This is a genomic window from Streptomyces sp. NPDC101237 (genome assembly GCF_044767465.1).
GTDB classification, from domain to species: Bacteria; Actinomycetota; Actinomycetes; order Streptomycetales; family Streptomycetaceae; genus Streptomyces; species Streptomyces gramineus.
In genome coordinates this window covers 1-57476 of the sequence record NZ_JBIWNY010000039.1, presented here as the reverse complement: position 1 = coordinate 57476, position 57476 = coordinate 1, and the positions used below count along the sequence as shown (strand labels likewise).

At 71.5% G+C, this 57476-nt stretch carries 50 protein-coding genes and 2 pseudogenes (1 of these 52 running past the window's edge); 36 read left to right on the top strand and 16 right to left on the bottom strand.

Annotated elements, in window-relative coordinates; all coding sequences use genetic code 11:
• On the bottom strand, positions 1-686 hold the 5' portion of the coding sequence (locus tag ACIRQ9_RS37115; RefSeq protein WP_404184110.1) for an urea amidolyase associated protein UAAP1. 139 nt of this gene lie to the left of the window's left edge; only the first 686 of its 825 coding nucleotides appear in the window; the start codon lies at positions 684-686; its stop codon lies off the left edge, out of view.
• 194 nt (positions 687-880) lie between these two features.
• Between ACIRQ9_RS37115 and ACIRQ9_RS37110 the strand changes: the two genes are divergently transcribed.
• The 6 genes from ACIRQ9_RS37110 (at position 881) to ACIRQ9_RS37085 (ending at position 6433) form a co-directional block, all read left to right on the top strand.
• Positions 881-1507, top strand: a complete 627-nt coding sequence (locus ACIRQ9_RS37110) for a TetR/AcrR family transcriptional regulator (protein ID WP_404184107.1) — start codon at positions 881-883, stop codon at positions 1505-1507.
• A gap of 357 nt (positions 1508-1864) precedes the next feature.
• Entirely contained in the window at positions 1865-3484 is a 1620-nt protein-coding gene (locus ACIRQ9_RS37105) for a sensor histidine kinase (RefSeq protein ID WP_404184104.1), read from the top strand.
• Positions 3481-3888, top strand: a complete 408-nt coding sequence (locus ACIRQ9_RS37100) for a roadblock/LC7 domain-containing protein (protein WP_351320402.1) — start codon at positions 3481-3483, stop codon at positions 3886-3888. Before ACIRQ9_RS37105 ends, ACIRQ9_RS37100 begins: the two co-directional genes overlap by 4 nt.
• Positions 3885-4313, top strand: a complete 429-nt coding sequence (locus ACIRQ9_RS37095; RefSeq protein WP_404184101.1) for a DUF742 domain-containing protein — start codon at positions 3885-3887, stop codon at positions 4311-4313. The genes ACIRQ9_RS37100 and ACIRQ9_RS37095 overlap by 4 nt, the downstream gene beginning before the upstream one ends.
• On the top strand, positions 4294-4914 hold the full coding sequence (locus ACIRQ9_RS37090) for a GTP-binding protein (protein ID WP_404184098.1): 621 nt from the start codon (positions 4294-4296) through the stop codon (positions 4912-4914). Before ACIRQ9_RS37095 ends, ACIRQ9_RS37090 begins: the two co-directional genes overlap by 20 nt.
• Before the next feature lie 22 nt (positions 4915-4936).
• Positions 4937-6433: a cytochrome P450 gene (locus ACIRQ9_RS37085; protein WP_404184094.1), complete on the top strand. Its 1497-nt coding sequence runs from the start codon at positions 4937-4939 to the stop codon at positions 6431-6433.
• Here ACIRQ9_RS37085 and ACIRQ9_RS37080 read toward each other — a convergent pair.
• Complete coding sequence (locus tag ACIRQ9_RS37080; RefSeq protein ID WP_404184091.1) at positions 6430-7386, bottom strand: RluA family pseudouridine synthase; 957 nt, start codon at positions 7384-7386, stop codon at positions 6430-6432. The genes ACIRQ9_RS37085 and ACIRQ9_RS37080 overlap by 4 nt on opposite strands.
• A 109-nt stretch (positions 7387-7495) precedes the next feature.
• Entirely contained in the window at positions 7496-9025 is a 1530-nt protein-coding gene (locus tag ACIRQ9_RS37075; protein ID WP_404184088.1) for an amino acid permease, read from the bottom strand.
• A gap of 211 nt (positions 9026-9236) precedes the next feature.
• Between ACIRQ9_RS37075 and ACIRQ9_RS37070 the strand changes: the two genes are divergently transcribed.
• The 3 genes from ACIRQ9_RS37070 to ACIRQ9_RS37060 all read left to right on the top strand — a co-directional run bounded on the left by ACIRQ9_RS37070 (position 9237) and on the right by ACIRQ9_RS37060 (position 11818).
• Complete coding sequence (locus ACIRQ9_RS37070) at positions 9237-9869, top strand: PadR family transcriptional regulator (protein ID WP_404184085.1); 633 nt, start codon at positions 9237-9239, stop codon at positions 9867-9869.
• A 168-nt stretch (positions 9870-10037) separates the two neighbouring features.
• The gene (locus ACIRQ9_RS37065) at positions 10038-11045 is read left to right on the top strand and encodes an ATP-binding cassette domain-containing protein (RefSeq protein ID WP_404184082.1); all 1008 of its coding nucleotides are present in this window, start codon (positions 10038-10040) and stop codon (positions 11043-11045) included.
• On the top strand, positions 11042-11818 hold the full coding sequence (locus tag ACIRQ9_RS37060; protein WP_404184079.1) for an ABC transporter permease: 777 nt from the start codon (positions 11042-11044) through the stop codon (positions 11816-11818). The genes ACIRQ9_RS37065 and ACIRQ9_RS37060 overlap by 4 nt, the downstream gene beginning before the upstream one ends.
• Before the next feature lie 93 nt (positions 11819-11911).
• On the opposite strand, the gene ACIRQ9_RS37055 is transcribed toward ACIRQ9_RS37060, so the two are convergent.
• Positions 11912-12760, bottom strand: coding sequence for a siderophore-interacting protein (locus ACIRQ9_RS37055; protein WP_404184076.1), 849 nt, complete (start codon positions 12758-12760; stop codon positions 11912-11914).
• A 115-nt stretch (positions 12761-12875) separates the two neighbouring features.
• Positions 12876-13805, bottom strand: coding sequence for a 5'-3' exonuclease H3TH domain-containing protein (locus ACIRQ9_RS37050; RefSeq protein WP_404184128.1), 930 nt, complete (start codon positions 13803-13805; stop codon positions 12876-12878).
• A gap of 194 nt (positions 13806-13999) precedes the next feature.
• On the opposite strand from ACIRQ9_RS37050, the gene ACIRQ9_RS37045 reads away from it, so the two are divergent.
• The 5 genes from ACIRQ9_RS37045 to ACIRQ9_RS37025 all read left to right on the top strand — a co-directional run bounded on the left by ACIRQ9_RS37045 (position 14000) and on the right by ACIRQ9_RS37025 (position 19399).
• Positions 14000-15073, top strand: coding sequence for a glycine betaine/L-proline ABC transporter ATP-binding protein (locus ACIRQ9_RS37045; RefSeq protein WP_404184074.1), 1074 nt, complete (start codon positions 14000-14002; stop codon positions 15071-15073).
• A complete protein-coding gene (locus ACIRQ9_RS37040; RefSeq protein ID WP_404184071.1) occupies positions 15066-16853 on the top strand; it encodes an ABC transporter permease/substrate binding protein in 1788 nt (595 codons plus the stop codon). Before ACIRQ9_RS37045 ends, ACIRQ9_RS37040 begins: the two co-directional genes overlap by 8 nt.
• Before the next feature lie 758 nt (positions 16854-17611).
• On the top strand, positions 17612-17962 hold the full coding sequence (locus tag ACIRQ9_RS37035) for a hypothetical protein (RefSeq protein ID WP_404184068.1): 351 nt from the start codon (positions 17612-17614) through the stop codon (positions 17960-17962).
• Between the two features lie 151 nt (positions 17963-18113).
• Complete coding sequence (locus ACIRQ9_RS37030; protein WP_404184065.1) at positions 18114-18683, top strand: helix-turn-helix domain-containing protein; 570 nt, start codon at positions 18114-18116, stop codon at positions 18681-18683.
• Positions 18683-19399 carry a helical backbone metal receptor gene (locus ACIRQ9_RS37025; RefSeq protein WP_404184063.1) on the top strand — a complete coding sequence of 239 codons (717 nt, stop codon included), beginning with the start codon at positions 18683-18685 and terminating at the stop codon, positions 19397-19399. The genes ACIRQ9_RS37030 and ACIRQ9_RS37025 overlap by 1 nt, the downstream gene beginning before the upstream one ends.
• On the opposite strand, the gene ACIRQ9_RS37020 is transcribed toward ACIRQ9_RS37025, so the two are convergent.
• Complete coding sequence (locus ACIRQ9_RS37020; RefSeq protein ID WP_404184061.1) at positions 19311-20429, bottom strand: TDT family transporter; 1119 nt, start codon at positions 20427-20429, stop codon at positions 19311-19313. The two genes, ACIRQ9_RS37025 and ACIRQ9_RS37020, sit on opposite strands and share 89 nt — an antisense overlap.
• Positions 20430-20499: 70 nt before the next feature.
• Between ACIRQ9_RS37020 and ACIRQ9_RS37015 the strand changes: the two genes are divergently transcribed.
• Positions 20500-21429, top strand: coding sequence for a LysR family transcriptional regulator (locus tag ACIRQ9_RS37015; protein WP_404184058.1), 930 nt, complete (start codon positions 20500-20502; stop codon positions 21427-21429).
• Positions 21430-21452: 23 nt separating this feature from the next.
• Here the strand turns inward: ACIRQ9_RS37015 and ACIRQ9_RS37010 are convergent, their stop codons facing one another.
• Positions 21453-22139: a gamma-glutamyl-gamma-aminobutyrate hydrolase family protein gene (locus tag ACIRQ9_RS37010; protein WP_404184055.1), complete on the bottom strand. Its 687-nt coding sequence runs from the start codon at positions 22137-22139 to the stop codon at positions 21453-21455.
• Between the two features lie 99 nt (positions 22140-22238).
• Positions 22239-22973 (bottom strand): FadR/GntR family transcriptional regulator, encoded by a 735-nt coding sequence (locus ACIRQ9_RS37005; protein ID WP_404184052.1) that lies wholly within the window; start codon positions 22971-22973, stop codon positions 22239-22241.
• Between the two features lie 95 nt (positions 22974-23068).
• On the opposite strand from ACIRQ9_RS37005, the gene ACIRQ9_RS37000 reads away from it, so the two are divergent.
• Genes ACIRQ9_RS37000 through ACIRQ9_RS36990 form a run of 3 tightly spaced genes read left to right on the top strand, consistent with a single transcriptional unit; the run spans position 23069 to position 26603 of the window.
• Positions 23069-24427: a glutamine synthetase family protein gene (locus ACIRQ9_RS37000; RefSeq protein WP_404184050.1), complete on the top strand. Its 1359-nt coding sequence runs from the start codon at positions 23069-23071 to the stop codon at positions 24425-24427.
• Between the two features lie 8 nt (positions 24428-24435).
• Positions 24436-25815, top strand: coding sequence for an aldehyde dehydrogenase family protein (locus ACIRQ9_RS36995; RefSeq protein ID WP_404184047.1), 1380 nt, complete (start codon positions 24436-24438; stop codon positions 25813-25815).
• Entirely contained in the window at positions 25812-26603 is a 792-nt protein-coding gene (locus ACIRQ9_RS36990; RefSeq protein WP_404184044.1) for a 3-oxoacyl-ACP reductase, read from the top strand. Before ACIRQ9_RS36995 ends, ACIRQ9_RS36990 begins: the two co-directional genes overlap by 4 nt.
• 48 nt (positions 26604-26651) lie before the next feature.
• Here ACIRQ9_RS36990 and ACIRQ9_RS36985 read toward each other — a convergent pair whose 3' ends face one another.
• Positions 26652-27854: an amino acid deaminase/aldolase gene (locus tag ACIRQ9_RS36985; RefSeq protein WP_404184041.1), complete on the bottom strand. Its 1203-nt coding sequence runs from the start codon at positions 27852-27854 to the stop codon at positions 26652-26654.
• Positions 27855-28115: 261 nt separating this feature from the next.
• Between ACIRQ9_RS36985 and ACIRQ9_RS36980 the strand changes: the two genes are divergently transcribed.
• Together ACIRQ9_RS36980 and mycP are read left to right on the top strand one after the other, a co-directional pair.
• Positions 28116-30113, top strand: a complete 1998-nt coding sequence (locus ACIRQ9_RS36980) for a hypothetical protein (RefSeq protein ID WP_404184038.1) — start codon at positions 28116-28118, stop codon at positions 30111-30113.
• A complete protein-coding gene (mycP, locus tag ACIRQ9_RS36975) occupies positions 30110-31273 on the top strand; it encodes a type VII secretion-associated serine protease mycosin (protein ID WP_404184035.1) in 1164 nt (387 codons plus the stop codon). The genes ACIRQ9_RS36980 and mycP overlap by 4 nt, the downstream gene beginning before the upstream one ends.
• Positions 31274-31373: 100 nt before the next feature.
• On the opposite strand, the gene ACIRQ9_RS36970 is transcribed toward mycP, so the two are convergent.
• Positions 31374-32378: a serine hydrolase gene (locus ACIRQ9_RS36970; RefSeq protein WP_404184032.1), complete on the bottom strand. Its 1005-nt coding sequence runs from the start codon at positions 32376-32378 to the stop codon at positions 31374-31376.
• Positions 32379-32528: 150 nt separating this feature from the next.
• On the opposite strand from ACIRQ9_RS36970, the gene ACIRQ9_RS36965 reads away from it, so the two are divergent.
• On the top strand, positions 32529-33260 hold the full coding sequence (locus ACIRQ9_RS36965) for an SseB family protein (RefSeq protein WP_404184029.1): 732 nt from the start codon (positions 32529-32531) through the stop codon (positions 33258-33260).
• Positions 33261-33263: 3 nt separating this feature from the next.
• On the opposite strand, the gene ACIRQ9_RS36960 is transcribed toward ACIRQ9_RS36965, so the two are convergent.
• Positions 33264-33638, bottom strand: coding sequence for a DUF1844 domain-containing protein (locus tag ACIRQ9_RS36960; RefSeq protein ID WP_351320351.1), 375 nt, complete (start codon positions 33636-33638; stop codon positions 33264-33266).
• Between the two features lie 400 nt (positions 33639-34038).
• Here ACIRQ9_RS36960 and infC point away from each other — a divergent pair, with 400 nt between their 5' ends.
• From infC to ACIRQ9_RS36910, 10 genes are all read left to right on the top strand, one after another.
• Positions 34039-34695: a translation initiation factor IF-3 gene (gene infC, locus ACIRQ9_RS36955; RefSeq protein WP_404184125.1), complete on the top strand. Its 657-nt coding sequence runs from the start codon at positions 34039-34041 to the stop codon at positions 34693-34695.
• A gap of 134 nt (positions 34696-34829) precedes the next feature.
• Entirely contained in the window at positions 34830-35024 is a 195-nt protein-coding gene (gene rpmI / locus ACIRQ9_RS36950; RefSeq protein ID WP_404184026.1) for a 50S ribosomal protein L35, read from the top strand.
• Between the two features lie 98 nt (positions 35025-35122).
• Positions 35123-35506 carry a 50S ribosomal protein L20 gene (rplT, locus tag ACIRQ9_RS36945; RefSeq protein ID WP_018549117.1) on the top strand — a complete coding sequence of 128 codons (384 nt, stop codon included), beginning with the start codon at positions 35123-35125 and terminating at the stop codon, positions 35504-35506.
• A 208-nt stretch (positions 35507-35714) separates the two neighbouring features.
• Positions 35715-36569 carry a TrmH family RNA methyltransferase gene (locus ACIRQ9_RS36940; protein WP_404184022.1) on the top strand — a complete coding sequence of 285 codons (855 nt, stop codon included), beginning with the start codon at positions 35715-35717 and terminating at the stop codon, positions 36567-36569.
• A 53-nt stretch (positions 36570-36622) separates the two neighbouring features.
• Entirely contained in the window at positions 36623-37768 is a 1146-nt protein-coding gene (locus ACIRQ9_RS36935; RefSeq protein ID WP_404184019.1) for a sensor histidine kinase, read from the top strand.
• A gap of 152 nt (positions 37769-37920) precedes the next feature.
• Complete coding sequence (pheS, locus tag ACIRQ9_RS36930; protein ID WP_403305940.1) at positions 37921-39042, top strand: phenylalanine--tRNA ligase subunit alpha; 1122 nt, start codon at positions 37921-37923, stop codon at positions 39040-39042.
• The gene (gene pheT / locus ACIRQ9_RS36925) at positions 39042-41555 is read left to right on the top strand and encodes a phenylalanine--tRNA ligase subunit beta (protein WP_404184015.1); all 2514 of its coding nucleotides are present in this window, start codon (positions 39042-39044) and stop codon (positions 41553-41555) included. Before pheS ends, pheT begins: the two co-directional genes overlap by 1 nt.
• 253 nt (positions 41556-41808) lie before the next feature.
• Entirely contained in the window at positions 41809-42915 is a 1107-nt protein-coding gene (locus ACIRQ9_RS36920; protein ID WP_404184012.1) for a PP2C family protein-serine/threonine phosphatase, read from the top strand.
• Between the two features lie 198 nt (positions 42916-43113).
• Positions 43114-44454, top strand: coding sequence for a transcriptional regulator (locus ACIRQ9_RS36915; protein ID WP_404184010.1), 1341 nt, complete (start codon positions 43114-43116; stop codon positions 44452-44454).
• An 88-nt stretch (positions 44455-44542) separates the two neighbouring features.
• Positions 44543-45082, top strand: coding sequence for an NUDIX hydrolase (locus tag ACIRQ9_RS36910; RefSeq protein ID WP_351320335.1), 540 nt, complete (start codon positions 44543-44545; stop codon positions 45080-45082).
• Here the strand turns inward: ACIRQ9_RS36910 and ACIRQ9_RS36905 are convergent.
• The 3 genes and pseudogenes from ACIRQ9_RS36905 to ACIRQ9_RS36895 form a co-directional block, all read right to left on the bottom strand.
• Positions 45079-45336, bottom strand: coding sequence for a hypothetical protein (locus ACIRQ9_RS36905; protein WP_404184006.1), 258 nt, complete (start codon positions 45334-45336; stop codon positions 45079-45081). The two genes, ACIRQ9_RS36910 and ACIRQ9_RS36905, sit on opposite strands and share 4 nt — an antisense overlap.
• Positions 45337-45546: 210 nt before the next feature.
• On the bottom strand, positions 45547-46035 hold the full coding sequence (locus ACIRQ9_RS36900) for a 3-hydroxyacyl-CoA dehydrogenase family protein (RefSeq protein ID WP_404184002.1): 489 nt from the start codon (positions 46033-46035) through the stop codon (positions 45547-45549).
• A 547-nt stretch (positions 46036-46582) separates the two neighbouring features.
• Positions 46583-47955 (bottom strand): annotated as a pseudogene (locus ACIRQ9_RS36895) (IS1380 family transposase); the annotation flags it as partial.
• Positions 47956-48386: 431 nt separating this feature from the next.
• Here ACIRQ9_RS36895 and ACIRQ9_RS36890 point away from each other — a divergent pair.
• From ACIRQ9_RS36890 to ACIRQ9_RS36870, 5 genes are all read left to right on the top strand, one after another.
• Complete coding sequence (locus ACIRQ9_RS36890; protein WP_404183999.1) at positions 48387-48899, top strand: hypothetical protein; 513 nt, start codon at positions 48387-48389, stop codon at positions 48897-48899.
• A gap of 12 nt (positions 48900-48911) precedes the next feature.
• Positions 48912-49928, top strand: a complete 1017-nt coding sequence (locus ACIRQ9_RS36885) for a hypothetical protein (protein ID WP_404183996.1) — start codon at positions 48912-48914, stop codon at positions 49926-49928.
• Positions 49929-50155: 227 nt separating this feature from the next.
• Positions 50156-50419 carry a hypothetical protein gene (locus tag ACIRQ9_RS36880; RefSeq protein WP_404183993.1) on the top strand — a complete coding sequence of 88 codons (264 nt, stop codon included), beginning with the start codon at positions 50156-50158 and terminating at the stop codon, positions 50417-50419.
• Positions 50420-50426: 7 nt separating this feature from the next.
• Positions 50427-50951: a hypothetical protein gene (locus ACIRQ9_RS36875; RefSeq protein WP_404183990.1), complete on the top strand. Its 525-nt coding sequence runs from the start codon at positions 50427-50429 to the stop codon at positions 50949-50951.
• Positions 50952-51712: 761 nt separating this feature from the next.
• On the top strand, positions 51713-55864 hold the full coding sequence (locus ACIRQ9_RS36870) for a Tat pathway signal protein (RefSeq protein WP_404183987.1): 4152 nt from the start codon (positions 51713-51715) through the stop codon (positions 55862-55864).
• An 80-nt stretch (positions 55865-55944) separates the two neighbouring features.
• Here ACIRQ9_RS36870 and ACIRQ9_RS36865 read toward each other — a convergent pair whose 3' ends face one another.
• Together ACIRQ9_RS36865 and ACIRQ9_RS36860 are read right to left on the bottom strand one after the other, a co-directional pair.
• Complete coding sequence (locus ACIRQ9_RS36865; protein WP_404183984.1) at positions 55945-56553, bottom strand: SMI1/KNR4 family protein; 609 nt, start codon at positions 56551-56553, stop codon at positions 55945-55947.
• Between the two features lie 237 nt (positions 56554-56790).
• Positions 56791-57381: pseudogene (locus tag ACIRQ9_RS36860) on the bottom strand (transposase); the annotation flags it as partial.
• Between the last annotated feature and the right edge of the window lie 95 nt (positions 57382-57476).

Sequence of the window (57476 nt, the reverse complement as noted above, 5' to 3'; positions counted from 1 at the left end):
TAGCCGGGGCGCGGGTCGGCCGGGTGCGGGACGTTCGCGATCAGTACCGTCAGGTCCTGCTCGGCGCGGAGCGTGACGCTGCCGCCGGGGCCGGCCGAGCCGGTGAAGTCCAGCGTGCCCTCGTCGCGTACCGCCACGCCCTGGAAGAACGACAGGGAGGGCGGCAGGTCCCGCGGTTCCAGGCCGTTCTTCGCCGCCGCCAGCTTGAACAGCTCGCGGCCGGCCGGGGAGGGCGACTGCGGGGTGCCGTCGCCGTAGCGGGCGGTGTTGCGGACCAGGGTGGAGGTGCCGCACAGCGCGTCGTGCCGCCCTGAGGTGTCCGCGATCACCGAGGCCAGCACCCGGCCCTGGTCGGACAGGAGCAGCACGCCCTCGCCGAGGTAGGCGTTCCACTGGACCTTGACCGTGTCGGCCACGTTCAGCCGCTCCCAGGGGCGGTCGGCGACGTACAGCAGGAGGTGCGCGCAGGCGTCGCCGTGCGGGTCGGTCAGGCGCAGCTCGGTGCCGCGGGCCAGGACCCGGTGGGTGTAGCCGCCGCCCGCCACCGTCTCGGCCCACACCAGGTGGCCCGCCTCGCAGGGCGGGTCGGGCCAGTCGGCGGCCGGTACCACCGGCATGGCATCGGCGCGGGTGCCCTCCTGGGCGCGGGCGTGCGCCCGCGCTCCGTGCGTGGTCGCTGTCGCCATCGCTGACCTCCGGCTCGGTGGCTCGTGGGTGACTCGGGGGTGTTTCTGTCGCCCGACAGAAATTAGGCGCGGGCCGGGTCGGCGGCATTGCCCCGGTGTTCCGGCCCGGTTACCGAGGGCTCACCGGGGGAGCGCGGCCCGGCCGCCGGGCGCGCGGTGATCGCCGGGCGGCGCCGTGTGCGAGGATCGAACGCATGGGGACGAGCAGCGGCCGCCGGGTCGGCCGGCCGCGGGCCGCGCAGCGCCCGGACAGCGGTCTGGACCCGCGGGCCGAACTGCTGACGGCCGCGGCCGAGTTGTTCACCACCCGCGGCTACGCCGCGACCACCACCCGGGCGGTCGCCGAGCGGGCGGGCATGCGGCAGGCGTCGATGTACCACTACGTCTCGGGCAAGGAGGAACTCCTCGCCGAGCTGCTGGAGTCCACCGTCATGCCGTCGCTGGCGCGCGCCCGTGAACTGCTCGCCGACGACGCGACCCCGGCAGAGGAGCGGCTGCGCGCCCTGTGCCGGGCCGACGTGGAGCTGCTGTGCGCCGGGCCGCACAACCTGGGCGCGCTCTACCTGCTGCCCGAGGTGCGCGCCGAGCGGTTCGCGGCCTTCCGCGCCGTACGGTCCGAACTCAAGGCCGCCTACCGGGAGTTGATCGCCGCGACGGCGGCCGGCGGCGGCCTCGCCGCGGGGGAGCTGGCCCTGCGGACCGATCTCGTCTTCGGTCTGATCGAGGGGGTCATCCTGATCCGCCGCTCCGAACCGGAGCGTCCTGTCGGCGAGTTCGCCCGCGCCACGGCCGACGCGGCGCTGCGCATCGCCGGAGTCTGAGCCGGGCGCGTCGGTCCGCGGAACGGCGCGTCGGAACCCGCCGGGGTTTCGGTCCGGAGCGCCGCTTCACCCGCCACGGTGAGTCACGTCCGCACGCGTGTGCGCCGTCACGGAACGTGTGCGCATGCATGCCGTGCGTGCAAAACGACCGAGGCTACTCCAGTCCTCCTGGCGATTTCAGGTGCTCGCCGAATTAGACACGGCGTTGATCCGGTCGGACTAAGCTCGCCCGCGGCGCACCGAGTTGAGGTGAATTCGTGCGCCCGTTCCCAAACATACGGAAGATCCCGACTGCTCCATGAACCTTCCCCCCACGCATTCCCCCGACACCCAGCCGACTCGTCTCAGAAGGCATACATGGTGAGTGTGCAATCGCCTCCCAATGGCCGTGAACTTCCTCTGGCGCGGGTGCTGTTGCTGCCCGCCATACTGATGGCCGCGGCGACCGCCGCAGCCGTCCTCCTGGTGGCGGAGCCCGCCCGGACCGCCGTCGGCGTGTGCGGTGCCGTCGGCACGCTGCTGGTGCTCGCGACGGCGGCGGAAGCGGTGCGCCGCGGCCGCAGGCTCCGGGACGCCGAGGCCGAGCACGCCCGTCACCGCGCGTATCTGGAACAGCGCCTCACCACGTACGACGAGGAGATCGACCGCCTCGGCACGGAGGTGTTCCCGACCGCGCTCCACCGGCTGAAGGCAGGCGAGTCCCCCAAAGAGGTGATCCGCCAGGTCTTCGACCTCGACGCCCGGCTGCGCCACGCCCCCGAGTCGCAGCGCCGGCTCATCCGCACCATGCTCGACATCGTCGACGAGGAGGACCTCCAGCGTGACTCGCTGGAGCGCTCGTTCGTCAGCGTCGCCCGCCGCGTCCAGGCCATCGTCCACCAGCAGGCCCACGAACTGCGGGAGATGGAGGAGGACCACGGCCGCAACCCCGAGGTCTTCGACGACCTGCTGCGCATCGACCACGGCACCGCGCTGATCGGACGCCTCGCCGACTCGGTCTCCGTGCTCGGCGGCGGCCGGCCCGGCCGCCAGTGGCCCAACCCCGTCGCCCTCTACAGCGTGCTGCGCGGCGCCATGTCCCGGATCCTCGAGTACCGGCGCATCGAGCTGCACTCCATCTGCCAGGTCAACATCAAGGGCACCTCGGTCGAACCGCTCATCCACGCCGCGGCCGAACTCCTCGACAACGCCACCCGCTACTCGCCGCCCTCCACCAAGGTGCACGTCACCGCCGTCGAGGTGCAGTCCGGCGTGTGCATCGAGATCGAGGACGCCGGCGTCAGCCTCAACGAGGAGGCCCGCGGCCGCATCGAGGGCATGCTGGAGAAGGCCAAGCAGGGCAAGGACATCCAGGTGCTCGGCGAGAACCCGCGCCTTGGCCTCTCCGTCGTCGGCCGGCTGTGCACGACGTACGACATGGACGTCTCGCTGCGCGCCTCGGCGTACGGCGGTGTCCGGGCCGTCCTCATCGTGCCCAGCGACATGATGACCACCGACCCGGCCCCCGGCATCGCCCACGGCATCGGCGCCACCGGCATCCCCAAGCCCGAACTCGGCGCCCTCGAAGGCCCCAAGCGGCCCCCCAAGAAGCGCCGCCCCACCAGTCCCCGCATCCCCGCCGGGATCTCCATGGAGGACGACGTCCCCGAGGTCACCGAGTGGACCGCCGGCGGTCTGCCGCAGCGACGCAGCCGGATGAAGACCCCGCTCACCCAGCGGTACGCCGAACAGGCCGCCATCGAGCGGGCCGAGCGCGAGGGCAACCCGACCGTCTGGTCGCAGCGCAAGGAGCCCGAGCCGGAACCGGCGCCGGAGCGCCCGGCGCCCGGACTCTGGGTCGAGGCCTTCTGGGAGGGCCTGAAGAAGAACAACCCGGGCGTCCACCCCACGGACTTCACCCGCAACCCCACCAAGTACGTGCACCTGATCAACGATCCGGCCGGCACCGAAGCCGACGACCAGGGGGACCTCAAGTGATCCAGCAGCGCGGCAACTTCGACTGGATGCTCAAGCAGCTCGCCGACGGGGTGCCGGGCGTCGAGATGATCGTCGTCCTCTCCGCCGACGGACTGCGCATCGCCCGGCACGGCGGCGACCCCGACGCCGCCGACCGCCTCGCCGCGGCCTGCGCGGGCGTGCAGAGCCTGGCCACCGCCGTCGCCCAGGAACTCCCCATCAGCAACGGCGACATGAACCTGGTCCTGATCGAGATCGACAGAGGTTACTTCTACCTCATGTCCGCCGGCGCCAACGCGTACCTCGCGGTGCTCGCCGACGTGACCTGCGAACCCGGGCGGATGAGCGAGATGATGCGCGACCTGGTCGTCCGCATCGGCACCCACCTGACCAGTCCGCCCCGTCGGAACGGGCAGACCGTATGACTCCTCCGCAACGCAAACGGCGGCAGGGAAGGGCGGAACACCAGCCGCCACCGGTGCCGCCCGCACCGCCGGCCCCCGGGGGAGGCGGCGAGGACGACGACAACAAGAACCCCGAACGGCTCTACGTCATCAGCGGAGCCGACGGTGCGCGGGCCGAACTCGACCTGGTCACCCTGATCGTGGCGCGCGCCGACCCGCCGCCGTCGGTCACGCCGGAGCAGGCGGTGCTCCTGCGGCTCACCCTCGCCCCGCTCTCCGTCGCCGAGCTCTCGGCCTACCTCAACCTGCCGTTCAGCGCGATGACGGCACTGATCACCGAGCTGATCACGGCCGAACTGGTGCAGGCGCGGGCCCCGATCGTCCGCCAGGCGCTCCCCGACCGTTCACTCCTCGAAGCGGTGATGCATGGACTTCAAAAGCTCTGAGACGATCCCCGGCCCCCGCACCGAGGACCAACTGCCGCACACCGCCCAGGCCGCCGTGAAGATCGTGATCGTCGGCGGCTTCGGAGTCGGCAAGACCACCATGGTCGGTTCCGTCAGCGAGATTCGTCCGCTGACCACGGAGGAGACCATGACCCAGGCCGGCGTCGGGGTCGACGACAACTACGGCTCCGACTCGAAGACCGCCACCACCGTGGCCATGGACTTCGGCCGCATCAGCATCACCGACCAGCTGGTCCTCTACCTCTTCGGCACCCCCGGCCAGGAGCGGTTCTGGTTCCTGTGGAACGGACTGTTCGAGGGCGCCCTCGGCGCGGTCGTGCTCATCGACACCCGGCGCCTGGAAGTCAGCTTCGACGTCATGGGACGCCTGGAGGAACGCGGCGTGCCGTTCGTCGTCGCCGTCAACTCCTTCCCGGACGGCCCCCGTTATCCCATCGAGGAGCTGCGCACCGCGCTGGACCTGCCTCCCGACGTCCCCATCGTGGAGTGCGACGCCCGACGCCGGGCCTCCAGCCGGGACGTGCTGATGACCCTGGTGCGCTTCCTGCACTCGCTCGCCATGTCCGGCGCGCTCACCTGACACCCCCTTCGGAGCGATCACTGTGACGCCTGAATCCCCCTCCCAGGCCGGCACCGGCACCGGTCCGGTCCCGCCGCCCGCCTGCCCGGCGCACGACCGTGGCCCCGGCGGACTGCAACGGCTCTACGGCGCCGACGCCGACCACCTGGGCGAGCTGTACGAGAAACTGCGCACGGAGCACGGCGCCGTGGCCCCCGTGCTGCTCCACGACGACGTACCGATCTGGGCGGTCCTCGGACTCACCGAGAACCTCCAGATGGTCCGCACCCCCGCCGTGTACACCCGCGACAGCCGGATCTGGACCCCGCTGCGCGAGGGCATGGTCAGACCCGACCACCCGCTCATGCCGCACATCGCCTGGCAGCCGATCTGCTCGCACGCCGAGGGCGACGAACACCTGCGGCTGCGGGCGGCGGTCCAGGGCGCCATGACCACCATCGACCACCGCAGCATCCGCCGCCTCATCGGCCGCTACACCCAGCTGCTGGTCAACGAGTTCTGCGAGCAGGGCCACGCGGAACTGGTCTCCCAGTACTCCGAGCACCTGCCGATGGCCGTCATGTGCGAACTGCTCGGCATGGCCGAGGAGTACAACGACCGGATCGTGGAGGCCACCCGGGACGCGCTCAAGGGCACCGAGACCGCGATCGCCAGCAACGCGTACGTCATGGACTGCCTGACCAGGCTCACCGCCCGCCGCCGGGCCCGTCCCGAGGACGACTTCGCCAGCCACCTCGTCACCCACCCGGCCGGCCTCAACGACGACGAGGTCGCCCAGCACCTGCGGGTCGTCCTCTACGCCGCCTACGAGACCACCGCCAACCTCCTCGCCAACGCGCTGCGGATGGTCCTCACCGAGCCGGGCTTCCGTGCCCAGCTCAACGGCGGCCAGATGACGGTGCCGGAGGCGATCGAGCAGTCCCTGTGGGACGAGCCGCCGTTCAGCACGGTCTTCGCCTACTTCGCCAAGCAGGACACCGAACTCGGCGGCCAGCGCATCCGCAAGGGCGACGGCCTGCTGTACGCGCCCGCGCCGGGCAACGTGGACCCGCGGGTCCGCCCCGACCTGAAGGCCAACATGCAGGGCAACCGCTCGCACCTCGCCTTCGGCGGCGGCCCGCACGAATGCCCCGGCCAGGACATCGGCCGTGCCATCGCCGACGTCGGCGTGGACCAGCTGCTGACCCGGCTGTCCGACATCCAGCTCGACTGCGACGAGGACGACCTGCGCTGGCGGGCCTCGATCGCCTCCCGGCACCTGGTGGAGCTGCCGGTGCGCTTCGACCCGAAGCCCAAGCAGGACGTGACGCTCATGCCGAGCCCGGCACTGGTCCCGCCGCAGCGCACCGACTGGCACTCCGTCCCGCTCCGCCCGGCGGCACCCGCGACCGTACCCGCGCAGGCACCCGAGTCCCGGCCCCGCCCTCAGCCCGCGGCACCCCCGCCGGCCGCGGCCCCGGAACCCGCCCGGCCCCAGGGCATCTGGCCGCGGCTGCGCCGCTGGTGGCTCGGCCGCTAGCGGCCGAGCCCGCCCGCCCAGTCCTCGTACGACTCCCAGGCCCGCAGCGTCCGTCCGCTGCGCAGCCGGTGCTCGGCCCCCGTGACCGGGTCGGTGAACTCCAGCCGCCGCGCCAGCAGTTGCAGTGGCCGCCGGAAGTCACCGGCCGGCACGGGGCCGGTCACCACGGGATACAGCGGGTCGCCGAGGATCGGCACGCCCAGCGCGCTCATGTGGACGCGCAGTTGATGGGTCTGGCCGGTCAGCGGGGTGAGCCGGTAGCGGCCCAGGTCTCCGCTGCGGTCGATCAGTTCCACCACGGTCTCCGCGTTGGGCTCGCCCTCGACCTCCCGGGCCGCCGGCACACCGCGCTCCTTGAGGATCCGGCTGCGCACGGTCCGGGGAAGAACGAGCGAGGGGTCGTACGGCGCGATCGCCTCGTACTCCTTGCGCACCCGCCGCTCGGCGAACAGCCGCTGGTAGGCCCCTCGTTCCTCGGGCCGCACGGTGAGCAGGACGAGCCCGGCCGTGAGCCGGTCCAGCCGGTGCGCGGCTCCGAGCGCGGGGATCCCCAGCTCCTGCCGCAACCGGGCGAGGACGGTCTCGGTGACGTGGCTGCCGCGCGGGGTGGTGGCGAGGAAGTGCGGTTTGTCGGCGACGACCAGGTGGGCGTCGCGGTGGACGACGTCGAGGGCGAAGGGGACGGGTACCTCGGCGGGCAGGTCGCGGTGGAACCAGAGCCAGAGACCGGGGGAGTAGGGGGCGCCGGCGGCGACCGGCTCTCCGTCCGTGCCCACGACGAGCCCCGACGCCAGCATCGCCTCGACGGCTCCGGGGGCGGCCCCGGAGAGCCGTGCGACCAGGTACGCGCCGACGGTCTCCCACTCCGCCGTGAACGGCAGCCGCACCCGGACGGGATCCACCCCGTGGCGCTGGGGGAGGGGGGAGGGCGGAATGCTCGTCTTGCGTCTCATCGCAGCCCAGGGTATGCGCGGAGCACCCCTCCCGGACGCGCGGGACGGCGCCGACATGCGGCGCCGCCGCCCGGGCCGCGCCCGGGCCGCCGCAACCGCGGCCGGCCGGCTACGCCACGGCCTCCGGTACGGCGACCGCGCTCGGGGCCTTTGCCCGCGCGAAGCGCCAGAGGCCTCCCGCCACCACCGTGGCGGTCAGGAACAGCACCGTGAACCACCGGAAGTACCAGTGCCCGCCGCTCGGGTCGTACACCGCCTCCCGCGGCCACGCCAGGTTCACGCTCATCGCCAGCCCGTACAGCAGCGCGGCCGCGTTGACCGGCACCCCCCATCGCCCCAGCGAGAACAGCGGCGCCCCGGTCTCGTCCGCCCCCGCGGCCCCGAACTGCCCGCGCAGCCGGCGCACGAGCAGCGGTCCTGTGACCATCGCGTAGGCGAGGTAGAGCATCACGATGCACGTGGTGCCGATCGCGAGGAACGCGTCCGGCGAGGCGAAGTCGAGCAGCAGCAGCGCGGCGGCCAGGACGCCCACCACCACGGCCGGCGCGCCCGGCATGCCCGTCCGGGGATTCACCCGGGCCAGCCGGCCGGCGAACGGCAGCTGTCCGTCGCGCGCCATGGAGAACAGCATGCGCGAGGCCGCCGTCTGGATCGCGAGCGTCGCCACCGCGACGGCCACCACCACGTCGGCCAGCAGCACCCGGCCCACGCCGTCGCCGAGGCTGCTGGTCAGGACGTAGCTGAGGCCGTCCACCGCGAGCCGCCCGTCGGTCAGACCTGGCGCGGCCAGCAGACCGCCGAGGACGACCAGACCGCCCAGCAGCCCCGCCGACCCGAGCGCCGTGAGGATGGTGCGCGGAGCCGTGCGCCGCGGCTGGTGCGTCTCCTCGCTCATCTCACCGGCGCTGTCGAAGCCGATCATCACGTACGCGGCCGTGAACGAGCCGACCAGCAGCGCGCCCAGCAGGCCTCCCTCGGCGGACGTCCCGGTGTGGAAGGTGATGCCGGGGGAGCGCTTGGAGTGGGTCAGCAGCAGTACGACGATCAGGACGGCGCCGATGATCTCGGCCGTCACCCCGACCCGGTTGATCAGGGACATCACCCGGTTGTCCAGGAGGTTCACCAGGGTGGTCAGGCCCAGCAGGACGACGCCGAGGACGGCGGCGTTGGCGGCGCCGTCCGCGGACGTCGGCGCCGGGTCGGTGCCCACGAGCTGGAAGCCGGACCAGAGCGCGGGCAGCACCGTCTGCAGGGCCAGCGCGGCCGCCGCGACCACCACCACCTGTCCGATCACCATGATCCAGCCGGCGAACCAGCCGAAGGACGGGTTCGACAGCCGTGAGGACCACTGGTAGATCGCGCCGGAGATCGGGTAGCGCGCGGCGAGTTCGGCGAAGCAGGCGGCCACCAGCAGCTGGCCCGCCAGCACGGCCGGCCAGGCCCAGAAGAAGACGGGGCCGCCGAACGCGTAGCCGAAGGCGAAGAACTGGAAGACGGTCGTCAGGACGGAGATGAAGGAGAACCCGGCGGCGAACGAGGCGTACCTGCCGAGGCTGCGGTGCAGTTCCTGGCGGTAGCCGAACTCCTCCAGGGAGCGGTCGTCGGGCTCCGTGAGGGAGCGGTCGTCGGTGGTCGTCACGGCGGCACCTGCCTGTCAGGGCGGATTTCCTGTCGGGCGACAGAAATTAGGGACGCGCTGTTTCGGAGGCGTCACACCGGCGTGTCCGGGGCGGGCCCAAGTCCTCACGCCCTTGCGTGACCGCTCCAGACGCGATACATCGTGTGTATTGACCTCGGTGCGGGATACGCGATATGTTCGGCAACGGATATTCGGAAGCGAGGTGATCGGTGTGGCGGTGAAGCGGCGCAAGCTCGGCAATCCGCTGGCGCTCGTCGTGCTGACGACCCTCCTGCAGGGGCCGATGCACCCCTACGAGATCGCGCAGACCATGCGCCGCCAGGGCAAGGACACCAGCACCCGGATCAACTACGGCTCGCTCTACACGGTCATGCGGAACCTGGAGAAGCACGGCTTCGTCGAGGTGGCCGACGTGGAGCGGCAGGGCAACCGCCCGGAGCGCACGGTCTACGGCATCACCGACGCCGGACGCGAGGAGACGGTCCACTGGCTGTCCGACCTCGTCGCGGTCCCGGTCAAGGAGTACCCGATCTTCGAGACGGCGCTCTCGCTGCTGGGCGCCCTGCCGCCCGACGAGGTCCAGCGCCTGCTGGAGGAACGGCTCGGCACCCTGGAGGTCGAGGTCACCGGCGGCCGTGCCGTGCTGGAGAAGCTGCGCGAGACACTGCCCCGGCTCTTCGTCGTCGAGGTCGAATACCACCTGCACATGATGGAAGCGCAGACCGCCTGGGTCCGCGGCTTCGTGCGGGAGATGCGGGACGGTTCGCTGCCTGGCGTCGAGGCCTGGCGCCGGTACCACGAGACCGGCGAGTTCCCGCCGGAGTTCACGGAGGCGGACCGGTAACAGAAACAGACCCCGGCGGAGCTGTTGCAGCAGCCCCGCCAGGGTCTCGAACCCCGAGCTGAACCCGCCGTGAGGCAGATCCGGGCGATCGAGGTGCGGCACACCCAGGATAGCCCGGCGCTCCTACGGCGGATCAGCTGTCATCCGCTCATTCAGGAGAGCCCTGTCATGAACACCCGTGCGCCCGCAGTGCAGGCGCGCCAGCTGATGAAGACCTATCCCGGTGACGTCACCGCGCTGAACGGCATGGACGTCACCGTCGAACCCGGCACCGTCTTCGGGCTCCTCGGACCCAACGGCGCCGGCAAGTCCACCACCGTCAAGATCCTCACCACGCTGGCCCGGCCCGACTCGGGCACCGCCACCGTGGCCGGCCACGACGTGCTGCGCCACCCGGACCGGGTGCGCCGGGCGATCGGGGTGGTCGCCCAGAACTCCGGCGCCGACCCGGTGGCCACCGGCCGCGAGAACCTCCTGCTCCAGGGCAGGCTCTACGGTCTGCGTGGCACCGCCCTGAACAGGCGGGTCGACGAACTGCTGGCCCGCTTCACCCTCGCCGACGCCGCCGGCCGCCCGGTCAAGGGCTACTCCGGCGGCATGCGCCGCCGCCTCGACGTGGCCCTCGGCCTGGTGCACCGCCCCGAGGTGCTCTTCCTCGACGAACCCACCACCGGCCTGGACCCCGAGGCCCGCACCGCGATGTGGGACGAGATCGGGCGGCTGGCCGGCGAGGAGGGCCTGACCATCCTGCTCACCACGCACTACCTGGAGGAGGCCGACCGGCTCGCCGAGCGGATCGCGATCGTCGACCGCGGCCGGACCGTGGTCGAGGGCACCCCCGACTCCCTCAAGGGCGAACTGCGCGGCGACGCCGTCCACGTGGAACTGCGCGAGGCGCCGGGCGAGGCCGGCCGCACCCTGCTCACCGGCGCCCTGACCGGGCTGGCCGGCGTGCACCAGGCGCTCTTCGACGGCCGCCGGATCAGCGCCCGCGCCGACGACGGGGCCGCCGCGATGCCGGCGCTGCTCGCCGCGCTGGAGCGGGCCGGGGTGACCGTGCTGGCCGCGACCGTCGCCCGTCCCTCGCTCGACGACGTCTACCTGCGCTACGCGGGCCGCCGTTACGCGGAGGCCGACGCCACCGAGGAACTGGCCCCCGCCGGAGGTGCCCGATGAGCAACGCCCTCACCCAGACCTGGTACATGACCCAGCGCCAGCTGGTGGTGTTCGCCCGCCAGCCCGCGTTCGCCGTCATCACCCTGATCCAGCCGGTGATCTGGCTGTTCCTGTTCGGCAACCTCTTCAAGAAGGTCGTCGAGCTGGGCGGCTTCGGCACCACCAGCTACCTCGACTACCTGGTGCCCGGCGTGGTCGCGATGAGCGCCCTCAGCTCCAACATGTGGGCGGGCATGGGCACCTTGGAGGAGATCCAGCGCGGCACCCTGAACCGCTTCCTGACCACGCCGGTCAGCCGGGCCGCGCTCATGAACGGCAACGTGGTGAACAACGGTCTGGTCACCGCCGGCCAGTCGCTGATCATCGTGCTGCTCGGCCTCCTGGGCGGCGCCGACTACCCGGGCGGGACCGGGGGAGTCGCCGTTCTGGTGGTGGCCTCCGTGCTGCTCGGCACCGTCTTCGGCGCGCTGTCCAACGCGCTGGGCATGCTGGTGCGCGAGCGGGAGTCGATCATCGGGATCAACACCTTCCTGCTGCTGCCGCTGACGTTCCTGTCCAGCGCCTTCATGGCGCCGTCCCAGATGCCCGGCTGGATGCGGCACACCGCCGACTTCAACCCGCTCAACTGGGCGATGGTGGCCGGGCGTTCGGCGATGTCGGCGGACCCGGACTGGGGTGCGGTGCTGAGCCGCGGCGGAGCCCTGCTCGCCCTGGCGGTCGTGGCCGTCTGGCTGTCGATCAGAACGTTCCGGTCCTACCAGCGGTCGGTGTGACCCGCGCCTGAGCGGCGGCACCCGCGGGCGCCGCCGCACACGCACCGAGGCCGCACGACCCGGTGGTCCGTGCGGCCTCGCGAGGTCTGGTCCTCAGGCGGCGGCGGCCCCGCCGCCCTCCTGCTCCGCCTCGATGCGGGCGTTCCAGTCGCGCTTGGAGGCCTGCCAGCCGTCCTCGTTGTGACCGAGGCGCCAGTAGCCGGAGACGGACAGGTCCTCGCGCGGGATCCCGTGCTCGACGCGGAGCAGGGACCGCAGGTCCTTCACGAAGCTCGCCTCGCCGTGGACGAAGGCGTGCAGCCGGCCCGCCGGGAACTCCAGCCCCCGTACGGCCTCCACCAGGGCCTCCCCGACCGGCCGGGCACCCCGGTGCAGCCAGACGACCTCCACGTCGGAGTCGATCTTCTGCTCCTCCTCGGGGCCGGAGACCTCGATGAAGGCGAAGGCCCTCGCCCCGGCGGGCAGCGACTCCAGGGCACGGGCGATCGCGGGCAGCGCGCTCTCGTCGCCGGCGAGCAGGTGCCAGTCCGCGTCGGGAGACGGGGCGTAGGCGCCGCCGGGGCCCATGAACCGCACGGTCTCACCGGGCTGGACACGGCAGGCCCAGGGGCCGGCCAGGCCCTCGTCCCCGTGCACGACGAAGTCCAGGCACAGCTCACGGTGTTCGGCGTCCCAGAAGCGCACCGTGTAGGTCCTCGTCACCGGCCAGTGCTCGCGCGGGAATTCGGCGCGGATCCGCTCCAGGTCGAAAGGTTCCGGGTAGGTGACGCCCGCGGGCCCGAAGAGGAGTTTCACGTAATGATCGGTGCAGGTGTCCGCCGCGAACCCGGCCAGGCCGTCACCGCCGAGAACGACGCGCTGCATGTGCGGGCTCAGCCGTTCGGTGCGCATCACCTGGGCGGAATGGGGTGTGCGCGGCTTACGTCCCGGGCGCTCTGCCATGACCGGCCTCCCTGCTCCATTGGTTAGGTTTACCTAAGTTAGCATCTCCTCGGTGGTCGACGCCCCTTCGGTGAACACGTGACGCACGGGTTTTGCCAGAACAATTCTCCGTCACTCACCCGCCGAGTGTCAGCAGCAGCCGTTGCAACGAGCCGCCCAGACCCCAGCGCGCCGACAGCGCGTCCAGCCGGGCGGGATCGCGCGGGGCCCTCGGCAGGGCGGTGTCGACGTCCGGCAACGGCACGTCACCGGCGACCCGGACCACCGCCGGGGCGACGGCCACGTACGGCCTCGCCTCGTCCAGCCGCTTGCGCTGCGAGGGAGTGAGCTTCGCCCCGGGGTCGTCGACGGCGGCCATGATCCCGGCCAGGTCGCCGAACTCGGCGAGCAGCTTGGCAGCCGTCTTCTCCCCGATGCCCGGCACCCCCGGCAGGCCGTCGCTCGGGTCGCCGCGCAGCAGCGCCAGATCCGCGTACCCGCCTCCGTCCACCGCGTACTTCTCCCGCAGCCACGCCTCGTCCGTCATCTGCAGCGTGCCGACACCCTTGAGCGGATACAGCACCCGCACCCCCCGCGCGTCGTCCACCAGCTGGTAGAGGTCGCGGTCGCCGGTGACGATGTCGACCGGGCCGTCGGCGCGCGCGGTGAACGTGCCGATCACGTCGTCCGCCTCGTAGCCGGCCACGCCGACCCGGGCGATGCCGAGCGCGTCCAGCACCTCCTCGATGACCGGCACCTGGGGGGAGAGGGTGTCCGGCACCTCCTCCTCGTCCGGGCCCGTCGCCCGCTCCTCGGCGACCCGGTGGGCCTTGTAGGAGGGGATGAGGTCGACCCGCCACTGCGGCCGCCAGTCGGCGTCCATGCAGGCCACCAGCCGGTCCGGACGGTGGTCCTTGACCAGCCGGTCGATGAAGTCCAGCAGTCCGCGCACGGCGTTCACCGGCGTGCCGTCCGGCGCCCTCACCGAGTCCGGGACGCCGAAGTAGGCGCGGAAGTACAGGGAGGCGGTGTCGAGAAGCATCAGTCGTGCGGTCACGCCTCGCATCATGCCGTACCGCACCGACAGCGGCGGGGCTCGTTGGGGCGGACGTGCCGGGGCCGAGTTGTGGAGACCTCGTGACCTGGGCCACTTGTCCGTTTGACCTGTGCGGAGGAGGGCAGGCGCGGCTTCTGTCCCATGCCCCAGGGGCGCCAGGCCCTGTGTTTCGAAGGCCTGAGGCCCCCGAGAGAGAGGTTCGCGTGTCACCCAGGCTAGAGACCGAGGACCTGTACAAGGTCTTCGGCAGACGACCGGACACCGCCGTGGAACGGCTCCGCCAGGGAGCCGACCGGGAGGAGCTGCGCGCCGACGGCACCACCGCCGCCGTGATCGACGCCTCCTTCCAGGTCGAGCCGGGCGAGATATTCGTCGTGATGGGCCTGTCCGGGTCCGGCAAGTCCACCCTGCTGCGCCTGCTCAACGGCCTGCTGGAACCGACCGCGGGACAGGTCCGTTTCGACGGCCAGGACCTCACCGCGCTCACCGACCGCGAACTGCGCGAACTGCGCTCCAGGAAGATCAGCATGGTCTTCCAGCACTTCGCGCTCTTCCCGCACCGCACCGTCCGTGACAACGCCGCCTACGGCCTGGCCGTGCAGGGCGTGCCCCGCGCCGAGCGCGTCCGCCGCGCCGACGAGGCGCTCGCCCTGTGCGGCCTGGCCGGGTGGGAGGACTCCTGGCCGGACGAGCTGTCCGGCGGCATGCAGCAGCGTGTCGGCCTGGCCCGCGCCCTGGCCACCGACGCCGACCTGCTCCTCATGGACGAGTCGTTCAGCGCGCTGGACCCGCTGATCCGCCGGGACATGCAGGACCAGCTGCTGGAGCTGCAGAAGACCCTGAAGAAGACCATCGTCTTCATCACCCACGACCTCAACGAGGCCATGCGCCTGGGTGACCGCATCGCCGTGATGCGCGACGGCCGGATCGTCCAGACCGGCACCGCCGAGGACATCCTGCTGCGGCCCGCCGACGACTACGTCGCCTCCTTCACCCAGGACGTCGACCGCTCCCGGGTGCTGACCGCCGCCGCCGTCATGGACACCGACGTGGCCGGCGACGAGGCGGACTGCGACTGCGGCACCGCGACCCCGGACACCCCGTTCACCGAACTGTGCGCGCTCAGCGCCCGGTTGCCCCACCCCGTCGCCGTCCTGGACCGGGACCACGCCGTCGTCGGCGTCGTACCGCAGGCGCGGTTGGTCGGTTTCCTCGCGGAGGACGCGGGCGAACCCGTCCTCTGCGACGGCGGGAAGAAGGTGACCGCCCGTGCCTAGGCTGCGTCTCGGCGACTGGGTCGACTCCGGCGTGAACTGGCTGGTCGCCCACATGTCCTGGCTCTTCGACGCGATCCGCGCGGTCGTCGAGGGCATGTACGACGGCATCGACGGCGTCCTCACCGCCCCCGCGCCCCTGCTGCTGGCGGGCATCCTGGCGGTCCTCGCGTGGTGGCTGCGCGGGCTGGCCGCGGGCGTCCTGGCCTTCGCCGGATTCGCGCTTGTGGACTCCCTCGACCTGTGGGACCGCGCCATGTCCACCCTGGCGCTGGTCCTGGTCGCCACGGTGATCGCCCTGGTCATCTCCGTGCCGCTGGGCATCTGGGCCGCCCGCTCCCGGGCCGTCAGCGCGGCCGTACGGCCGGTCCTGGACCTCCTCCAGACCATGCCGTCGATGGTCCTGCTGATCCCGGCCATCCTCTTCTTCGGCCTGGGCACCGCCGCCGGCGTGATCGCCACCCTGATCTTCGCCCTGGCGCCCGGCGTCCGCATGACCGAGCTGGGCATCCGCCAGGTCGACGCGGAACTCGTCGAGGCCGCCGAGGCGTTCGGCACCACACCGCGCGACACCCTGCTGCGCGTCCAGCTGCCGCTCGCGCTGCCGACCATCATGGCCGGCGTCAACCAGGTCATCATGCTGGGCCTTTCGATGGTCGTCATCGCCGGCATGGTCGGCACCGGCGGCCTCGGCGGCGCGGTCAACGAGGCCATCGGCCAGCTCGACATCGGCTTCGGCTTCGAGGCGGGCGTCGGCATCGTCGTCCTCGCCATCTACCTCGACCGCATGACCAGCGCACTCGGCACCCAGCTCTCCCCGCTCGGCCGCCGTGCCGCCGCCAAGGTCCGCCCCACTCCCTGGACCTACCGGCCCCGCCCGGCCGTCGCCGTCGTCGGCGTGGTCGTCCTGGCCCTGGTCGCGAGCGGTCTGGGCATCTTCGGCTCCTCGTCGGGCACCGCCCGCGCCTCCGCCTCCGACATCGGCCGGGGCAAGGAGATCAAGATCGGCTACATCCCCTGGGACGAGGGCATCGCCTCCACCTTCCTGTGGCAGGAGCTGCTGGAGGAACGCGGCTTCAAGGTCACCACCACCCAGTACGCCGCCGGTCCCCTCTACACCGGCCTCGCCACCGGCCAGCTCGACTTCGAGACCGACTCCTGGCTGCCCGTCACGCACGCCGAGTACTGGAAGAAGTACGGCAAGCAGCTCGACGACCTCGGCAAGTGGTACGGACCCACCTCGCTGGAGCTCACCGTCCCGTCGTACGTGAAGGACGTGAACTCGCTGGCCGACCTGAAGGACCACGCCCCGGAGTTCGGCGGGAAGGTCGTCGGCATCGAGCCGAGCGCCGGCATGATGGGCCTGCTCAAGTCCAAGGTCCTCAAGGAGTACGGCCTCGACGGCAGCTACCAGGTCGTCGACGGCTCCACGCCCGCCATGCTCGCCGAGCTCAAGCGGGCCTACGCGAAGCGGCAGCCCATCCTGGTCACCCTGTGGTCGCCGCACTGGGCCTACAGCGACTACGGCCTGAAGAAGCTGAAGGACCCGAAGGGCGCCTGGGGCTCCGGCGACGGCGTGCACACGCTGTCCCGCAAGGGCTTCTCCGGGGACAACCCCGAGGTCGGCGCCTGGCTCAAGGACTTCTCCATGACGGAGAAGCAGCTCACCGAGCTGGAGGCGGCGATCCAGAAGGCCGGCCAGGGCAAGGAGCAGGACGCGGTCCGCGCCTGGCTGAAGCAGAACCCCGGCCTCGTCGACAAGTGGGCGCCGATCCGGAAGTGAGCGGGGGCGGGCCGCCCCCGGGGCGAAGCCCTTCGTACACGGCCCGCCTCCCGCGAGGCCGGGGCAGGCGCGCGTCGCCGCCCCGGCCTCGGCCGTACCGCCCGCTCCACGGCCGCTCGTGTCGGACCGGGCGCGGGCGGCGGACCCGACCCGGTCGGCGAAGCGCCCCCGCCGACCGGGACGACACCGGCCCCAACGTCCGCGGCGACACCGGCCGCACCGTCCGCGGCGACACCGGCCGCACCGTCCGTGGCGACACCGTCCGCGGCCACACCGGCCGCACCGTGCCCGCCGCCGGGATCGGCCCGGTCCGAGGCGCCTGGCGGCGGCCGTACCGTCGACCGGCCACCGCGTCACCCGCGCCGCGGCGTCTCCCGCACGGTCGTCGTCGCCCCCGCCGCGGCGGCTCTCGCACGGTCGTCGTCGCCGCCCCCCGCCGGTCCGCGCACCCGGAGAAGCCGCCTCGGTCCCGGGACCGGCCGCCGCTCCCCATCCGCCGACGGCACCCGCGGACGGACCCTCGCCTACGAAAAGGATCCGGCCAACCACATAGCGCTAAGGCATTACCCAAGCCTCGTGGCCGAGCGGGCCGGAGCGCCCGACCGCGCGTGCGGCGCGCCCCCTGCTCCGTCGCCCCGCGCCCAGGACGCCCCGGACGGCACAGCGGTCCGCAGCGGCACCACGGCACCCACCGGCCACCACCGTCTCCGCCGCACCGGCGACCGCCAACTCCGCCCCGGTCCAGGGGACTTCAGCCGGTGGCAGGCGTACGCGGATCAGCGCCCCGCCCGGGGCGGGCCGGTCCCGGCGCAAGCGCGGGGAACATCGGGGCCCGCGCGCGCATTGAACCCTTCGGGCACCCCCTCGTCCCGATCGAGGGCCGACGCCTGCGTGACGACTTCGGCAGCTGGTCGCCCCGCGGCCACGACGCCGTTCCGGCCCGGCCGACCGGAACGCACCCGCGCACGCCCGGCGGCGGCCGTGCCCTCGCAGGCCGGCCGGCCACCCCGCTCACCGGCGCCGGCGCCTCCGCGGCCCTCCTGACCGGCGACTTCGTCCGGCGGGCGGAGACGGTGCCCGGCGGGCGCCGCCACTGGCGCGAACTGTGAGGGTCGCGCTCACCCGACGTGACGGGGATGTGACGCCCGCCTGAAACGGTTTGCCGAACATGCGTAGGGTGCAGACAAGCCGACAGAGGGAGCCCGGCCGAATCGGGGCACCCGGTGGACGGACCGACGAGCGAAGGAGGGAGCCGGAGCGATGGGCGACCACAAAGACCAGCAGCCCGTGCGGGTGGGCGCGGCAGTCCGGCGGCGTCGCCGCGCGCTGGAGCTCACCCTCGCCGTCGTGGCCGAGCGCAGCGGCCTGTCGGTGCCCTTCCTGAGCCAGATCGAGAACGACCGGGCGCGGCCCAGCCGCACCTCGCTGGAGAAGCTGGCCGACGCCCTGCGCACCACGGCCGTCGAACTCCTCGCCGCCGCCGACCCGGCGTGCAGCGTGGACGTCGTCCGCGCCGACGCCGCCGAGCCGGACTTCGCGCGCGCGGTGCGCTCCCTGGTGCGCGGCCACCACCAGCTGCACGCCTCGGAGTTCACCGGCGACCACGACGCGGGCCGCGAATTCCAGCACCGCAACGACGAGTTGATGTACGTCGCGGACGGAGCGGTGGAGGTCGAGGCCGAGGGCCGCGCCTATCGCCTGGGCCGCGGCGACACGCTCTACCTCACCGGTGGGGTCCGCCACCGGTGGCGGGCGACGGTCCCGGACACCCGGGTGATCGTGGTGGCGGTGGCGGAGCACATCGAGGCGGTCCAGGACCGACCCCGCTGATGCGTGTCGTCTCCCTGGTGCCCTCGCTCACCGAGGCGGTCGCCGAAACGCTGCCCGGAGTCGTCGTCGGGGCCACCGACTGGTGCACCCGTCCGGCCGATCTGTCCGCCGCCCGTGTCGGCGGTACCAAGAACCCCCGGCTGGAGCGGATCCTCGGCCTCGCCCCCGACCTGGTGATCGCCAACGAGGAGGAGAACCGCGCCCCCGACCTCGACGCGCTGCGGACGGCCGGGGCGCGGGTGCTGGTCACCGAGGTGCGAGGGGTGACGCAGGCCTTCGGCGAGCTGGACAGGGTGCTGACCGCGTGCGGGGCGCGCACCCGCCCGCGCTGGCTGGACGAGGCCGAGGAGGCCTGGTCGGCGCCGGTGCCCGAGTCCCGTGCGCGCGCGGTCGTGCCGATCTGGCGGCGGCCCTGGATGGTCCTCGGCCGGGACACCTTCGCGGGGGACGTCCTGAGGCGGCTGGGGGTCGGGAACCTGTACGACGCCCACCCCGAGCGGTACCCGCGCGTCCCCGTCGAGGAGCTGAACGCGGCCCGGCCCGGCCTGGTCGTCCTCCCGGACGAGCCCTACCGCTTCACCGCCGCCGACGGCCCCGAGGCGTTCCCCGGCCTGCCCTGCGCGCTCGTCAGCGGACGGCACCTGACGTGGTACGGACCGTCACTGGCGAAGGCGCCGCGGGTGCTGGACCGGGCGCTGCGAGCAGCCGCCCGCTGACGAGTCCGCGGACCGTGCCGGCGGCGGCCGCCAGCCAGCAGGCGACGAGCAGCGCGTACAGAACCGCCGCCAGCCCGTCGTAGACCGCGAGCCCGGTGTGCCGGCCCAGCGCGGCGGCGCCCGTGACGCAGGTCCCCACCGGGAAGGTGAACGCCCACCACGTCATGGCGAACCGCATGCCCTGCCGCCGTGCCCGGACCACGTGCGCGAGCGCCAGCGCCAGCCACAGCAGCGCGAACCCCATGACCGGAACGCCGTAGAGGACGGCGAGAAGGCCGAACCCGGCGGCGTACGGGGGCGGCACCACGCCGGGCGCGAGGTCCGCGAAGGCGCCGACCGCGGTCGTGGACTGCCCGAGCGGGCCCAGCACCAGGAAGACCGTGGGGGTGAGCGCGAGCGGCAGCGGGCCGCTGGTGACGAGCCGGGCGAAGACGAGCGTCAGCATCAGCAGCGTCGCCAGCAGACTCATTCCGAAGAGCGCGAAGCAGCCGTAGAGCAGGGTCGCGCGCGGCTGGCCCGGCGGCAGGTGGGGCACCAGCTTCGGGCCGAGCGCGGCCGACACCATCGGCGCGACCAGCGGCAGCAGCCACGCCGGGGTGGCCTGTCCGGGCTCGGCCCGGTGCCGTACGGCCAGCAGGTAGGGCACGGCGACGGCGGCCGCGAGCCCCACGGCCGTACCGGCGGCGAACAGCACCGCGTCCAGGGCCACCGCCGCCGGTTCGCCGATCCAGTCCCGTCCGAGGACGAGGGCTCCGCCGCCGACCGCGAGCAGGGCCATGGCGAGGCAGCCGTAGAAGGGCGCGACCGCCGGGTCGGCGAGGTGGGCGAGGGCCTGGTCGCGATGGTGGATCCAGTGCAGGGCGCGGGCGGCGAGCACGGCCAGCAGCTGCAGCAGGGACAGGGCCCAGACGGCGACGAACAGCTCGCGCGGGCCGTCGCCGGCGACGGCGGCGCCGCCGAGGGCCACGGCGGCGGTGCCCATGACGGAGGCGTACCAGTGGGGGCCGAGATGCCGGACTGCGGTGACCATGCCTCCACGGTCCCGCGGCTTCGCGCCGCCGACCAGGGAGTCCTTCTCTATGAGGACATAAGCTGGTCTTATGAGCGAGACGGACGGGACGGGGGACCGGGCGGCGGGCGGGACACTGGCGCACCGCGTCCCGGATCTCGGCGCGCTGGAACTGCTGCTGGCGGTGGCCCGGCTGGGCAGTCTCGGCGCCGCGGCCCGGGAGGTCGGCATCACCCAGCCGGCGGCCAGCAGCCGGATCCGCTCGATGGAACGGCAGCTGGGCGTGGCCCTCGTCGACCGCTCGCCGCGCGGCTCCCGGCTCACCGACGCGGGCGCGCTGGTGACCGACTGGGCGCGGCGGGTGGTGGAGGCGGCGGAGGCCTTCGACGTGGGGGCGCAGGCGCTGCGGGACCGGCGGGACTCGCGGCTGCGGGTGGCGGCGAGCATGACCATCGCCGAATACCTGCTGCCGGGCTGGCTGCTCGCGCTGCGGGCGCAGCGTCCCGGCACGGCGGTCTCGCTGCTGGCCGGGAACTCCGCGGCCGTGGCCGAGCGGCTGCTCAGGGACGAGGCGGACCTGGGCTTCGTGGAGGGGCTGACGGTTCCGCAGGGTCTGGACTCCACGGTGATAGCCCATGACCGTCTGATCGTGGTGGCGGCCCCGGCGCATCCGTGGGCCCGCCGCGGGCGCCGGGTGGCGGCCCGGGAACTGGCGGCCACCCCGCTGATCCTGCGGGAGCGCGGCTCGGGGACCCGCCAGGTCCTCGACGCGGCGCTGGGCGGCCTGGCCCGTCCGCTGATCGAGCTGTCGTCGACGACTGCGGTCAAGGCGGCGGCGGTCAGCGGCGCCGGCCCGGCGGTCCTGAGCGAACTGGCGGTGGGCGAGGAGCTGGCGATGCGCCGCCTGGTGAGCGTCCCGGTGGAGGGCGTCGCGCTCCGGCGCGACCTGCGGGCGGTCTGGCCGACGGGCCACCGCCCGGCGGGACCGGCCCGCGACCTCCTCACCCTGACCCGCGGCTGAGGGCGGCCCGCCGCGGGGGCGGGTCAGGCCGCGGCCGCGACCAGCGCCCGCATCACCCGCAGGTCCTCGCCCATCTCCGGATGCCACTGGACGCCGAGAACCCAGCCCCGGCCCTCGGGCAGCTCGATCGCCTCGACCGTGCCGTCCGCCGCGTGCGCCGAGGGCAGCAGCCCGGCGCCGAGGCGGTCGACCGCCTGGTGGTGGAAGGTGGGGACGTCGGTCTCCTCCGGGACGGTGGCCGCGTACCGGGTGCCGGGAACCGGCTTGACCCCGTGGTGTCCGAAGACGCCGGGCACCTCCGCGTGGCCGTCGATGTGCTGGACGAGCGTGCCGCCCAGGGCGACGTTCAGCAGCTGCATGCCCCGGCAGATCCCGAGCAGCGGGGTGCCCGCGGCCAGCGCCGCGTCGATCAGGGCCAGCTCCCAGGCGTCCCGGTCGCGCGCGGGGCGGCCGGTGCGCGGGTCGGGTGCGGCGCCGTAGCGGACCGGCTCCACGTCCGGGCCGCCCGCGATCACCAGGCCGTCCAGCCGGGCCACCGCCGCCGTCGCGTGGCGCGGGTCGTCCGGCGGCAGCAGCGCGGCCAGGCCGCCCGCCCGCTGGACCAGGCGCGGGTAGCCGGCCGGCAGCAAGGCCGCCTCCAGCTCCCAGACGCCCCAGCGGGTGCCGGCCTCCAGATAGGTGCTCACGCCGATCAGCGGCCGTCCGGCCATGGACCCTCCCCGGTCGTAAAGGTGCTCCCGCACACCTTTATACGCGCACGCGGCCGGGGCGCGCCGGTCGGCGGCCGGGCCGGCCGGGAAGGGCGGCGGTCAGGCCAGGAACCCCCGCAGCAGGGCCGCCGTCCCCGCGCAGTGCTCGCGCATCATCTCCCGGGCGCCGTCCGCGTCGCCGTCCAGGACCGCCTCGACCAGGGCGGTGTGCTGGCGCTGCGAGTGCTCCAAATTGCGCACCAGCAGCGGGATGCAGTCCAGGAGGTCGTTGACCCTCGCCCGCACGGCCGCGTACTGGGCGGTCAGCGACGGCGAGCCGCACAGCTCGGCGATCGTGAGGTGGAGCAGCGTGTCCAGGCGCCGGTAGTCCGCGAGCGGCGCCTCGTGGGTGCGGGCCAGCGCGTCGCGCAGCCGGTCCGCCTGCTCCTCGGACAGCCCGTGCGCCGAGCACAGCCCGGCCGCGCCCACCTCCAGGACCTCGCGGAAGCGCAGCACGTCCTCGATGTCGACCTCGGCGATCCGGCGCCGCAGCTCGTCCTCGCCGCCCGCGTCGGCGCGCGGCAGCACGAACGTGCCGCCGTAGCGCCCGCGCCGCGACTCCACCAGCCCCTGGTCCTGGAGCACCTTCAGCACCTCGCGCAGCGTGACCCGGCTGATCCCGAGCCGGTCCGCCAGCTCCCGCTCGGCGGGCAGCCGGCCGCCGCCCGGAACCAGGCCCAGCCGGACGACCTGGAGGATCTGCTCCAGCGCCTCCTCGAAGCCGTTGCCCGCCCGAACCGGCCGCAGGACCGGCGTCAACGGGTCGTCGAGGGTGCCGTCCGCATCCGGCGACATAGGGCCGTGCCCCCTTCCCAAGCAATGGTTCTCACCCATACCTTAGAACTCCCGGCCCGGCCGAAGCAGCGCGTTGAAGCCCAAGGAGTCCTCCCGTGGCAGACCGCACACCCCCGCTCAGCGTCGAGGAACTGCACACCCTCGTCGCGGGCGGCGAGATCGACACTGTCGTCCTGGCCTTCCCCGACATGCAAGGGCGACTGCAGGGAAAGCGGTTCGCGGCCCGCTTCTTCCTCGACGAGGTCCTGCGCCACGGCACCGAGGGCTGCAACTACCTGCTCGCCGTCGACACCGAGATGAACACCGTCGAGGGCTACGCCATGTCCTCCTGGGACCGCGGCTACGGCGACTTCGCCATGCACCCCGACCTCGCCACCCTCCGCCGCGTGCCCTGGAACCCGGGCACCGCGATGCTCATCGCCGACCTCGCCTGGAACGACGGCACCCCCGTCGTCGCCGCGCCCCGGCAGATCCTCCGCCGCCAGCTGGAACGCCTCGCCGAACTCGGCTGCACCGCACAGGTCGGTACGGAGCTGGAGTTCATCGTGTTCAAGGACACCTACGAGGCCGCCTGGGACGCGAACTACCGCGGACTGACCCCGGCCAACCAGTACAACATCGACTACTCGGTCCTCGGAACCGGCCGGATCGAGCCGCTGCTCCGCCGGATCCGGAACGACATGGCGGGCGCCGGACTGACCGTCGAGTCCGCCAAGGGCGAGTGCAACCCGGGCCAGCACGAGATCGTCTTCCGCTACGACGAGGCGCTGGTCACCTGCGACCAGCACGCGATCTACAAGACCGGCGCCAAGGAGATCGCCGCCCAGGAGGGCGTCTCCCTCACCTTCATGGCCAAGTACAACGAGCGGGAGGGCAACTCCTGCCACATCCACCTGTCGCTGGCCGACGCGGACGGCGCCAACGCCTTCGCCGCCGCGGACGGCATGTCCGAGCTGATGCGCCACTTCCTCGCCGGACAGCTGGCCGCCCTGCGGGACTTCTCGCTCCTGTACGCGCCCAACATCAACAGCTACAAGCGGTTCCAGCCGGGCTCCTTCGCCCCGACCGCCGTCGCCTGGGGCCACGACAACCGCACCTGCGCCCTCCGGGTCGTCGGCCACGGCCGCTCGCTGCGGTTCGAGAACCGGCTGCCCGGCGGCGACGTCAACCCGCACCTAGCCGTCGCCGGCCTGGTCGCGGCCGGCCTGTACGGCGTCGAGCACAAGCTCGAACTCCCCGAACCCTGCCCCGGCAACGCCTACGCCGCCGACTTCGCGCACGTCCCGACCACGCTCCGGGAGGCCGCCGAGCTGTGGGAGAACAGCCCCGTCGCACGGGCCGCCTTCGGCGACGAGGTCGTCGCCCACTACCGCAACATGGCCCGCGTCGAGCTGGCCGCCTACGACGCCGCGGTGACCGACTGGGAGCTGCGCCGCTCCTTCGAACGCATGTGAGGCACCACTTGTCGCACCAGTACGCACTCGACGTCCTCGACCCGGCCACGGCGGAGGTGATCGCGACCGTCCCCGGGGCCGTGGCGGAGGACGTCGACACCGCCGTACGACGGGGTGCCGAGGCCCAGCGGCGGTGGGCCGCGCTCGCACCCGGCGAACGGGCCAGGCTGCTGCGCCGGTTCGCCGTCGCGGTCGACGAACACCGCGAGGAACTGGCCCGGCTGGAGGTGAAGGAGGCCGGGCACACCATCGGCAACGCCCGCTGGGAGGCGGGCAACGTCCGCGACCTGCTCGACTACGCGGCCGGCGGTGTGGAACGGCTGACGGGACGCCAGATCCCGGTCCCCGGCGGCCTCGACATCACCCTCCTCGAACCCCTCGGGGTCGTCGCCGTCATCGCGCCCTGGAACTTCCCGATGCCGATCGCGGCCTGGGGCACCGCACCCGCCCTCGCGGCCGGCAACGCGGTCATCCTGAAACCCGCCGAGACCACCCCCCTCACCGCGCTCCGGCTCGCCGAACTCGCCCTGGCGGCAGGCCTTCCCGAGCACCTCTTCCAGGTGCTTCCCGGCCGCGGCGACATCACGGGCGAGGCCCTGGTCCGGCACCCCGGTGTCGCCAAGATCGTGTTCACCGGCTCCACCCGCGTCGGCAAGCGCATCATGGCGCTCTGCGCCGACCAGGTGAAACGCGTGACCCTCGAACTCGGCGGCAAGAGCCCCAACATCGTCTTCGCCGACGCCGACATCGAGGCCGCCGCGGCCGCCGCCCCCATGTCCTTCCTGGACAACTCAGGGCAGGACTGCTGCGCCCGCACCCGCGTCCTGGTGCAGCGCTCCGTCCACGACCGCTTCCTGGAACTCCTCGCCCCCGCCGTCGCGTCCGTCACCGTCGGCGACCCGGCCGACGAGAAGACCGACATGGGCCCGCTGATCTCCAGGTCCCAGCTGGACCGCGTCCGTTCGTACGTCGACGCCGAGGCGCCCGGCATCCGCGGCACGGCTCCCGACGGCCCCGGCTTCTGGTTCCCGCCGACCGTCCTCACCGGCGTCGACCCCCGGGCCCGCGTGGCCGTCGAGGAGGTCTTCGGCCCGGTCGCCGTCGTCATCCCCTTCGACGACGAGGCCGACGCGGTCCGCCTGGCCAACGACACCGACTACGGCCTCTCCGGCTCGCTGTGGACCCGGGACGTCGGCCGCGCGCTGCGCGTCTCCCAGGCCGTCAGGGCCGGCAACCTGTCCGTCAACTCCCATTCCAGCGTCCGCTACTGGACCCCCTTCGGCGGCTACAAGCAGTCGGGGATCGGCCGCGAACTCGGCCCGGACGCGCTCACCGCCTTCACCGAGACCAAGAACGTCTTCATCAGCACGGAGGGCCCCGCACAGTGACCGCATCCACCGAAGAGACCGTCTGCCGCCGACTCGTCGGCCGTACCGCCGTCATCACCGGAGCCGGCAGCGGCATCGGTCTCGCCACCGCGCGGCGGCTCGCCTCCGAGGGCGCCCACGTCGTCTGCGGCGACGTCGACGAGACCCGCGGCAAGGCCGCCGCCGAGGAGGTCGGCGGAATCTTCGTGAAGGTCGACGTCACCGACGCCGAACAGGTCGAAGCCCTCTTCAGGACGGCCTTCGACGCCTACGGCAGCGTCGACGTCGCCTTCAACAACGCCGGCATCTCGCCCCCCGACGACGACTCCATCCTGGAGACCGGCCTGGAGGCCTGGAAGCGTGTCCAGGAGGTCAACCTCACCTCCGTGTACCTGTGCTGCAAGGCCGCCATCCCCTACATGCGGCGCCAGGGCAAGGGCTCCATCATCAACACCGCGTCCTTCGTGGCCCGGATGGGCGCGGCCACCTCGCAGATCTCCTACACCGCGTCCAAGGGCGGCGTGCTGGCCATGTCGCGGGAACTGGGCGTCCAGTTCGCCCGCGAGGGCATCCGCGTCAACGCCCTGTGCCCCGGACCGGTCAACACCCCGCTGTTGCAGGAGCTGTTCGCCAAGGACCCCGAGCGGGCCGCCCGGCGCCTGGTCCACATCCCGCTCGGCCGGTTCGCCGAGGCCGACGAGATCGCCGCCGCCGTCGCCTTCCTCGCCAGCGACGACTCCTCGTTCGTCAACGCCAGCGACTTCCTGGTGGACGGCGGGATCTCCGGCGCGTACGTGACCCCCCTGTAGCGGCCGCCGGGTCCCTCGGCGGTCCCGGACCGCCGAGGGACCGGAAGGTCAGAGGAAGGTGTGGCCCTCGCCCCGGTAGGTCGGCACGGTCGCCGTCACCCGGTCGCCCTCGACCAGGTGCAGCTCCGCGAAGCGCTCGCACAGCTCACCCGCCTTGGCGTGCCGGAACCACACCTTGTCGCCGATCAGCAGGTCGTCCGCGGCGGAGCCCAGCAGCGGGGTCTGCACCTCGCCGGGCCCCTCCTGCGGGTCGTACGAGAGCCCCTGCGGCAGGTACGGCACCGGCAGCCGGTCGGGGCCCGCGGCACCCGAGGCCGGGTAGCCGCCGCCGAGAACGGTCACCACGCCGACACCGGGCCGCCGGACCACCGGCATCGCGAACAGCGCGGCCGGACGGCCGGTGAACGACGTGTAGTTGTCGAAGAGCCGCGGCACGTACAGTCCCGACCCGGCCGCTATCTCGGTGACCGCGTCCTCGGCCGCCGTGCTCTGCACGCTGCCGGTGCCGCCGCCGTTGACGAACTCCAGGTTCGGCGCCACCGCCCGGACCGCCCGCACCACCGCCGCGCGCCGCTCGGCCAGTTCACGGCGGGCGGTGGCCTGCATCAGGCGGACCGCGCGAGAGCGCAACGGCCGCCCGGCGACCTTGTCGCCGACCCCGGCGACGTGCCCCTCGTACGCCATGATCCCGACCAGTTCGAAGCCCGGCCGCCGGGCCACGGTCCGCGCCAGGTCGGCGAGCTGGGCGGGGGAGTGGAGCGGCGACCGCCGGGCCCCGACCCGCACCCGGCCCCCGAACAGCTTCAGCGCGGTGTCCAACTCCAGGCAGACCCGGACCACTTCGCGCCCGCCGTCGCGAGCCGCGTCGATCAGGTCGAGATGCGCCGGGTCGTCGATCATCACCGTCACGGCGGCGGCCAGCTTCGGATCGGCGGCCAGCTCGGCGAACCCGGCCCGGTCGGCGGACGGATAGGCCAGCAGGACGTCGTCGAACCCGGAGCGCGCGAGCCACAGGGACTCCGCGAGGGTGAACGACATGATCCCGGCGAAGCCGTCCTTCGCCAGGACCCGTTCCAGCAGGTGCCGGCAGCGAACGGACTTGCTCGCGACCCGAACCGGCTTGCCGCCGGCCCGGCGCACGAGATCGTCCGCGTTGGCGTCGAACGCCTCCAGATCGACGATCGCGAGAGGGGCGTCCAGGTGGGCGGTGGCCCGGTCGTAACGGGCCCGGTCAGCGGCGCGCGCAGTCATGAACGAAGCCTGCCAGACAGGATTACCGCAGGGTAGGGGGACGATACGGGCAGATGCCCCGCGGTCGTGGACTGGTTCCCGATCGCCCTCGCGCAACCCGTAGAGTGACGCGCACGTACGGCGCGGCGAGCCCGGTCGCCATCCCCGCGCGGGGATGCGGATCCTGTGCGCGGGTATGCCTGCCCGGAGCGGAAGTCGCCGTGCCGGGGGAGCCGCCGGCCCGTACGCGGTATCGGCCCGGGCAGGAGGAGACGGGGGCGCATGAGCACGGAAGCGCGGCACGCCCCGGTCCCGCGACGCCCCTCGTCCGACCCCGCGCCCGCCGTGGACGGCCAGGACGGCGCGCCCGGCGCCGCCGACGGGACCGGCCGGACCGACGTGACCGGCCGGACCGACCGACCGGGATTCTTCGAGCGGCCGCCCCGGATGAACCGGCCGCACCGGTCCGACGTATCCACTGACAGCGCCGACACCACCGGGCAGGACCAGCCGCCGGGACCGTCCGGTGCACAGCTGGGTCGTGAGGACCGGACGAGTCGGGGCGGTGCGGTGGCGCAGGGCGAACAGAGCACGGAGGACCGGCCGGCCGGCCGCCCGGCACCCGCCGAGCGCATCACCCGCCCGCGCCACCCCGACCTCCGGCCCCCGCAGGGCCCGTCCGCCGCGCCCCCGCCTCCCGCCTCGGCCCGCTTCCCCGACACCCCGCCCGCCGGCACCGCCGTCCGCCCCGACCGGACCGCGCCGGCGGCGACCCCGGTGGGCGAGGACCGCCGGGACGAGCCGTTCACGCCGTCCGGCCGGGACGGCAGTGGCACCCCGTCCGCCGCTCCCGGCCGGGGCGGCGACCGGACCGGACCGCGCGCGCCCGCCGGGCGCGAGGACCGCGGGACGCGACCGGAGCCCGCCTTCGGCCCGGCCGACCGCGGGAGCGAGCCGTCCGGAACGACCGGCGCGGCCCGCCGGGACGACGGGCCGTCCCTTCGTGAGAGCGGTCGCGGCACGTCCTCCCGGCCGTACCGGCTCGGCCCCGCGACCCGGCGGCCCGGGTCCCTCCCGGAACCGGCCGCCCCGCACCGCACCCCCGGCGCCGTCGACAGACCGCGGACCTCCCCGGACGCGGCCGGAGCCTCCTCCGCTCCGCCCGGCACCAGGCGTCCCCAGGGGTCGCGAGACGTCCCGGCCTCCCTCGCCGCACCGGAACCCGGCGCGGCGTGGAGCCCGCACCAGCGGACCTTCCCGATGCCGACGGCCCCGCCGCGCCCCGCGGCGCCTCCGCAGGCCGCGCCGCCGCCCCGTCCCACGCGGCCTCCCGCGCCCGCCGCCCCACCGCTCCCGCCCCACCCCGCGACACCTCCGCCCGCCGCCGGCACCACCGGCCCGCTGCCCGACCCCGCCATGTCCTGGACCGCCGCCGCCGGAACTCCCGGCCGGAACCGGCCCGTTGTCACCTTCGGCGAACCCGAGGGCTACGACGAGCGGGGATGGGGACGGTCCCTGGTCAGACGGGTGGCGCCGCGGACCGCCGCTGCCGCCGCCTGCGTGGTGCTCGGGCTCGGACTCATCGGCGGAGCGGTGACCGGCAGCTGGCTCGTCGACGACGACACCGGCGCGAGCGCCGCCACCAGCTTCGGCTCCGCCGCCGGACTCTGGCACGACGTGCCCGTCGACGACCTCTTCCCGCCCACCGTGCAGGGCACCGGCGCGGGCCCCGGCGGCGCCGACCGCACCTGGACCCGGATCGCCGTCGCCCCGGCCACCGGGTGCGCCGGCGCCTTCGATCCGCTGCTGCGCAAGGCACTCGCCCCCGTCGGCTGCCGCCGCCTGATCCGGGCCACCTACACCGACGCCACCCAGAGCTACGTGACGACCGTCGGGCTGCTGTTCACCAACGCCGAACCGGCCGGGATGACCGCCCTCGCCAAACGGTTCGAGGACGAGCACCTGGACCGCCGCACCGACCTGATGCCGCTCCCGTACGCCGCCAAGGGCACCGCCGCCGAACGGTTCGGCAAGCGGCAGCGGGCCTCCTGGACGGTCTCCGTGCTCACCGACGCCCCGGTCGTCGCCTACGCCGTCTCCGGCTGGGCCGACGGCCGCACCGTCGACACCCCGCAGTCCGCGGCCGACGCGGAGGCGTCCGGCGCCACCACGGCCGCGGCCCAGGCCGGCCTCGGCAACGAGGCGCAGGGCCTGGCCGACCGCATCGAACGGCGACTGCGGCAGAACACCGCAGGCACGGCAACGGAGAAGCCCTCATGAAGCGCCGCGCGACCGGGGCCGCCCTGAGCCTGCTGATCGCCGGCTCGCTCGCCCTGCTGCCGTCCACGACGGCCTACGCGGACAGCATCCGCGCCCAGCAGTGGGGCCTGTCCGCCCTGCACCTCGACGAGGCCTGGCGGACCACCAAGGGCAAGGGCGTCACCGTGGCGGTCCTGGACACCGGCGTCGAGGCCGGCCATCCCGACCTGGCGGGCAACGTCCTGCCCACCAAGGACATGATCGGCTTCGGCGCCCGGCAGGGCCAGCGCGACTGGGCCCGGCACGGCACCGCCATGGCCGGCATCATCGCCGGTCACGGCCACGGGTACGGCAACGGCGAAGGCGTCATGGGCGTCGCGCCCGAGGCCAGGATCCTGCCCGTCCGCGTCATCCTCGAAGACGGCGACAGCGCCCGCGGCAAGGCCCGCTCCACCCGCGGCAACGCCCTCGCCGAGGGCATCCGCTGGGCCGCCGACCACGGCGCCGACGTCATCAACCTCTCGCTGGGCGACGACTCCGACTCCGCGCACCCCGAGCCCAGCGAGGACGAGGCCATCCAGTACGCCCTGAAGAAGGACGTCGTGGTCGTCGCCTCGGCCGGCAACGGCGGCGACAAGGGCGACCACATCTCCTACCCGGCCGCCTACCCCGGTGTCATCGCCGCCACCGCGGTGGACAAGTTCGGCACCCGCGCCGCCTTCTCCACCCGCCGCTGGTACGCCACGGTCAGCGCGCCCGGCGTCGACATCGTCATCGCCGACCCGGACCACCGGTACTACGAGGGCTGGGGCACGAGCGCCGCCTCGGCCTTCGTGTCGGGCGCGGTGGCCCTGATCAAGTCCGCCCGCCCCGGCCTCACCCCGGCCCAGGTCAAGAAGCTCCTGGAGGACACCGCCCGCGACGCGCCGTCCGGCGGCCGCGACGACTCCAGGGGCTTCGGCATGATCGACCCGGCGGCGGCGATCAAGGACGCGGCCGGGCTGCGGACCCAGAACCTGACGTCGGCGTCGTACGGCCGGAAGTACTTCGGTCCGGGCCCGGACACCGGGAGGACGGCGACGAGCGCGACGGACTGGGCGGCCCCGCTGGCGGGCGGCGCGGGCGGCGTGCTCCTGGTCGCGGCGGTCGTCCTGTGGCGCGGTCGCCGCCGGATCACCTGACCCGCCGACCGGTCCTTCCCGAACACCCCGCACCGCGGCGCCCGGGACGGGCGTTGGTGACCCGCGCGCGCCCCGCACCGAGCCCCCCGTGTCCCAGCCCCTACGGCGCGGCCGAGGCGGACGCGGACGAGCCGCCCCGAGCGAACGACCCCACCGCCGCCTTCGCCGCCGCCTCCACCAGCGCGATCCCCGCCGCCTGGCTCACCGTCCCCCTGGACAGCACCGCGACCAGGTATCGGGTCCCGCCCGCCGTCACCCGGCCGATGCTGTTGACGTCCCACAGTCCGGTCGAACTCCGCGCCAGCCACCCGTTCTTCAGCGCCGGCCCCGACCCGTCGGCGGCGGCCGAGACCCCCCACCGCTGATCGGCCTCGACCGACCCCATCAGATCCCTCAGGTACGACCGCGAGGCCTCGCTCAGCTCCGACTCGTCCCCGAACACCTGCCGGAGCAGGACGAGCTGGTCCGCCGCGGTGGTCTGGGTCAGCCCCCACAGCCCCTCCGCGCCGCCCTCCGTCCCGGTCAGCCCGAAACGCGCGTTCGCCGCGTCCAGACCCGCCGCCTCGCCGATGACCTCCCACAGCGCGGACGCGGACGCGTTGTCGCTGTTCTCGATCATCTTCACCGCGTACGCCTTCTCCGCCGCCGTCAGCCGCCGCCCGGCGTCCTGCGCCCGCAGGAGCAGCGCGGCCAGGATGTCGACCTTGACGATGCTCGCGGTGTCGAACGCGCCGTCACCGTGGACCGCGCTGTCGCCGGAGTCCAGATCGAGGACGGCCGCCGACACCTCCGCCCCCGAGGGCACGGTCACCGCCCTCATCGCCGTGTCCAGCAGGGCGTTCCGGTCCACGACCGGCTCCGTCACGGGTTCCACCGACGCCTCCCCGCCCGCCGGTGCCGAGGAAGTGGAGGAGCGCGCCGGCGACCCGGCCGAGGATACGGCGCCGCCGTCGCCCGCGTGCGCCTTCACGTACCCGGCGCCCACCGCGGTCGCGCCGACGACGGCGGCCGTGGCGAGGCAGACGTGGAGGAGGACCCGGCGCCGGGTCCTGGCACGGCGGCGGTCTCCCCGCCGGGATCCCGGGGTGGCTCTGGAGGACTCCATGCCCGCGATGCTCGGGGCGGCGACTGTGCGGTCCGTTTGCCGGACGTTAGAGGGAGGTCAGGGATGTCTGAGAATCCCGTGAAAACGGTGTCGGGCCGGTTTCGGGGGCCGCACAACCGCAGCAGCATCCCCCCGATAGGGTCGGTGACCGTGGCGAACAAGAACATTCCCGACCCCGGCTACTCCGCCGACGACGGCTCCGCCGACCCCCGGCTGACCGCGGCACTGACCGCCTGGGCGCAGGACCGCACGGCGGTGGGACCGGTCCTGGCGGCCCTGAAGGACGCCCGGCTGCTCGTCCCCGTGGTCGCCGTCCTCGGTGAGGTGGAGGAGGACGAGAACGGGCTGCGCCGCGAGAAGACCAGCGACATGGCGGTCCCCACCCTGCGGGCCGGCGCCCGCACCGCGCTGCCCGCGTTCACCTGCACCGAGTCGCTGGCCCGCTGGGACCCGGCGGCGCGGCCCGTCGCCGTGCCGCTGCACCAGGCGCTGCGGGCCGCCGCGCACGAGAAGGCGGACACGGTGGTGCTGGACCTCGCCGGGCCGGTCCCGTTCGAACTGACCGGACCGGTGCTGCTCGCGCTCGCGGAGGGGCGCGCGACGGCCGATCCGCTGGCCGACCCGGCCGTGATCGAGGCCGTCCGCACGGTGCTGGCCGACCAGCCCGCCGTGCGCCGTGCCCACCTCGGGCCGGGGCGGGCCGACGGCACCCTGGCCCTGGTCCTGGACGAGACCGCGCCGGCCGCCGAGACCGCCCGGGCGGTCGCCGAGCGGCTGGCCGCCGACGAGACACTGCGGGCCCGCCTGGTCCGCGGCCTCGACCTGGCACTGCTGCCGGCCGGGACCACGCCGCCGGGCGAGCCCTTGTACGTGAGGAACTGACCGCTAGCCGTAGATCGGGCCGGTGTACTTCTCGCCGGGACCCTGGCCGGGCTCGTCCGGGACGAGCGAGGCCTCGCGGAAGGCCAGCTGGAGCGACTTCAGGCCGTCGCGCAGCGGCGCCGCGTGGAAGGAACTGATCTCGGTGGCGGACGCGTCGAGGAGGCCGGCGAGGGCGCTGACCAGCTTGCGGGCCTCGTCCAGGTCCTTGTACTTGTCGCCCTCCTCGGTCAGACCGAGCTTCACGGCCGCGGCGCTCATCAGGTTGACGGCGACGGTCACGATCACCTCGACCGCGGGGACCTCGGCGATGTCGCGGGTCATCTCGTCGAAGTCGGGCTGGCCGGCGTCACCGGCACCGGGAAGGGGCGTCTCACTCATGACGCACACGATAGGCGCAGCGGGGCCCGGTCTCCGACCTGGCCCCGGGACGTCCCGATTGGTCCTCTCCAGGCTTTGCTGCTAACCTTGTGTGACGACCGGCCGGACAGGTATGCCTCACGGCTCACCCACCCGGCCCACAAGTGGAGGCTTCGAACTCCCACCTGACCGCCCTGCCGGGCGGCGGGTCACCGGTCAGACGGTCGCTTCGCCTGTTCGGCGACGGCGTTCCGTCCGATAGTGCGCCCCGCGATCCCCGCGGCGGTGCTCCGGTAGTTCGAGGAGCCCTGCCTGTGATCGTCCGGGGCATTTTTTGTGCTTCGGTGCGGTTAGGTCTTACGAACAGATACGTTACGCGGCTGTCCGCCAGACCGTCGCGTGGTGCTACCGAGGAGGATCCATCAGCACCGAGCCCCGCATCAACGACCGGATTCGCGTTCCCGAGGTGCGACTTGTCGGTCCCAGTGGCGAGCAGGTGGGCATCGTCCCCCTGGCCAAGGCACTGGAGCTTGCGCAGGAGTACGACCTCGACCTGGTCGAGGTCGCGGCGAGCGCCCGCCCGCCGGTCTGCAAGCTCATGGACTACGGCAAGTTCAAGTACGAGTCGGCCATGAAGGCCCGTGAGGCGCGCAAGAACCAGGCGCACACGGTCATCAAGGAAATGAAGCTCCGGCCGAAGATCGACCCGCACGACTATGACACCAAGAAGGGTCACGTCGTACGGTTCCTCAAGCAGGGCGACAAGGTCAAGATCACGATCATGTTCCGTGGTCGCGAGCAGTCCCGGCCCGAGCTGGGCTACCGGCTGCTGCAGCGTCTCGCGGAGGACGTCCAGGACCTCGGTTTCATCGAGTCGAACCCGAAGCAGGACGGCCGGAACATGATCATGGTTCTCGGTCCGCACAAGAAGAAGACCGAGGCGATGGCCGAGGCCAGGCAGGCGCAGGAAGCCCGCAAGGCCGAAGCGAAGGCCAACCCCGGCAAGTCGCAGAACGCTGCCGAGCTGGAGGCCGAGGCGCCCGTCGAGGAGCCTGCCGAGGAGCCTGCGGAGGCGTGATCCCGGGGCAACCGCCCCAGGTCAGCACCCAGGGGCGCGAGTCCCAGGATGTAACCGATACAAGAGCGACGTTCCACCGTGCCCGGTTTCACGACCGGGCACCGGAGCGCCATCGACGAGGAGATAACGGCGCTATGCCGAAGAACAAGACGCACAGCGGTGCCAGCAAGCGCTTCAAGGTGACCGGCTCCGGCAAGGTCCTGCGTGAGCGCGCCGGCAAGCGCCACCTGCTCGAGCACAAGTCGTCCCGCGTGACGCGCCGCCTCACCGGCACCGCCGAGATGGCCCCGGGCGACGCCGCGAAGATCAAGAAGCTTCTCGGCAAGTGACGCGCGGGCGCCCGCCGGCGCCCTGAAGTCAGATCCGGGACCCAGTCGTTTCCGGGCCGCGTGAGTCCAACCGCGGCCCCGCTACAAGGAGTTAACAAGTGGCACGCGTCAAGCGGGCAGTCAACGCCCACAAGAAGCGCCGGGCGATCCTCGAGGCGGCCTCCGGCTACCGCGGTCAGCGTTCGCGCCTGTACCGCAAGGCCAAGGAGCAGGTCACCCACTCGCTGGTCTACAACTACAACGACCGCAAGAAGCGCAAGGGCGACTTCCGTCAGCTGTGGATCCAGCGCATCAACGCCGCTGCCCGCGCCAACGGCATCACGTACAACCGCTTCATCCAGGGTCTGAAGGCCGCGAACGTCGAGGTCGACCGCAAGATCCTGGCCGAGCTGGCCGTCAACGACGCCGGCGCGTTCGCCGCGCTCGTCGAGGTCGCGCAGAAGGCTCTGCCGGCCGACGTCAACGCGCCGAAGGCCGCGTGACACTGGCGCTGGCTCTGGCCGACGTGACGTGAGGACCCGCAGGCTCCAGGGCCTGCGGGTCCTGTTTGTTGCGGTCCGCCGGCCCTGTGTTCGGCCGCGGGCCGGTGGGGGGTGCTCGCGCCCACGCGGCGGCAGCCGCAGATCACGTACAGCCCCGCGCCCCTGACGGGGCGCTTTCCCGTCGCGCATCCTCGAAAGTGATCGATACATGCCCAGCCCCGAGCTGATCTCCCCCCGTTCCGCACGCGTCGCCGCCGCCCGGCGGCTGGAGAAGCGGAACTTCCGGGGCAAGGACCGGCTGTTCCTCGCCGAGGGGCCGCAGGCCGTGCGGGAGGCCGCGGGGCACCGGGTCGGCGACCTGCCGACGCTCGTCGAACTCTTCGTGACCGTCGAGGCCGCGGAGCGCCACGCCGACATCGTCGGCGCCGCCCGCGACGCCGGCGCCCGGATCCACCTGGCCTCCGACGAGGTCATCGCCGACATCTCCACCACCGTCACCCCGCAGGGACTGGTCGGCGTCTGCCGGTTCCTGGACACCCCCTTCGAGGCCGTCCTCGCCGCCCGCCCGAAGCTCGTCGCCGTCCTCGCCCACGTCCGCGACCCCGGCAACGCCGGGACCGTGCTGCGGTGCGCCGACGCGGCCGGAGCCGAGGCCGTCGTCCTGACCGACGCCTCCGTCGACCTCTACAACCCGAAGGCCGTGCGCGCCTCCGTCGGCTCGCACTTCCACCTGCCGGTCGCCGTCGGGGTGCCCGTCGACCAGGCCGTCGCCGGACTGCGGGCCGCCGGCGTGCGGGTCCTCGCCGCCGACGGGGCCGGCACCGACGACCTCGACGACGAGCTCGACAAGGGCACCATGGGCGGGCCCACGGCCTGGGTGTTCGGGAACGAGGCCTGGGGGCTCCCGGAGGAGACCCGCGCGCTCGCGGACGCCGTCGTGCGCGTCCCGATCCACGGGAAGGCCGAAAGCCTGAACCTCGCCACCGCCGCCGCCGTATGTCTCTACGCAACGGCCCGTGCACAGCGCGCCTCCGGAGGGTGCCGTTCCGTCACCGAGAGCTAGTAGGGTGACCAGCTCGGGGGCCTGCTGCGCCGTCTGAGAGGTGGAGTACGGGGATGAGTGTCGGCACCAGCAACGCGCCGGGCGGCCGCGGCCCCCGAGGCGTGCCCGCACCCCGGCAGGGCACCCTCACCGGGCTCGGCATGGAACCCGACGACCTGCCCGACGGCCTGGTGGTCGCCGACGAGCACGGCGTCGTCGTCTGCTTCAACGCCGCCGCCGCCCGGATCACCGCGACCGCCCCCGCCGACGCCCTCGGACAGCGGCTGGAGAAGGCCCTGCCCCTGGAGGACCTGGAGGGCAGGCGGTGGTGGCAGATCACCGACCCCTACGGCGGACTCGCCATCCGGGTCGGCCAGCCCGAGCGGAACCTGCTGCTGCCCGGCGGCCGGGAGGTCCTGGTGACCGCCGCCTACATGCGCGCGGAGCCCACCGGGCCGGTCCGCCGCGTCGTCGTGTCGCTGCGGGACACCGAGGCGCGCCGCCGCACCGAACGCAGCCACGCCGAGCTGATCGCCACCGTCGCCCACGAGCTGCGCTCCCCGCTGACCTCCGTCAAGGGCTTCACCGCCACGCTGCTCGCCAAGTGGGAGCGGTTCACCGACGACCAGAAACGCCTGATGCTGGAGACGGTCGACGCGGACGCCGACCGGGTCACCCGGCTCATCGCCGAGCTGCTGGACATCTCGCGGATCGACAGCGGACGCCTGGAGCTGCGCCGCCAGCCCGTGGACATCGGCGCGGCCGTCGGCCGGCACATCCAGGCCTACGTCGCCGCGGGTCAGCCCGCCGACCGCTTCCTGCTCCGCATCGAGCAGCCGCTGCCCGCCCTGTGGGCCGATCCCGACAAGGTCGACCAGGTCCTCAGCAACCTCATCGAAAACGCGGTGCGGCACGGCGAGGGAACCGTCACCATTGACGTCACGCCGTCGGTGTCCCCCCGCGAAGGGGACGACCTCGACAACACGGCCACGTCGGTCACCGTGAGCGACGAGGGTCCCGGCATCCCGGAGGAGTCCATGAACCGCGTCTTCACCCGCTTCTGGCGGGGCAGCAAGCGTGGTGGCACCGGGCTCGGGCTCTACATCGTCAAGGGCATCGTCGAGGCCCACGGCGGCACCATCACCGTCGGACGCGCCGCGAGCGGCGGCGCCGAGTTCCGATTTACCCTGCCCGTGAGCACTCCGGCGTATCTCGCCTGACGGCCCACGGGCTCTTCGTACACCTCCACCCCGTTAGACTCGGCCTTTGGCACCTTTGTGGCCTTCACACAGCTCACCAGCGGTCGCGGGGACCATCCGCCTGGGGGCACCTCTCGGCGTCAGCCGAGGGACAAACGGAAGCACGGGAAGAGATGTCGGCACCCAATAAGTCGTACGACCCTGTCGAGGTCGAGGCGTTGAAACCGGAAGAGATCGAGCGCATGCGGGACGAGGCGCTCGCCGCCTTCGCCGCCGCGGGCTCCCTCGACGCGCTCCAGGAGGCCAAGGTCGCCCACACCGGGGGCACCTCCCCGCTGGCGCTCGCCAACCGCGAGATCGGCGCCCTGCCCCCGCACGCCAAGGCCGCCGCCGGAAAGCTGGTCGGCCAGGCCCGCGGCGCCGTGAACAAGGCGCTCGCCGGCCGCCAGGAGGAGCTGGAGGCCGAGCGTGACGCGCGCGTGCTGGTCGAGGAGGCGGTGGACGTCACGCTGCCCTACGACCGCGTGCCCGCCGGCGCCCGCCACCCGCTGACCACGCTGTCCGAGCGCATCGAGGACATCTTCGTGGCCATGGGCTACGAGGTCGCCGAGGGCCCGCAGGTCGAGGCCGAGTGGTTCAACTTCGACGCCCTCAACATCGGCCCCGACCACCCGGCCCGCGGCGAGCAGGACACCTTCTTCGTGGCCGGCCCGGACGGCGGCACCGAGTCCGGCGTCGTGCTGCGCACCCACACCTCGCCGGTCCAGATCCGCTCGCTGCTCGACCGCGAGCTGCCCGTGTACGTGATCTGCCCCGGCCGCGTCTACCGCACCGACGAGCTGGACGCCACCCACACCCCCGTCTTCCACCAGGTCGAGCTGCTCGCCGTGGACGAGGGCCTGACCATGTCCGACCTCAAGGGCACCCTGGACCACATGGTCCAGTCGCTGTTCGGCGAGGGAATGAAGACCCGGCTGCGGCCGAACTTCTTCCCCTTCACCGAGCCCAGCGCCGAGATGGACATGCTGTGCTACGTCTGCAAGGGCGAGTCCGTCGGCAACCCCGACCGCCCCTGCCGTACCTGCTCCTCCGAGGGCTGGATCGAGCTGGGCGGCTGCGGCATGGTCAACCCGCGGGTGCTCACCGCCTGCGGCGTCGACCCGGAGAAGTACAGCGGCTTCGCCTTCGGGTTCGGCATCGAGCGGATGCTGATGTTCCGCCACAACGTCGAGGACATGCGAGACATGGTCGAGGGCGACGTCCGGTTCACCCGGCCGTTCGGGATGGAGATCTGATGCGGGTCCCGCTTTCCTGGCTGCGGGAGTACGTCGACCTGCCGGCCACCGAGACCGGCCGCGACGTGCAGGCCAAGCTGATCTCGGCGGGCCTGGAGGTCGAGACCGTCGAGCAGCTCGGCGACGGCCTCAAGGGCCCCCTGGTCGTCGGCCGGGTGCTCACCATCGAGGAGCTGGAGGGCTTCAAGAAGCCGATCCGCTTCTGCACCGTCGACGTCGGCACCGCCAACGGGACCGGTGAGCCGCAGGAGATCGTCTGCGGCGCCCGCAACTTCGCCGTCGGCGACAAGGTCGTCGTCGTGCTGCCCGGGGCCGTGCTCCCCGGCGGGTTCTCGATCAGCGCCCGCAAGACCTACGGCAAGACCTCGCACGGCATGATCTGCTCCAGCGACGAGCTGGGCATGGGCTCCGACGGCACCCACGGCATCATCGTGCTGCCGCCGGAGACCGAGGTCGGCAAGGACGCCATCGAGCTGCTCGAACTGGTCGACGAGGTCCTGGACATCGCCGTCACCGCCAACCGCGGCGACTGCCTGTCCATCCGCGGCGTGGCCCGCGAGACCGCCATCGCCTACGGCCTGCCGCTGCGCGACCCGGCGCTGATCGACGTACCCGGGCCGAACGCGTACGGCTACCCGGTCCAGGTCAGCGACCCGATCGGCTGCGACCGCTTCACCGCGCGGACCGTCACCGGCCTGAGCCCCGAGGCCCGCTCACCGATCTGGCTCCAGCGCCGCCTGCAGAAGGTCGGCATGCGCCCGATCTCGCTCGCCGTCGACGTCACCAACTACGTGATGATGGAGCTGGGCCAGCCGCTGCACGCCTACGACCGCACCCGGGTCCAGGGCGGCATCGGGGTCCGGCGCGCGGCCGAGGGCGAGAAGATCGTCACCCTCGACGGCGTCGAGCGGAAGCTGCACGCCGAGGACCTGGTGATCACCGACGACCGCGGCCCGATCGGCCTCGCGGGCGTCATGGGCGGCGCCGACACCGAGATCGCCGACCACGACGACGTGGAGAACGCCACGGCCGACGTGGTGATCGAGGCGGCTCACTTCGACGCCGTGGCGATCGCCCGCACGGCCCGTCGGCACAAGCTGTCCTCCGAGGCCTCCCGCCGGTTCGAGCGCGGGGTCGACCCGCAGGCCGGGGCCGCCGCCGCGCAGCGCACGGTGGACCTGCTGGTGCTGCTGGCCGGCGGTACCGCCGAGGCCGGCGTCACCGAGGTCATCACGCCCTCCGCACCGCACACCATCACCCTCGCCGCGGACCACCCGGACAGGGTCGCGGGTGTCGAGTACGGCCGGGAGACCGTCGTGCGCCGCCTCCAGGAGGTCGGCTGCGACGTCTACGGGCAGGACGAGCTGATCGTCACCGTGCCGTCCTGGCGGCCGGACCTCCTCGAACAGAACGACCTGGCCGAAGAGGTCATCCGCCTGGAGGGCTACGAGAACCTGCCCTCCACGCTGCCCAGGCCGCGGTCCGGCCGGGGACTGACCCACCGCCAGCGGCTGCACCGCCGGGTGGGCCGCGCGCTCGCCGGGGCCGGTTACGTCGAGGCGCCGAACTACCCGTTCGTCAGCGAGCAGGTCTTCGACCAGCTGGGGCTGGCCGCCGACGACCCGGCCCGCCGTACCGTCCGGCTGACCAACCCGCTCAACGACGAGGAGCCGGCGCTGCGCACCTCGCTGCTGCCGGGCCTGCTGGGCGCGCTGCGCCGCAACGACGGGCGCGGCGCGCACGACCTGGCGCTCTTCGAGACCGGGCTGGTCTTCCTGCCCCGCGAGGAGCAGGGTGTCGCCGGTCACCTGCCGGTCGACCGCCGTCCGACCGACGCGGAGATCGCCGCGCTGGACGCCGTCCTGCCCGAGCAGCCGCGCCATGTCGCCGTCGTCCTCGCGGGCGCCCGCGAGCAGGCCGGCTGGTGGGGCACCGGCCGCCCGGCCGACTGGGCCGACGCGATCGAGGCCGCGCGCACGGTCGCGCGGGAGGCCGGCGCCGAGCTGATCGTGCGGTCCGGCCAGTACGGCCCGTGGCACCCCGGCCGGTGCGCCGAGCTGGCGGTCGTCACCGACGGCACCGAGCGGGTCGTGGGGCACGCCGGTGAGCTGCACCCGCGGGTGGTCAAGGCGCTGGGACTGCCGGCGCGCACCTGCGCGGCGGAGCTGGACCTGGACGCGCTGGAGCAGGCCGGCGACGGTACGCCGCAGGCGCCGGCCATCTCGGCGTTCCCGGTGGCCACGCAGGACGTCGCGCTCGTGGTGGACAAGCCGGTCCCGGCCGCCGAGGTCGAGGCCGCGCTGCGCGAGGGCGCGGGTGAACTCCTGGAGGCCATCCGGCTGTTCGACGTGTACGTCAACGACGAGCAGCTCGGTGACGGCAAGAAGTCGCTGGCGTACGCGCTGCGGTTCCGCGCGGCGGACCGGACGCTGACCGTGGACGAGGCGTCGGCCGCCCGCGACGCGGCCGTCGCCCTGGCCGGGGAGCGCACCGGAGCGGTACTGCGCGGCTGACGCCGCGAAGGCTGCGCGCCGCGGCCGGTCACGGGTGTCACCGTGGCCGGCCGCGCCCGTGCGGCGGAGCCGCACGGCGCCACCGTCCCGTGTCCCGTCGGGCGCGGGGCCGGGCACTTTTGGAGATGGATCACTCATTCGGGTGAGATCCATCTGAGACATGGCCTTTCGGGCCATGCCGTCGACAGAATCGGACCGGCCTTTCGGGGTCGGTCCGTCTGTTCTGTCAGGGCCTACTTGAGGGGCCATCGGCATGATCCGCATCAAGGCTGGGGCTCCCCACGGAAGGCAGCCCCGGACCAGTTCTCGGCCCTCGCGCTGCGCGCTCACCCTGGGGCTGCCCACGGCGTGGGGCGCCGTCGCGGTCTCCTACAGGTTCGGCTGCCCGCTTGCCGCGCAGAACGGCCTCGGTGCGCGCATCGTCACCAGCGCCGTGTTCCTCGCGGTCGGCACCGGCCTGATACTCCATGTCCGCAGAGCCCTGCTGCGGGAGCTGCGGCAGGCCCGCAAGGTCGCCGGCGCCGCGCAGAGCGTGCTGCTGCGGCCGCTGCCGCCCCGCCTCGCCGGCCTGAACGTCGCGGCCGCCCAGCTCTCCGCCGACCGGGGCGCGGCCATCGGCGGCGACCTCTACGAAGCGGTCGCCACCGAACACGGCGTCCGGATCGTGATGGGCGACGTGCGCGGGCACGGTCTGGCCGCCATCGGCACCGCCGCCGCCGTCCTCGGCAGTTTCCGCGAGGCCGCCCACGACGAACCGGACCTGGGCCGGGTACTGGGCCGGCTGGACCGCGCCCTCGCCCGGCACCTGCGGGAACGGGCCAGGGGCGAACACCCCGCGAGCGGCGTCGACCCGGAGAACCCGGTCGCCGAGGAGTTCGTCACCCTGCTGCTCCTGGAGATCGCCGAGGACGGCGGCATACGGGCGATCAACTGCGGCCACCCGTGGCCCTACCGGGTCAGCGGGGCAGGAGTGGAGACCTTGTCGGGGGCCGATCCGCTGCCGCCCCTCGGCCCCTTCCCGCTGCCGCCGGACCTCGCCGACGTCCCCTGCGGTCATCTGCTGTGCGACGACTCCCTGGTCCTGTTCACGGACGGCGCGGAGGACGCGCGGGACGCGCAGGGCCGCTTCTTCTCCCTGACGGCGGCGCTGGCCGAGGCGGTACGCGCGCACCCGGTCTCGCCGCAGGCCATCCTGACCACGGTGTTCACCGCGCTCCTCCGCCACACGGACGGCCGCCCCACCGACGACATCGCCCTCCTGGTGCTTCGCGACGACCGCGCCCACCGACGCGTCTCCTCGGGGGCCCGGGGAACCGCGCGACCGGCCTCCGCCCACCGGCAGCCGACGACGCCCCGCTAGCGGCCGGACGGCCAGGCCGCCGCACTGTTCGAGGGGGGAGCCGGCGGCCCGGCCGGCCTCTTGCGAGGCAGTTCAGTCAACCGGCCCGACACGCTCCGCGACAGCGCGCGCACACTGCGGATCCGGGTACTCCGTTCACACCCCGTGTGAACAGCCACGCACTACGCTGACGACACCAGGCCACTCGGGGGGCATGTCATGCAGCCCAACTCTCTGCTGGACGCGATCCTGGACGAGGCGGGGATCTCGCACGCCGGTCTCGCCGCCCACGTCAACCAGGCGGGCCGGGCCCGCGGACTCGCGCTCCGCTACGAACACACCGCGGTGGCACGCTGGTTGAAGGGCCAGCGGCCGCGCGGCCAGGTGCCCGACCTGATCTGTGAGGTGCTCGCGGCCCGCCTGCACCGCACGGTCACCCTCGACGACATAGGCCTCGGCGTGCCCGGCGAGCCCAGCGTCCCGCACACCACCTCGCTCTCCGGCTTCGTCGAACGGGCCACCGCGCTGTGGCGGTCCGACGAACAGCAGCGCCCGCACATACTGGGCGTGCCCGCCGTCACCGGCACACCCGCCGTGATGCCGGTGTGGGAGTGGGAGAACCCGCCGGAGGACGTGGACGTCTCGCGCGGTGGACGGCACCGGGTCACCCCGGCCGACCTGGAGATGCTGCGCGCGGCCCGCGCCCACTACGAGCAGATGTACCGCAAGGCCGGCGGCATGGCGACCCGCACCCGGGTGGTGGGCTTCCTCAACGCCGAGGCGGCACCGCTGCTGCGCGGCAGCTACACGGACGCCACCGGCCGTCAACTGCACCGTGCCACGGGCGGGTTGGTCGCCATCGTCGGGATCTGCGCCTACGACTCCGACGCGCACGGCCTGGCCCAGCGCTACTTCCACCAGGCGCTGCGCCTGGCGAAGGCGAGCGGCGACCGCGGCCTCGGCGCGTACGTCATCGCGCTCCTCGTCAACCAGGCCCTGTTCCTGCGGGAGTTCCGGCAGGCCGTCGCCTTCGCGGAGGCGGCCCTGCGCGCGGCCGGCAAGCACATCACCCCGGCGCTCGCCTCCGACCTCTACGCGATGCAGGCCAAGGCGTACGCGCACCTCGGCGACGGCACGAGTGCGCTGTCCTGCATCCGGCGGGCGGAGACGGCCGCCGAACGCATCCGGCGGGGCCATGAACCCGACGAGACCGGCTATGTCCAACCCGGCCTGGTCAATGTGCAGGTGGCCGAGGCGCTGCTCAGTCTCGGTGAGCTGGCCGCCGCCCGGGAGCACGCCGCCGCGGCCGTCGACAACCCGGCGCACGACCGGGGGCGGGTGCACCGGCTGGCCATGCTGAGCACCATCGAGCTGCGCCAGGGAAACGCGGACAACGCGGTGGCCACGGCCGTGCAGATGGCCGAACAGGCCCGCGGAATGGAGTCCCAGCGCCTGCGCGACAGACTCCGCGCGGTGCGCGAGCACCTGGTGCGCAGCGGCTCGGCCGGCACCGCGGAGGCCGCCGAACTCATCGACAGCGCACTGCGCGTACCGCTGTAGGCCGCGCTCCCGCCGGTCCGGGCGCGTGGTGGGCCTGAGAAGTCCCTGCTGCGATATTGCCACCTACTCGGCGAAAGGTGGCAGAACCGTGCAGTGGACGAAACTGAACGAACAAACTGTGTACGAAAACCGCTGGTTCAGCGTCAATCTCGCAGATGTCGCGTTGCCGGACGGCCGGCACCTCGACCACTTCCTGATACGGCTGCGTCCCGTGGCCGTGGCGACGGTCGTCAACGAGGCGGGTGAGGTCCTGCTGCTGTGGCGGCACCGCTTCATCACCGACAGCTGGGGGTGGGAACTCCCGGCCGGGGTGGTCGAGGACGGCGAGGACATCGCCGTCGCGGCCGCCCGGGAAATGGAGGAGGAGACCGGCTGGCGGCCGGGAACCCTGCACCACCTCATGACCGTGGAGCCGTCCAACGGCCTCACCGACGCCCGGCACCACATCTACTGGTCCGACGAGGGCGAGTACGTCGGACACCCCGTGGACGACTTCGAGTCGGACCGCCGGGAGTGGGTCCCTCTCAAGCTGGTCCCCGACATGATCGCCCGCGGGGAGGTCCCGGCCGCCAACATGGCGGCCGCGTTACTCCTGCTGCATCACCTGCGCCTAGCCGACCGGCCCTAACGGGCCAGCGCCTGCCAGACGGTGACGACGAGGGCGCCCAGTGCGGTGAGCGCGGCGATCGAGGGCAGGGGCCAGCGGGCGTTCTCCAGCAGGGCGAGACGGGCGTTCAGGTCGTCGAGCTCCTTGGCCGTCTCCCTGGTCCGGTGGCTGAGCAGGTTCAGTCCGCCCTCGACCCGGGCGTAGGCCACATCGAGGCGGCGCCGTAACTCTGCGAGTTCTCCTTGGACCACGGGATGCTCAGGTTCGGTGGCCACGGGTCCACTCCTTTGCGTAGTCGAAGATGTCGTTCCGCATCCCTTTGCATGCGCATGAAGAGTGAACTCGCCTGGTGAGCGCGCGGGGAGAGTGTGCGCAGGGCATATGCGTGCCCTGCGCGCACACGGCGTGTGAAAGACACGGGCCCGGCACCGAAGAACGGTGCCGGGCCCGTGGAGCATCGCTCCCCGTAGTCGCCGCGGACGTGCTCAGCCGTACGTGTAGAACCCCGACCCCGTCTTCCGCCCCAGCCGCCCCGCCTCGACCATGCGCTGGAGCAGCGGGGGAGCGGCGGGGAGCGCTTGTGTATCTTGAACGAACCACTCGTCCATGGCGGCGAGGCCCCGCTTGCCTGCCGCGGGCATGAAGTGAGCGTAGTGCGTCAGCGTGGTCTGCGGCGAAGCATGCCCGAGCCACGCCGACACGCTCACGATCGACTCGCCCGCCTCAAGCTGGGTACTGGCGTATGTGTGCCGGAGGACGTGGAACATATCCTCCCTGGAGAGTTCGTGGATGGGGTGCCGACGGCTGCGGTCTCCGTACGTCCTGACTTTCGAGCCGACCTTCTTCAGGACACCGGCCGTCGCGAGTGCGGGCCGCCAGCTCAGCCGGTTCCACATCGAGTAGTTGATGAGACTGCCCTGCGAGGCGGTCAGGACCAGCTGGACGGCGATCGGTTTGCGCTGTCGTGCTTCCAACTCCTTCGTCCGATCGACCCGGCCACCAGTGCTTCTCGATGTACTGGGCGAGGGGGATCGCCCCGTCGCGGGGGTCGACGAATTCGCCACGCGTGGTGCCGGTCTGCGCCTTGGCGAGCCACTGCTTCGCGTCTTCGCTCGTGTCGAACGAGCGGTCCCGGACGCCCGGGATGCCCTTCACTCGATAGCGCTTGCCCCGGCCCCACAGGGCAGTTCGCTCCCGCTTACCGGTGTCCTTGTTGGGCTTCTTCTTGAGCCAGCGGTCTTCTATGTACCCCGCCAAGGGAACGTTCTCCTATGAAATCAGTTGGGTATGGTCGTATGGCATGGCGGAAAGTTGGGAGCCGGGACTCCGAAAGATTGACGAGAATCTCCCGGCCTAGCCTCGATCTTGCATGAGGGTCCGCCGACGGAGTCGGTGGACCCTTTCGCTTTCCGGAGCTGATGGTGGGCAGGCTGGCGGCCCGGCTGTCGCGTCGGGTGAGCGCCGGGTTCCACGGCCCGGGGTGGGTGCTGTTGTCGTGGGGACGATGGAAGCTGCTGGTCGGCCTGGGTTGGGCATGAGGGCAAGCCGTTCGAGGGCGGCGGTGTTCTCGCCGGTCCAGGGGCAGTGTTGGGTGAGGCGGAGAATCCTGCGTCGGCCGGTGGTGACGAGCTGGGCGGCCGCGGAGATCAGGCGGAATCGCAGGCGGCGGGGTTCCCAGAGTCGGGCCTTGCCGGTGAGTGCGAGCATGGGCATCCAGGCCAGCAGGTCGAGGGCGATCTGGACGATCTCGAGCCAGACCTTGTTCTGGGCTGTCGTGTGGAGGGGCAGGTTGCGCAGGCGGGTGGCCCGGGCGGCCCGGATCCGGTCCTCGGCCCTGGCCCGCAGGCGGTGGCGGAGTTCGAACTCGGCGATCGGCCGGTGGGGGGTGTTGGTCGCGAAGCATGTGATCCGCATGCCGTCCGCGTCCGTGATCCTCAACTGGGCGCCAGGATGGGGCCGTTCCTTTCGGACGATCAGTCGCATGCCCTTCGGCCAGCCGTCCAGGACCTTGCCGGCGAGTTCGGCGACCCAGGCCCCGTCACGGGCCTCACCGTCGGTCTCGACGGCCGGGGTCCAGGCTGAGGCGGGGACCTTCAGTACGTGTTCGTGGATCGCTTTGGTGATCACCATGCCGACCGAGTAGGACAGCCATCGTCCGCGCTGGGCGAGCCAGGAAACGAAGTCGTGGGTGCCGCCCGCGGAGTCGGTGCGGATCAGGGTCTGCCTCCCTCGCCGGTAGTGCTTCGGCGACTGGGCCAGGGCCAGTTGGGCGGTGGTGATGTGGTCGGCTGCCGTGTTAGAACCCGCGTTTCCCGGCCTGAGGAGGGCGGCGACGGGCTCACCGGTTCCGCCCGGTCCGTGGTCGAGGAAAGCCGTCAGCGGGTGATGGCCGTAGGTCTTCTTCCAGGTTGCGGCCGCGTCCTCCTTGTCGGAGTGGGTGATCACGAGGACGCCGTCGAGATCGATGACGACATGGCCGTCGGCGTCCGGGGCGTTCTTGCCAGCCAACGACCAGGCACGACTACGGACTTCGGACCGTGCGGAGCGGATGGCCTGCAGGGCTTTCTCGCCGGAGGTGGCGAGGGTGTCGATCAGGCGGGAGACGGTCGGGTCGGAGGCGACCGGGCCGAAGACGGCCGGCTCGCACCGCAGCATCGCGACGTCCGCGAGGCAGTCCCCGCCCAATGCGATCGCTAGGGCGACGTCCAGGAGGATCTTGCCGAGTCGTGGACGGCCCGAGGTTTGCGCCACGGACCGAGAGCCTGGGATATGGCCTGCTCAAGGCCGGTCTTGCGGACCGTTCCGACGAGCAGGACCGATCCGGGCTGGGAGACGACCTGGCGGCCGTCGTCCTGGACACGGACGCGGGGGTAGGACCCGATAGAGCGCTTCACCTGGGAAGTGCCTCCGGCGGCGGCAGGAACAAGGACCTCGACAATCCTCATTCTTGCTGGTCAGAGGCACTTTCTGCTTTCCTGACCGCCTGCCGGACAGCCCACCTCGTGAAAGCGCGAGGCTAGGCAGGTACTCGGACCAACTCGGCGGCCGTGACTCCCAAGGGCGCCGGAACCAGGGCCGCGTCAGGCGCTCGGTGACGGACGCGTGAGCGGCAGGCAGACAGGCTGCGCTCGCTGATCACGAAGTCGCAAAAAGGGATCGTACGTCATGAGCATGCCGTGCTACCGTCAAGGACAGCCTGTGATCTTCACACAGAATTCTCATAATCCGGCCTCGATGGAGCGCGCGGGTCCTGCAACTGGGGTGCCCGGTCGGCTGATCAGGTCTTCCGGCGGACCTTCGGTCCGGCGGACAGGGGAGGGACACTTTGAAGCTCATCTCGCTACGCGCGAAGACCGCCGCAGGTGCATTCGCCGTCACTGCGGCGGCCCTGCTCGCTACCGCCCCACCCGCCCAGGCGGCCACCTTCAACGTCAGTGACAACTGTGACGTTCCGTGGATCACCTGCTCGGAAGGCGATCTTTGGCTGTTTTACAACTCGAAGGACATAGCCATCCAGGGTGGCTACTACAAGTCGGCGTTCACAACGTTCTACAGCAACGTGTCCGACCACTGGGGTACCAGCCAGTACCAGGGGTCGACGCTGTCTACCTACCGGTACGTCTTCGGCAACGGTGGCAACGGCAACGGCCAGTACATGAAGAACAATGCGGCGTCCGTGCAGAACTGCGCCGAAGCTGACAACTACCGCGTTTACTACAGCTCCGGCTACGGCGGCACCTCTCAGTACTTCGCGAAGAACGGACCCTACGGAGACTGCAACATCACCGACCTGATCTCCGCCCTGAAGAACAACAACGCGTCCTCCCATATCGCTTGAGAAGGAACCCCTGTGAAGCACATCGAGCGGACCGCCACCGCGGTAGCCCTGACCGTTTCAGCTCTCCTGGTCAGCGCCTGCTCCTCCGGCACGACCCCGGACACCACGAAGAACGCCGCCGACGGCAAACCGATCGTGAACAAGGAAAACTGGCCCAATAAGATCCCCACCAGCGGTTTAGCCAAGGACCTGACCCTTCCACTGGAGGCGTACATGGCCTCCTACGAGGACCAGGTCGACGTCGAGCAGGCCGCCAATGATCTTCAGCAGTCCTGTATGAAGGATTACGGCATCGATCTGACGCTACCGCTGGCGGGCGCAAACCCGCCTCCCAGTGACAACGATGCCAACATCGAACGCCGTTACGGCATCACCGACCGGGCCGAGGCCGAGAAGTACGGCTACGAGCTTCCCCCGGCGCTGCAGGAGCACACCAAGCAGACCATGCGTGATCTGTCCGGTGTCGAGGTCGAGGTCCTGACCGGCCACACCAAGCCCGAGCCGCCCAAGAACCCCAAGGATGGCAAGGCGGGTGAGCCGCTCGCCGCCCCCGGCCAGGGCATCAAGCCCGCTCGGGCCGATTACAACGGGAAGAAGTTGAAGACGGGCGGCTGCATCGGCTGGTCCAAGGAGCAGCTGGGCATGAACGAAGCTGACCCGACCTTCGTGGCGCAGCTCGCCGGGGACAGTCTGGTGCAGTCGATGAAGGACGACAAGGTGGTCAAGGCCATCGCCGCGTGGTCTTCGTGCATGGACGGCAAGGGACACATGGGACTTGCCGATCCGTACAAGGCGATGGACCAGGGCGTCACCAGCGACGGGGAGCCCTCGCAGGAGTCCATCGCTCTGGCCATCGACGACATCGACTGCAAGAAGCAGACGGACCTAGTGAAGATCTGGTTCGGCGTGGAATCTGCCATCCAAGACAAGCAGATCGCCGACAACAAGAGCCGGTTGACCGGCATCAAGGAGCAGCGCGGCAAGGAAGTCGCCGCCGCGCGCAAGCAGATGGCGGCTTCCGCCCGGTGAAGGCTGGTGCGGTAGTGCCCGGACCGTGGATGGTCCGGGCACTGTGCCTGATGGCGGTATGTGTGCTGGCGGCCGGGTGCACGGACGGAGCCGCTGGCGGGGCCCCCGCGTCGCAGCGGCCGACGACTCCGAGCGCGGAGCAGAGCAGTCCGCAAGTGCGTCCATCGCCTGTCCCTTCGGTGCACTCCGAAGGCCGTACGCGTGTCCTGGAGTACGGAGACCTGATCGTGCGTGCCACGCCGGAAAGCAGCGGTGTGCGTACCGAGATCGAGGTGGCCAATACCTACACGCGGGATGCGACGTACTCGGTCCAGATCAGCATTGCTGACGGTGAGGGCTGGACTGCGTACAACCGGTTCTGGCTTCAGGATGTCCCTCCCGGCAAAACCGGACGGGGTGATGCGGTGATTGGCTCCAAAGACATGGGTCCAGTTCCGCAAGTACCGAAGATTTACGTTGATGAGTTCACTCCCCTCGTCGATCGGAAGTAGGAGAGCGATGCCACGTCTGCGCCGCATCCTGGCCGGAGCCGCCGTAGCCGCTGCCCTCGTCGGTGCAGCCGTCTACGGCGGCCTTCGCGCCACGCATACATCGCATACATCCAGTACCGAAGCGCAAGCGTCGTACCACGGGCCGCTGCCCACCACGCTTGTCACGCCGCAGCCTGCCGGAACGCGGGCGCCGAGCGCATACAACTATGGCAAGCCGGTGGCCAGTGCCGAACATGGCGAAGTCCTCGCCTACACCCCGCACCGGCTTCCGTACAAGCTGCTCCAGGTCCCGTTCACCATCACCAACAACGGCCACGACGCCGCCATGTACAGCGTGTACTTCACGGTGGAGATCGGTGACGGCGCCGCCAGGACGTCTTTCCAACGGGTCGTCACCAGTGGCGGCCTCGAACCCCACCGCACCGTGACGGCCCAGGCCGCGATTGGGGGAGTCAGCAGCCTGCCTCCTGGCGCGATCCGCATCACCATCACCGACGTGCAGAAGAGAAGCCACAGTGACCTCACTTCGTAGATGGTCTGCACTGGTTGACGGCGCCTTCGCAGATCATTCGCACTGCGGGTGATCCGTGTCGTCCGCGGCGTACGATCACCGGTGCTGCCGCCATGGGATGCGCACTTGTGGGCGTGCCCGTCGCGGCGGCGTCCGCTTTCGCCGACAGCATCAACCACGACCTCCCGGCCCCGTCGCCGACCGCGGGCAGCACCTGGCTGCCGGCACCGTACGACATGCTCAGCCTCCTCCCAGTACCACTACGGGCAAGCCGCCGCGCACTCTGCCAACACGGACGTCATCGCGTATGTGCCGCAGCGTCATTCGCACGGTGTGCCGGCAGTGCCGTTCACGCTCACCAAACACGGCAGCAGGCGGTATGCCTGCGAGATCACAGTGTCCGTCAGCGGGGCGACCGATCCCGGGAATGCCTCAGAGGGCGCATATCTCCAGTGCCGGGATGCTGCCGCCGAACGCCACGATTGACATCAAGATCAACTTCCCGAGCCGTGACGACATTCCGGTCAAGGGCATCGATGTCCGCATCACTGACGTAGAGAAAAGGTAGACAAGTGATATCCCGTCATAGACGAAACGCGGTGACGGTCCTCGCCGTTACCGCAGCTTTGTCAGGGCTCATACAAGCCCAGCCCGCCACCGCGAAACCCAGCCCCGAGCCCGCGCCTATAGCCGCCAAACCGGCGCCCACAGCCACGACAGGCGCCGTCAAGTCCCCGGACACCACTCTGGGCGAGGGCTGGAAGACCTCTACCGACCGGGCGGTGACCGCCGCCGCCGACAGCGACGGACTGCATCTCCTGGTCGCCGACCGGAAGAACGCCTACGTGTGGAAGACTGCCGCCGTCCTGAGTGAGCCGCAGCTTCCGGCCGATACCTGGATCGGCAACCAGTGCGTCATGGACCACCATCACGCGGCTGTCGTCTACGCTCCCCGCACCTTCACCAACAAGCCCGACCTGATGATGGGCGGCGCATTAACCGCGATCGTCAACCTGGACAACGGCAGCGTCACCAAGCTGCCCTTCACCGCGTCCCTGGCCTACTTCGACCCCACGTGCAACCCGGCCACGCACACCGCCGTCTTCACCGCCCTGCGCGACACCAAGACCCGCCTGGTCACGGTGAACACCAAGGGCACCACAGTCGCGGACACCACCGCGGCAGGTGAGATAACCTCCGCCGTCCCCACCAAGGACGGTGTAATAGCCGCCGCCGGAAACCGGCTCGTCCGCGTCAACCGCAGGGGCAGGACGACCCAGCTCGCCGCCACGAAACACGCCCCATACGGCATACGCGTGACCAGTGACGGCACGGTCAGTTACATAGACCGCACCGGCGACACCAACGCCAACGTACAGACCTACGCGCACGGCAAGAAAACGACCGTCGCCAGCGGCAAGGTCACCGCGATGAACCTGCGCCAGGGCACCGACGGTACGGTCTACCTCATCGGAAAGACCAGCCACGGCAAGAACTTCGCCGCCAGCGGCATCAAGGCGCTGAACGTCTCACCGGACGCGGAACTCTCCACCCGCGGACGCCTGGCCGTCGACCCGGTAGTCTCCCCGGCCGTGCAGGCGGGCGTCGACAACATCAAGAACGCCGGCCGCGACTTCACCAAGACCTCGGCCAAGGAGCCCGCAGCCCAGACGACGACGGGCCACACCAGCCATGCCCTGACCGTCACCGGCACGGTGCCAGGTACGGGCCTGCACACGAAACAGCAGACCGCCGAATCCGGCAGCACCGCGGGCGGCAGGCCGTCACCGGCACTGACCGGCTCATCGAAGCCGCAGCTGACTACGATGAGCACCATGACTTCGGCCGTCGACGACGCCAGGGCACACGACCCCGTCGACACCGACGCCTGGTGCTCCGTGCCCCGCAACGACGTCAAGACCCAGGCCCTCCAGCCCACCCCCAACCAGGTCGAGTGGGCCGTGGACATGGCCGTCCGGGGAAACCTGCGCTCCGGCTACCTCACCCAGGGCGGCTGGCGCACGCAGACCGGGCTCAGCACCATCGACCCCCAGGGCATGTTCCCCGTGCCTACACTGACCGGTGGCGGACGCATCCCAGCCCAGGTCCAACTGGGCATCCTCGCCCAGGAGTCAAACCTGTGGCAGGCCGAGTCCGGCTCCATCCCCGGCCAGATGGGCAGCCCCCTCGCGGCCGTCGACGGCTACTACGGCCACCAGTCCGGCGGCGCGCTCGCCGACTTCTGGACCATCCACTGGGACAAGTCCGACTGCGGCTACGGCGTCGGCCAGGTCACCGACGGCATGCGCAAGGCCGGACACGAGAAGCCAGGCGAAACCTCCCTGCCGGGAAGCACACAGCGCGCTGTCGCCATCGACTACACCACCAACATCGCCGCCTCGCTCTACATCCTCGCCGCCAAGTGGAACGAGGTCCACCAGAGCGACCAGACGATCACTGTCAACAACGACGACCCCGCCAAGCCCGAGAACTGGTTCACCGCCGTGTGGAACTACAACCTCGGCTTCAACAAGAAGGCGGACGCGGGAACCAACGGCAACTGGGGCCTGGGCTGGTACAACAACCCCGCCAACCCCGTCTACCCCGCCTCCCGGCTGGCCTTCGTGAACACCGACCTCGACCCGCTGGCCGCCAAGGACGCAGCGCATCCCCAGAACTGGCCCTACGAGGAGAAGGTGATGGGCTGGGTCGCCTGGTCCCAGGACACCGGCCACTCCTACGCCACCTCCGGCCGCCAGGACTGGCCCGGAGAGTCCGGCTTCTCCTCCGCCGGCTTCTACCCTGCCACCTGGAACGGCACCAACGGGACCGTCATCGACCCATCCAGCGGGAAATACCGCCGGGCGCACGTCTCACCGCCGCTCGACCAGTTCTGCAACACCAAGAACAACTGCGACACGGCCAACCCACCCAACTGCCCCACCGCCGCCTGCTACGCCCAGTACTGGTGGCACGAGTCCAACGTCACCTGGAAGTCCGACTGCGCTACCAGCTGCGGCATCGAGCACATCAAGTACCTGACCCTGGTCAGTGAACCCGGCCGCGGCTACCGACTCCAGTACGGCACGCCAGTGTGCTCCGGCGCACCCGCCAACGCGAAGATCGTGGAGTCCGTACCGCAAGGCACGGACACCTGGAGTGACTGCGGCATCACCACGACAGACGGCTCATTCCAGTTCACCTTCTACGCCGACCCCAACGCCACCGGACCGGGCCTCGGACAGTACGACGCAAAAGCCGACCTGCACCAGGTCGGCGGCGGCTACAACGGCCACTTCTGGTTCACACACGCACGCGACGCCGACCACCTCGGCGGCGACGGCGGACGCATGACCATCCTCGGCGACTGGAAACTGAACTCCGCCATCTCCGGCAGCCAGGCCAAGGTTTACGTGCACATCCCGGACACCGGCGCGCAGGTCTCCAACGCCACCTACAAGGTCATCACACCGTTCGGCGCGGTCAGCAAGACCATCGACCAGAACTCCCAGAACAACAAATGGGTCTCCCTCGGCGCCTACAACTTCAACGACCAGGCCCCCGAGGTGCAGCTGACCAACTCCACATCGGACGGCGCCGCCGACAAAGATGTCGCCTACGACGCCGTCGCGTTCGTCCCCGGCGACTACAGCGGCATCGCCTCCGACCTCACCTTCCACGATCCTGACCTCAGTGCCACACAACCGGCGGACGACACCACCCCGACCGACGTCAGCGTGAGCGTGATCCTCGGAAGCGGGCCGGCCGGCCCGTCCGCCACATCCGCTGCCTCTGTCAAGGCGGTCATCGCAGAACGCCCGAACGGCTTCGTCCCGTGGTGCAACGACGAGCCCTTCAACCACGGTCAGCAGTGGGTCAACCGATCCGAAGCATGCATCAAGGACCACGTCACTGTCGTCATCGTCAATCAGGACCAAGCCATCATCGGCACCATGGAGTTCGATGAGCAGGCCGAACTCAAGGCCTACTCCAACAGCGCGACCTCCGACGCCATGCTGAAACTCATACCCACCGCCGCCACCGGTGTGGGAGCGACAGCACCTGTCACCATCACGTCGGCCGGTGTCTGCTCCATCGACTGCACCACCACCAACCAGATCTGGAACACCTCCGCCACCTGGGACTGGGCAACGGGAGACCGGCACGTCGGAGAAGCCCAGACGCGCTTGGTGTGGGGGCAGTCCCGCTCAGCGGACATCCTCGGCATGTCATGGAAGCTCGGAGCCCTCGTCGCAGACGTTCCGTCGGAGAACGTCGCCGCCATCGGCACCGACCGGTATTCCGAACTACGCTGCGACACCACCGTCACAACAACGCCCGGCTGCATCTTCGACTACTACAAGCCGACGTACGTCATGAACTCCCAGAAGTTCCCCGCAGCTGGAGCCCACGCCTGGCTGATCCAGCACATGCTGCCCGGCCACCTCGGCCTCAAGGGCGAGGGTCCTGCACTCACCTATCTCGGCCCCGAGGTCATGACACAGGACGGAACGAAGTCGCAGAAGGATGCCAACCGGGCTGTCATCTGCCCGACATCATGGAAGCGCAACCAGGACGTCACCCTGTCACCCGAACTCAACAACAGCTCGGGAACGGACACCCCGAGCTGTGACGAGTTCGCCTTTGCCTCCACTTACCAAAGTGCGGGAATGCCCGCTTCTGCGGGAGGCACGAATCCCGTCAGCTCTGGCGACGAGTGCGTCCAGACCTACGCGAAGAAGGACGCCGACGGCCTGTGGAGGCTCCACGTGGACCTGCGCTACCCGCTCCCGACCTGGAAGGAAGTCTGCGGACGCGCCAGCATGTCCAACAACCAGAACACACAGTCCATGCAGCCGTTCGGATCATTCATCAACCGTAACCGGCTGATAACCAAGGACGACTACTGGCTCAACGCCCCCAAGCCCGTCTAAGACCGGGTGCATGCGACAAAGGGGCCGTCGGAGCGCAACAACGTTCCGCTCCGACGGCCCCTTTCGGCTTTGTCCATCCGCTACTTCCAGTCTAGCCGTCCGTCCGCTACATCGAACCGCTGGCGCTCCATGGCCGTCCCCGGAGCCTCACCATGCTCCAGGAGGTCAGCCACCGAGACCAGATATCCACTCAGGGAGGGCAGGTAAGGGGACGAATGATAGTACTCGGAGAACCGCAAGAGCGGAGCACCGCCAGCGGAATTCTGCGCGATCACGATGAGTCCGTCAGGGGAGTCAAACGCTTCCGCCACCGGGATCCATGAGGGCTTCCAGTACTCGTCATCTCCCAACTCCTCAGCACTGCGGAGATAGAAACGGTACTTGTTCCAAATCTCTTCGCAGCTGCGGAATGCGTAGTTCCCCGGCAGAACCAGCGAGTCGATGTGAGGATTAATCCTCCTGCCTCCGCCAGGAAGAGGCTCCGTGATGTCTTTCGCCGTGCTTCCGTTGTTCAAGCGGAGCCACACCTCGAGAACGTCCGGAATCTCGAACCCCAGACGCTCATTCAGGCGCGCGATCTCCGCGTCCGTAGCCCCTGCCCGAAGAGCCTCCGCACTGGCCGGAGCGTGCTTTCGGAGCCAACTGACGATGCGCTCCCATGCAGAGGCAACCTCATCGACCTGCGACATATCTGCATATCCTTTCCGCTTCTGTGGACGATAACGTAATTCAGCTCACGGGAGTACTCGGACGGTGTATTAGCCTTGATCTTTCGTGAGGGTCCGCCGACGGAGTCGGTGGACCCTTTCGCTTTCCGGAGCTGAGAGTAGGCAGGCTGGCGGCCCGGCTGTCGCGTCGGGTGAGCGCCGGGTTCCACGGCCCGGGGTGGGTGCTGGTGTCGTGGGGACGATGGAAGCTGCTGGTCGGCCTGGGTTGGGCATGAGGGCAAGCCGTTCGAGGGCGGCGGTGTTCTCGCCGGTCCAGGGGCAGTGTTGGGTGAGGCGGAGAATCCTGCGTCGGCCGGTGGTGACGAGCTGGGCGGCCGCGGAGATCAGGCGGAATCGCAGGCGGCGGGGTTCCCAGAGTCGGGCCTTGCCGGTGAGTGCGAGCATGGGCATCCAGGCCAGCAGGTCGAGGGCGATCTGGACGATCTCGAGCCAGACCTTGTTCTGGGCTGTCGTGTGGAGGGGCAGGTTGCGCAGGCGGGTGGCCCGGGCGGCCCGGATCCGGTCCTCGGCCCTGGCCCGCAGGCGGTGGCGGAGTTCGAACTCGGCGATCGGCCGGTGGGGGGTGTTGGTCGCGAAGCATGTGATCCGCATGCCGTCCGCGTCCGTGATCCTCAACTGGGCGCCAGGATGGGGCCGTTCCTTTCGGACGATCAGTCGCATGCCCTTCGGCCAGCCGTCCAGGACCTTGCCGGCGAGTTCGGCGACCCAGGCCCCGTCACGGGCCTCACCGTCGGTCTCGACGGCCGGGGTCCAGGCTGAGGCGGGGACCTTCAGTACGTGTTCGTGTATGGGCCTTGACCCCGGATGTTGAACACGTCTATGCGGCTTGGGTCAGGGTAGTTGCTGCTGGTCGGAGGGTGTGCTCGTAAGCGATCGGCGACCGC

Coding starts and splice junctions, on each gene's coding strand:
- ACIRQ9_RS37110 (WP_404184107.1), top strand. CDS start 881: ATGGGGACGAGCAGCGGCCGCCGGGTCGGCCGGCCGCGGGCCGCGCAG.
- ACIRQ9_RS37105 (WP_404184104.1), top strand. CDS start 1,865: ATGGTGAGTGTGCAATCGCCTCCCAATGGCCGTGAACTTCCTCTGGCG.
- ACIRQ9_RS37095 (WP_404184101.1), top strand. CDS start 3,885: ATGACTCCTCCGCAACGCAAACGGCGGCAGGGAAGGGCGGAACACCAG.
- ACIRQ9_RS37090 (WP_404184098.1), top strand. CDS start 4,294: ATGGACTTCAAAAGCTCTGAGACGATCCCCGGCCCCCGCACCGAGGAC.
- ACIRQ9_RS37080 (WP_404184091.1), bottom strand. CDS start 7,386: ATGAGACGCAAGACGAGCATTCCGCCCTCCCCCCTCCCCCAGCGCCAC.
- ACIRQ9_RS37065 (WP_404184082.1), top strand. CDS start 10,038: ATGAACACCCGTGCGCCCGCAGTGCAGGCGCGCCAGCTGATGAAGACC.
- ACIRQ9_RS37060 (WP_404184079.1), top strand. CDS start 11,042: ATGAGCAACGCCCTCACCCAGACCTGGTACATGACCCAGCGCCAGCTG.
- ACIRQ9_RS37055 (WP_404184076.1), bottom strand. CDS start 12,760: ATGGCAGAGCGCCCGGGACGTAAGCCGCGCACACCCCATTCCGCCCAG.
- ACIRQ9_RS37050 (WP_404184128.1), bottom strand. CDS start 13,805: ATGCGAGGCGTGACCGCACGACTGATGCTTCTCGACACCGCCTCCCTG.
- ACIRQ9_RS37030 (WP_404184065.1), top strand. CDS start 18,114: ATGGGCGACCACAAAGACCAGCAGCCCGTGCGGGTGGGCGCGGCAGTC.
- ACIRQ9_RS37025 (WP_404184063.1), top strand. CDS start 18,683: ATGCGTGTCGTCTCCCTGGTGCCCTCGCTCACCGAGGCGGTCGCCGAA.
- ACIRQ9_RS37020 (WP_404184061.1), bottom strand. CDS start 20,429: ATGGTCACCGCAGTCCGGCATCTCGGCCCCCACTGGTACGCCTCCGTC.
- ACIRQ9_RS37015 (WP_404184058.1), top strand. CDS start 20,500: ATGAGCGAGACGGACGGGACGGGGGACCGGGCGGCGGGCGGGACACTG.
- ACIRQ9_RS37010 (WP_404184055.1), bottom strand. CDS start 22,139: ATGGCCGGACGGCCGCTGATCGGCGTGAGCACCTATCTGGAGGCCGGC.
- ACIRQ9_RS37005 (WP_404184052.1), bottom strand. CDS start 22,973: ATGTCGCCGGATGCGGACGGCACCCTCGACGACCCGTTGACGCCGGTC.
- ACIRQ9_RS36985 (WP_404184041.1), bottom strand. CDS start 27,854: ATGACTGCGCGCGCCGCTGACCGGGCCCGTTACGACCGGGCCACCGCC.
- ACIRQ9_RS36980 (WP_404184038.1), top strand. CDS start 28,116: ATGAGCACGGAAGCGCGGCACGCCCCGGTCCCGCGACGCCCCTCGTCC.
- mycP (WP_404184035.1), top strand. CDS start 30,110: ATGAAGCGCCGCGCGACCGGGGCCGCCCTGAGCCTGCTGATCGCCGGC.
- ACIRQ9_RS36970 (WP_404184032.1), bottom strand. CDS start 32,378: ATGGAGTCCTCCAGAGCCACCCCGGGATCCCGGCGGGGAGACCGCCGC.
- ACIRQ9_RS36960 (WP_351320351.1), bottom strand. CDS start 33,638: ATGAGTGAGACGCCCCTTCCCGGTGCCGGTGACGCCGGCCAGCCCGAC.
- rpmI (WP_404184026.1), top strand. CDS start 34,830: ATGCCGAAGAACAAGACGCACAGCGGTGCCAGCAAGCGCTTCAAGGTG.
- ACIRQ9_RS36940 (WP_404184022.1), top strand. CDS start 35,715: ATGCCCAGCCCCGAGCTGATCTCCCCCCGTTCCGCACGCGTCGCCGCC.
- ACIRQ9_RS36935 (WP_404184019.1), top strand. CDS start 36,623: ATGAGTGTCGGCACCAGCAACGCGCCGGGCGGCCGCGGCCCCCGAGGC.
- pheS (WP_403305940.1), top strand. CDS start 37,921: ATGTCGGCACCCAATAAGTCGTACGACCCTGTCGAGGTCGAGGCGTTG.
- pheT (WP_404184015.1), top strand. CDS start 39,042: ATGCGGGTCCCGCTTTCCTGGCTGCGGGAGTACGTCGACCTGCCGGCC.
- ACIRQ9_RS36920 (WP_404184012.1), top strand. CDS start 41,809: ATGATCCGCATCAAGGCTGGGGCTCCCCACGGAAGGCAGCCCCGGACC.
- ACIRQ9_RS36915 (WP_404184010.1), top strand. CDS start 43,114: ATGCAGCCCAACTCTCTGCTGGACGCGATCCTGGACGAGGCGGGGATC.
- ACIRQ9_RS36875 (WP_404183990.1), top strand. CDS start 50,427: ATGCCACGTCTGCGCCGCATCCTGGCCGGAGCCGCCGTAGCCGCTGCC.
- ACIRQ9_RS36865 (WP_404183984.1), bottom strand. CDS start 56,553: ATGTCGCAGGTCGATGAGGTTGCCTCTGCATGGGAGCGCATCGTCAGT.